Source organism: Actinoplanes subtropicus, assembly GCF_000721705.1.
GTDB classification, from domain to species: Bacteria; Actinomycetota; Actinomycetes; order Mycobacteriales; family Micromonosporaceae; genus Actinoplanes; species Actinoplanes subtropicus.
In genome coordinates this window covers 55,396-111,480 of record NZ_JOJL01000006.1, presented here as the reverse complement: position 1 = coordinate 111,480, position 56,085 = coordinate 55,396, and the positions used below count along the sequence as shown (strand labels likewise).

Genomic DNA, 56,085 nt, shown 5'->3' with positions numbered 1-56,085 from the left:
CCGTCCCCAAGGCGATCCCGAAAGGCACCAACCTATGAACCCAGTTGATTCACGCGCGGCCGTGCTGATCTCGCACGTCGCGTCCGGCCGGTGGCACGCGCTGGAGGACGACCTCGTGGTCGGCCGCGGCGAAACCGCACAACGTCCCGACGGGCGGCTGTTCGTCAGCATCGACGCCTGGCACGACGCCGCCTTCGACCGGCTGGCCGAGGCCATGCTGGCGGCGCTGCCGAGGCCGCTGCACACGATGGCCGCCGAGGCCGACCTCGACCTGACCACCCGCTGGCAGCGGGCCGGCTTCACCACCCGGCGCCGGGAGTGGGACTACGCCGTGCCCACCGACCCGCGCGCCACCGGGCTGGGCCCGGCCCTTCCCCCGCCCGGCGTCACGATCAAGGCCTTCGGCAGCGCGGAGGAGGCCCCGTTACGCGCCCTGGACCGGGCGATCCGTGCCGAGGTGGCGGCCGGCCCCGGCTGGCCGGACATGCCGGCCGAAGTCCTGGTCCGCCCACAACTGGACCCGTCGAAATACGCCGTGGCGGCCGCCGGCGACCAATACGTGGGCCTGCTGCGGCTCGCGATGGTGACCCGCCTTCCCCGGATCGGCTTGATCGCCGTCCGCGCCGACCATCAACGGCGCGGAATCGCCCGGGCGCTCCTTGGCCACGCCCTGAGCGCGCTGCACCACGTGGGCAAGGAAGCGGCCTCGGCCGAGGTGACCGAATCCAATGCGGCCGCTACCGCGCTGTTCGAGGGCATCGGCGCCCGGCGCGCCGGCAGCAACCTCGAACTGGTGCTCCGCTGACCCCGAGCCGAAGGAGGCGCAGATCATGGCAAGAAAGTCGGACGGCATCGAGCTCGAGGGCACCGTCCTCGAGTGCTTGCGCAACGCCACCTTCCGGGTGGAATTCCAGAACGGCCACCAGGCGCTGGCCCACATCAGCGGAAAAATCCGCAAGAACTACATCAAGATCCTTCCGTACGATCGGGTGCTCGTCGAACTGAGCCCCTACGACCTGACCCGCGGCCGGATCGTCTTCCGGTACCGCGGCTAACCCGCAGCCGGCGGTGCGGGCAGGCGACCTCCGGGTCCGCTGCCCGTGCCACGGGGTTGGCTGCCCGCGCGATCGGGTTGGCTGCCCGTGCGATCGGCTCGGCTGACAGCGCGATCGGGTTGGCTGCCCGCTCCATCGGGTCGGCCGCCCGCATCGCCGGGTCGGCCCGCAGCCGTTCCACGGCGGTCCCGACAAGGCGGACGGAAAGCAACGGCTCGGGCCGCCGAGGTCGGCCGAGCGGGTTTGTTTGTCTGGCGACGGTGGTAGAGGCTCCCGTCCACTGCGCCAGGCCCGCACGCGGTAAGCGCCGGGGCCGCCCGGCAGCGCGACCCGTTCAACAGCGCCTGGCTCCAGCGGAACCGGGCCGGACGAGATGTTCTCGAGGATCAACAGTCCCTGCGGGAATTCAACGGTCAGCGTCGGCAGCCCCACCCAACTACCGCGGAGAACGTCGTCCGGCGGCCCGTCCCAGAGCTCGATCGCCACGCTGATCGCCGCGCTGTCCTGTCCGGCCTTGATCGCCACCCGCCACCGGCTGCCGCCGACGATCGCCGTGACGGCGTCTTCCAGCGCAAGCGACAAATCCGGCTCGTCCGCCCCGGACATCACGGGATCCACGACGATGAGCTGTCCGTAAAGCGGCAGGACCTGTCCTCGGTAGGTGCCGACGAACGCCATGGCGACCTTCCGCTTCTCGGACATCTGCACGAACCGGCGAGCCGGCCACGCTCGCCAACCACGCTGTTCAGCCGCCTTGTTCCTTGCCGCGGCCCGCTCGGCAGGAACAACAAGGCTGTCCATTGCCGTGGAATCCAATTTCAGGTCTTCGACGACAGGCACGAACATCTGCATCCTTGCTGAAACGGCCGCCTTCTTGTCAATGCCGGACACGAGTCCTCGCTCACCCAGCGCCGACCGGGTCGATGGCCGAAAGGAACTGGTAGCCCTCGCCGAGGGCTACCGCGAGTCCACCCAGTCGTGGGCCGACCTGCTCCGCGACGGCAAACGCGGCGGGATGCGTGCGCCGGTCCTCGCGGCCGGTGACGGGGCGGTCGGTCAACGCACCCCATCTGTCGCCCTGGTCCGAGCCGGCGCCCGCTTCGAACACGGCAAACTCGTCGAGCGTCCGCCCAGCCTCGCCGCGCTTGACGGCAACGCGGCATGATCAATCCAGTCAATGCCATCAGCATCGGATACGGGGGGCAACGTCGATGATCAACAGACCGGCCAGCACGAGCGTCATGCGCTACTTCGACATGTGGAACACCGGCGACACCGCGATCGCCGACCAGATTCTGCACCCCGACTGGGTGGACCACGCCCACCCCGAGGTCACCGGACCGGCCGCGGTCAAGCAGGCCGTGCAGGCTGTCCGAGCCGCACGTCCGGACCTGCGTTTCACCGTCCACACCGTCCTCGGCGACGACGACCTCGTCGCCGTCGTGGGCTCCGTCGGCCAGCCTCGACAGAGCACCGACTCACCCGGCCGCCTCATCTGGCTGGTCCGCCTCGTCGACGGGCTCATGGCCGAGATGTGGACCTACCAACAAAACCAGTCATCCAGCTGAAGACGCCTGTACCGGCCACTACCCCAGCAGAGAAGGCCTACTGGCGTGGAACTCACCCGTCTTGGAGGCGCACAGCTGTGGCGGCTCGCGAGTGTGATCGACTCGGGATGGCTGGTGTCAGGGGTTCAGCCGCCGTGGTCGCTACGTAGACAGTGTTGGCGGACGTACCTCCGGTCAACGGATTGGTGAAGGTCACCACGTGGGTGGTTGCCGTGGCGAAACACTCCCGCAGGACGGCTAGGAATGCCTCGTCAGGTGCGTCGTCGGACCACAGTCCGAACGCCCCGCCCGGGTGGAGACGGCCGCCGAGCCGGCGTAGCCCGCCGGCGGTGTAGAAATCGGCGTGGGCAGGGTCCAAGGCATTGACGGGCGAGTGGTCGATGTCCACCAGGATGGCGTCGAAGCAGCGGTCCGCGGCGGCCGCGTCGAAGCCCGTGCCGTCGCGCAGCAACGCGAAGAAGTCACCTTCCAACAACGTGGTACGGGGATCGGTGGTGATCGTACGCGCCCATGGAATCAGCTCACGGCGATGCCAGTCGATCACCGGTGCCAGCGCCTCGACCACCGTCAGGGACCGGACCCGGTCGTCGGTGAGGGCGCTGCGGGCGGTGTAGCCGAGGCCGAGGCCGCCGACGACTACGTCCAGCGGTGCGTTCGGCAACACCGCCAGGGTGACCCGGGCGAGTTCCTCCTCGGCGACCGTGAACAGGCTGGACATCAGATACTCGTCGTCGAGTTTGACCTCGTACACCTCAGTCTTGGTGGTCGGCTCGAGGCGCCGGCGCAGACTGATCTCGCCGATGCGCGTGGAGGCCCAGTCCAGCTCGGCGAATCGCGGGTGCATCGGGGTGTCCTTTCGGCGCGCTGTGGGATCGCGCCGGCGGGAGTGGCCGGACGCTCGGGAACGCGACATAGCCGACAATAGTCCTGCAAGGCCGGACATCCAGGGACGACGCCGGCCCGGCCCGCAGCCGTGGACTAACAGGCCAAGCCGTCGCCCGAACGGACGACGGCGTCAGGCAAGGTTACGATCCAAGGTATGGCCGCGCCCAGCGGCTGTTCCTCCCCTCTCCGCCGGCTCCTTGTGAAGAGCCGGCTACCCGCGACGACATCTGTTTGTTGACGTCCGTCCCCGTTCCCGCACGCGTCATTGGCCGCTACCGCGTCGGCAGCAGACAGCAGTCGTCGCAAGGCTAGGACAAGGCATCGCGGCACTGGCGCGGCGCATGGGCGCCCCTCTGGCTGGCGTGACCGAGTAACACCGATACCTCAGGAGTACGACATGACCTACGTGTCAGCCCCACCCACGGTCGCTCTTTCGAGGTCGCGTGAGCCCGCCAAGACGCTTCGAGAGAAGGGAGAAGACAGTTTTCATGCCGCGCTGGCCGCGATCCTGACCGCCGGCCTCGAGGCCGCGCTTGAAGCGGGGGACCACCCGAGAGCAATCAGCTTCATCAACCGCGGCTTCGCAGAAGGCCGTCCGCAGCTAGGCTGCGACCTCCTCTACCGGGCCATCGCGGTCGTGGGGGCAGCCCGGACCTGGACCGTGCAATTGGCACCGCTGGCTTGTGCTCCACAGCAGTCCGGCCCGCTGGGCGACCAGCGTAGCTCCCTGAATCTGACCGGGGAGGTAGCCGAAGCGGGCGGCCCACAAGAGACCGTCCGGACGGGCAAGGACCGGACACCAACATCGGCAGGATAAGGGCAAGACCGATCACCACCGTCAGGTACGGCGTCTTGGGGTCCCGCCCCACAGGATGTGCAGGGTGGGAGGCTTGCGGAAGACCAGGCCGTACGGAGTGGTGGGGTGCTCGGGGTCGAGACGCACGGCGGGGAGGCGTCCGAGCAGGTGCTGGAGGGCGATGCGGGTCTCCAGACGGGCGAGGTGCGCGGCGAGGCAGTGGTGTGGTCCGTGGGCGAAGGCCAACTGGAGACGGGCGTTCTCGCGGCGTACGTCGTACCGGTCGGGGCCGGGGAAGACGGCCGGGTCGCGGTTGGCGCCGGTGAGGGAGACGGTGACCAGGTCGCCCCGGCGGATCGTGGCCGGGCCGAGGACGGTGTCCCGGGTGGCGTAGCGGTCGACGACCGCCGCGCCGGGTTCGAGGCGCAGCGATTCCTCGATCGCGCCGTCCAGCAGGTCGGGGCCGGCTCGGACGAGGGCGAGCTGGTCGGGGTGTTCCAGCAGGTGCAGCAGCGCGTTGGTGATCATCGCCTCGGTGGTCTCGATGCCGCCGAACATGAGGACCGCGGCATTGGACGCGACCTCGGCCGGTGCCAGCCGGCCGGCGGCGGAGACGAGAAGCGAAGCCGCGTCCCGGTCCGCGACGGTGGCTTCCACCGCGGCCCGCAGCTGCGAGTAGGCCGCGGCGCCGGCGGGCCCCGCCTCACCACCGGCGGTGATGTCCGAGACGGCCCGCACGATGGAGTCGTACCAGGAAAGCACCGTGTCCGCAGTGGTGCCGACCAACCCGAGCGCCTCGGTCACGACGGCGACCGCGAGCGGGCCGGCGAAGGCACGCCGCACTTCGGCGGCGCCCGCCGGTTCCAGCGCGGTGACGAGCCGGTCACTCTCCCGCTCAATGAACGAGGCGAAGCCGTCACGGACTTGGCGGGGGCGGAAGGGAGCGTTGAACGGCTCGCGGTGGCGGATGTGCCGGTCGCCGTCCGTGGACAACATGCTCGGTCCGACAACCTGTGCCGTGGAGAACCGCGGGTCGTCAACCGTAAAGGTCGCGGCGTCCCGCATCACGCTCAGCGCGAGGTCGCGACGGGTCACCAGCCAACCGCCCAGCTCGGGCAACCAGGACACGGGCTCGTGCATGCGGAGCAGCGCCAGGCGCGGATGCGGATCCTGGGCGAGTTCGGCGAGGGTGGTCGCCGCGCCGAGCGGGAAGGAATCGGCGGTCCCCATCACGAACCCCGGCCGGACCGGGGAAGTTTGATCACAACCAAGACTAAACAGTCCCGAGCCGTCGCCCCGCTCAGTGCCGATTCGCCCGGCTGCTGCGAGCGGGAAGACCGGGCCGACGAGCTCGACATCCACCATCTGAAAAGCGCCCCGGGTCCATGCCGGAAGCGGTGCGATGACGGGGGAACAGGCCTACCAGGAGCAGGGCGAGCTCACAGCCAGCGCGGCAACGCGGGTGCGCCGACCACGCCGCAGGTGGGTCGTCCGGCGAGGTAGGCGGCAATTTCGGCAAGTGTCCCGCTGACCGCGGCCGGCTTGCCCGTTTCGGTGACGCCGACGCCGTTGACAATGAACGGGCGCTCGTCGGTGCCGTCGGCATCGGGGCCATGCGCATTGGCGCTGTCGATGCTGACGCCTCGGGCTCTGACACCGTGGGGGCCGGCGCCGTTGTCGGGATGGCCGGCGATCGACCAGCGGCCGAAGTGGTCGGTGGCGGTCAACACCAGGGCTGGGCCGTCGCCGGATGCCGAGCGCTTGGCGACGATGTCGTCGACCAGGGCCGCCAGAAATCCTGCCGACAGGTCGTCGAAGCGGATGCCCGCGCCCAGGTCTACCGCGTGAATCAGCACCTCGCGAGCACGGAGCCAGACGATCTCGGCGGCGGCTACCGTGCGGCCGTGCGCGGTGCGCACCTCCCGCCGCCACTCCTCGTCGGACAGCGCGGCCAGCGCCGCGTGGAGCGCCGCGGCCGAGTCGGTGACCCATGCGCGCAGTTCGGTGAGTGGTCGCCGTGATCCGGCCTCGATGTCGGCGTCCCGTTGGGCCGGTGACGAGTACATCGGGGTCTCCACGCCGGTCCGCGCCCAGGTCACCAGGTTGCCGAGTGCCTCGGCGTTGGCCGCGACGTGGGCCAGGAGATGGCGGCCGGTCCAGCCGGGCAGCGCCGTCGGCTGCTCGAGCCGATGGTCGGGCAGCATCGCCATCGCCGCGAAAAGATGGGCGTTGCCCTGCGCCACCCAGCGCAGCCCGTCGGCTCGGTCGCGCGCCACGTGGCCCCCGACGAGGCCGCTGGGCCCGGCATTGGTAGACCCGACGCTTGGCCCTGCGGTGGGCCCCCCGCCCGGCTCGGCAGTGAAGCCCACGCTCGGCCGGGCGGCGGGCCCCGCGCCTGACCCGCCGATCGCCCCGGAACCGAGCCTTCCCCTCGGCCCCGCACCGCTCCGGTCGTTCAAGACGTCACGGCCTTCACCTCAGACCGCCCCAACCCTTCGATCTCGGTGACCAGCACACTTCCGCCGGCCAGATAGCGGGCCGGCTTCCGGGCGTGCCCCACCCCACCCGGCGTGCCCGATGCGATCACGTCCCCGGGTCGCAGGGTGAGGATCGTGGAGATGTACTGAACGAGCGCCACCGGGTCGAAGACCAGATCCGACGTGTTCGCTCGCTGGACGACCTCACCGTCCACCGTGCCGGTCAGCTCGAGCGCGGGCCGGACCCCGCCCGGCAGCTCGTCCGGGGTGACCAGGTAGGGGCCGAACGGCGTACTCGCCTCCCAGGTCTTGCCCTGCAACCACATCGGCGTCCGGTACTGCCAGTCCCGCATGGTCACGTCGTTGAGGACGGCGAACCCGGCGATCGCATCCGCCGCCTCCGCCTCGGAGGCCCGCCGCACCGGCTTGCCGATCACGATGGCCAGTTCGGCCTCCCAGTCCACCGCGTCCGACTCGGGCGGCAGGGCGATCTCGTCGTACGCCCCGACCAGCGCCTCCGGATACTTGGCGAACAGCGTCGGATACGACGGCAGCTCCCGGCCCATCTCGAGGATGTGGTTCCGGTAGTTGAGCCCGACGCAGATTATCTTGCCGGGGTGGGGGATGACCGGGGCGAACCCGGCTGCGGTCACCGAAGCGCCGGCCGCACCACCGGAGGCGAGCCACGCCCCGACATCCGGTGCCCCCAGATCGATCAGGGTGTCTCCCTCGACCCGGACCGCGCGGGTGTCGCCGGACGTGGTGCGGACGGTGGCCAGCCTCATGCTTCGATTCCTTCCGTTTGCGTACGATCGAGACCCAGCGCCTCGAACACGGGTGCGTCGGAGAACGTGAACAGGTCGAGCGCCCCGGAATCCGAGTCGGAGGCCGACGCCTGCGACACGGCCGAGAAGGCGACCCACGACGGCACCACGAACAGGTCACCGCGGCCGACCGACCAGCTCCGGTCGCCGACCGTGACCCGCCCGCTGCCGTCGAACACCTGGTAGACCGCCGACCCGGTCTGCCGCCGGGGCGCGGTCTCGGAGCCCGGGCGGATCCGGTGCATCTCGGCCCGGATGGTCGGCAGCACGTCGCCGGCCGTGGCCGGGTTGGAATAGCGGACCGCGGCGTGACCCGGCTCGACCACGCCGGGGAAGCCCTCCTCGGCGAGGGCCAGTTGGTCGGCGAGGGCGCGGTCCGTGTCGTCCCACGCGTACCGCAGAAGTGGTGAACCGGATCGCGCGGCCGGACCACTGAGGGGCCGGAGGCCCGGATGTCCCCACAGCCGCTCGGAGCGCGAGCGCGCCGGGGTGCCGCGCTCGTCCTCGCCGATCGTGTCCCGGCCGGGCTCGAAGAACTGCGCCTCGGTCTGGTACTGGAACGGGATGTCCAGGCCGTCGATCCAGGCCATCGGGTGGTCGGCGGCGTTGTGGTGCGCGTGCCAGTTCCAGCCGGCCTGCGGCAGGAAGTCGCCGCGGTTCATCGGCACCGGATCGCGGCCGACGACCGTCCAGACCCCGGAACCCTCGACCACGAAGCGGAACGCGTGCTGGGTGTGCCGGTGCTCGGGCGCGTCCTCGCCGGGCATCAGGTACTGGATCGCCGCCCACAGCGTCGGGGTGGCGAACGGCCGCCCGCCGAGCGACGGGTTCGCCAGGGCGATGGCGCGGCGTTCGCCGCCGCGACCGACGGGAACGAGGTGTCCGGCCTGGTCGGCGAGCTTCAGCAGGGCGTCCCACCGCCACAGATGGGGTACGGCCTTGGACCGCGGCCGGGCCGGCATCAGATCGCCGATCTCGGTCCAGAGCGGTACCAGCAGTTCCCGCTCGAAGCCGCGGTAGAGCTCGGCCAGCGCATCGGAGGGCGTGGGCTGCCCGGGCGCGTCGACCATGCCCAGGCGCACCGGTCCGTCAGCGAGTTCAGACATGCCCACCAGCCTGTAGCGGGCAGGCGGGAGAAGAATAGAGAATTCTGCTGTGAAGAATCCGCCGAACTACTCGATCCGCAGCGTCGACCACGCGCTCCAGCTCGCGGTCATGCTCCAGGTCGAGGGCCCGCTGTCGGTGGGCGATGCGGCGCAGCGGCTCGGGGTCGCCGCGTCGACCGCGCACCGGCTGCTGGCGATGCTGGTCTACCGGGACTTCGCGACACAGCGGGAGGACCGGCGGTACGCGGCCGGCCCGGTGCTGTCGTTGAGCGCGAGCTCGCAGTCGCGGACCGCGTTGCTGCGCTCGACGGCGATGCCGCACCTGGCGGCGCTGGTCGAGCGGGTGCGGGAGAGCGTGAACCTGTCGATCCTGAGCGGCGACCACATCCGGTTCATCGGCTCGGTGGAGTGCACGCAGGCGCTGCGGGTCGGCAACCGGGAGGGCATGGTGTTCCCGGCGCACCTGACGAGCGGCGGCAAGATCCTGCTCGCCGAGTTGCCGCCGGAGCGCCTCGAGGCGCTCTACGCCGAGGAGAGGTGGGCGGACCGCCCGGGGGAGCGGCCGGCCCTGCCCGCCCTGCGGCGGGAGTTGCGCGCGGTGCGGGAGCGCGGGTTCGCCATCAATGCCGGCAAGACGGAATCGGGCGTGACGGCGGTGGGCCGAGCCATCAGAAATCGGCAGAGCCGGGACGAAGGCGGCCGGGCGGAGGCCGCGGTCTCGGTATCGATGCCGTCGTCGCGGTTCTCCCGGGACCGGCTGCCCGAGATCGTCGCGGCCCTGGCTCTGGCCGCGCGGGACATCGAAGATCAAATGAGGGGGCGTACGTGAGAGGCTGTCCCGGCGTCGTTCCACACCGGTTTCCCGTTCCCGGGCCGGCGCCGGGTCGCCACCCTCGGCCCGTACAACGAGCACCTGACCCGCGAGCTGTTCCCGGCCGTGGCATAGGGTTCGGCTCATGGAACTGGGTTTGCGGGGCAAGTGCGTCGTGGTGACCGGGGCGAGCCGCGGCATCGGGCTGGCGATCGTCCGCGGGTTCGTGGCCGAGGGCGCGACGGTGGTGGCGGGAGCGCGGCGGGTGACGCCCGAGTTGGCGAAGCTCGACGTCACCGCGGTGGCGGTGGACCTGGCCGACCCGGCCGGCCCCGCGCGGCTGATGGCGGCGGCCGGCGACCGGATCGACGTGCTGGTCAACAACGTCGGCATCGCACCACCCCGGCCGCAGGGCTTCCTCGAGGTCACCGACGACATGTGGGCCGACACCTGGAACCTCAACGTGATGGCGGCGGTCCGCGCCACCCGCGCCGCGCTCCCGGTGATGCTGGCCGGCGGCGGCGGCGCGATCGTCAACACCGGCTCGGTCAACGCCCGTCTGGCCGACCCGCTGGTCATCGACTACTCGGCGGCAAAGGCGGCGCTGACCAACTTCGCCAAGTCGCTGTCCAAGGAATTCGGCCCGCGGGGCATCCGGGTCAACACGGTCGCACCCGGCCCGGTCGCCACCGACCTGTGGCTGGGCAGCGGCGGCGTGGCCGAGACGGTCGGCGCCGCCCAGGGCATCGACCCGTCCGACGTGGAGGCCGGCGCCAAGGCGGCCATGGTGACCGGCCGCTTCACCCGGCCCGAGGAGGTCGCCGACCTGGTGGTCATGCTGGCCGGCGGCAACCTGGGCAACCTGACCGGCGCCGAGATCACCATCGACGGCGGCATGATCACCACCCTCTAGAGCGGCTCACGGAAGGCGCCTTCGCGGCGGGCTTCCGCCAAGATCCGGGGCCGACGTAGACGTGCCCCTGCCGGTGGCGGCGGAGCTGATCGGTGCGGTTGCCGAGGCCGGGCATGCGCCGGCCCCGGGCGCCGTAGGAGTGCTCGCGGGTCAGCCGCAGCAGGGTGGCGTGGAGCTCGGCGGGATCGACCGGCCAGGCGGTTTTCACCCGGCCCTCGCTGACGGCGGTCACCAGCGCCCAATCGGTCACGCCCGCATTCTGCCCGCTCTCAGGTGGTTCGGAGGAAGACCGGCATGGTGTCCAAGGTCGTGGTGATCTGAGCGGTTGTGCCGCCGGCGTACGTCTGGTTGGTGAAGTAGTCCTTCCAGGTGTTGCCGGGCGGGAACCAGACCGTGGTGGTGGCGCTCGTGCCGGGGGTGGTCACCGGGGCGACCAGGTATTTGTCGCCGTAGAGGTATTCGGCGCCGGCGGTAGCGTAGGCCTCCTGTTCGGTGGGGTAGGCGAGGTAGAGCGGGCGGACGATCGGCGTGCCGGTGCGGGTGGCGTCGGCGGCCGTGCGGTAGGTGTAGGGCAACAACTGCTCACGGAGGTTCAGGAATTTGGTGGCGGAGGCCCGCGCGGCGGGACCGTATTGCCACGGCAGGCGATCGCTGTGGTTGGAGTGCAGGCGGTCGATCGGCTGGAACGTTCCCAGCTGGACCCACCGGGCATACAGGTCGTCGGGGAGTTTGGTGCTGCCCGGCTCGGTGCCCGGTTCCTGCAGGCCCTGCGTGTGGCCGCCGATGTCGTGGCTGATCGCGGCCAGGCCGGTCGCGACCGATTCGCCGCCGGTGTAGCCGACCTCGAACTGCAGCGTCTCCCAGTCGGAGGTGGTGTCGCCGGTGAAGTGCAGCGTGGTTCGCTTGTCCGCCCACGGGCCGGTCGGCACCGCGGTCGGGGAGCTGTAGCCGCCGGACTGCAGTGAGCCGTAGGCGCGGGAGAAGGCGAAACCGGTCTCCTTGGCGTGCTGCTGGTTGATCCAGGCGTCCGGGGTGACGCCGGCTTTGGAGGAGGACGAGCCGTCGCAGCACCAATCCAGCCACCAGAAGTCCACATCGGAGGGCGCCATCTGGCGGTGCAGCTGGAAGTACGCGGCGAGCTGATCCGGGTCGCCCCAGTCGAAGACGTAGCAGTCCGCGCCGCCGTTGCAGCCGACCCGCCGGAGCTTGCCCTTCGCGGTGGCCTGCGCGGCGGCGAACTTCGGGTCGGAGCCGAGGATGCTGGGGTGGATGTTGAAGCCGGTGTGCAGGCCCTGGGCGTGCACCCAGTCGACGAACGCCGGTGGGTCGGGGAACTTGGCCGGGTCGATGGTCCAGCCGTTCCAGCGGTCCGGTGACTTGAAGTCGGTGTCCACCACGACGACATCCAGCGGCACCCCCTCGGCCTTGGCGCGTTGCACGATCTGCTCAAAACCGGTCGCGTCCCGGTCGTAGTACTCGGAGTACCAGACGCCGTAGGCCCAGCGCGGCAGCAGCTTGGTCGGCCCGGTGAGCATGGCGAGCTCCCGGAGCCCGCGTACGTAGTCCTGGCCGTACCCGAAGACGTAACCGTCCTGATGGGACGGTGTCGCGGCGGAGTCGTCGAGCAGCGACCAGCCGTCCTGGTAGAGCAGCCCCGGGACGGTGAGCGCCTGCCGGTCGACGCCGTCCAGGCCGCGCCGGTAGCCGCCGAGCGCGGCGTGCGGGGCGAGCAGCGGCGCGTCCACAGTGGTCACCGCGACCGTGTCGAGGTTGACGTTGCAGCTGTCGTCGGTCGGGCAGCCGAGCGTGATCGGATCGGCGCCGGCCGCCAAAGTGATCGGAATCGACACCGTGCGCCAGTAGTCCCAGCCGCTGGTCGGGGCGAGCGTGGCCGGTATGCCGTTGACGGTGATGGTTCGCGACCGGACGGGCTGGGCGCCCGCCTTGCCGTTGGCGTAGCGCAGTTGCAGGCGGTAGGTGCCGGCCGCGGGAACGCCGGTGACGGTGATGGTGTCGGCGGCGCCGGCGTGCTCGAGGCCGGCCAGGAAGCCGGTGCCGGAGTAGCCGTTGTGGTCGTGGGCGGGGGCGGCGCCGCCGGCGAGCGCGCCGGTGTCCGCCTCGCAGATCGAGCCGAACGCGCACGGCAGCGGGGTGACGGCCGGCGGGCCGGGGTAGGCGTCGCCGGGATGGCCGACGGCGAGGCTGTCGATGTTCACGTTGCCGGAATCGGTGGCGGTGCGCTGGATCCGGACGGTGTGGCGGCCGGCGGTCAGGGTGAGCGGAGCGGTCGCGATCGCCCAGGTGTCCCAGTTCCCGGTCGGCGGCATCGTGAGCGTTTGGGGTGCGTTCCCGTCGACCGTGACGGTCAGCGTCCGGGTCACGTTCTGGCCGTCGCCGCCGGTGCTGTTGGCGTAGCGGACGGCCAGTTGGTAGGCGCCCGGGTCCGCGGCGGTGACGGCGAAGCCGAGCGTGTCGCCGGCGTTCTGGAAGCCGGCCGCGAACCCGGCGCCGGTGTAGCCGCTGTGGTCGGTGGCCACGCCCGGGCCCTGCAGGGCAAGGGATTCGGCCTCGCAGAGCGTCCCGATCGGGCAGTCGGGCGTGCCGTGGCCGGCCCAGGGTGTGGCGTCCACGGTCTGGCGACCGGACTTCAGCCGTACGGTCAGGTTGGCGGCGGTGAACTCGCCGGATCCGGTCCGGTAGCGCAGGGTCAGCGCGCCGGTGTCGATGGTGAGCCAGCCGTTGTCCGTGCGCGTGCGGAACGGCGTGGCCGGGAACGCGTCGCGGCCGATCACGTTGAAGGTGGCCGCGTCGGTGAAGTGGCCGTCGGGCGCGTACTCGGTGCGGACCAGCGTCGGCGAGAGGACCTCGAAGCGAGCGTCTCCCGATCGGACCGATGGGACCGATCGGCGGGCCGCGGCGGCCGGCGCCACCGGCACGACGAGGAGGGCGGCCGACAGGAGGGCAGTGACCCGGACCCGATCGCGCATGACGTGTCCTCCGCTCTCGACAGTCACGTCTGTCGATGACAACGCTGTCAGCCGGCCTTCACCGATGTCAATCTCTGAGCGTTCTTTCGTCACTTCGGTGTCCATCGGGGCCGAAAGGGTGACCGAATGTACCGACGATTTCCGGCCTGGGCGGTCCCGCCGCTGGTGGCGTAGGGCCGGCTACGAGAGCAGCTGAGGCAACGGCGAGTCCGGATCCAGGCCCTGCCACTCCGTCAGCGACCCGTTCACCGAGCCGCCGTGGATGGGCGGGGCGGACTCGTCGTCGCCCTCGCGGCTGGTGACAATGGAGTAGCCCTCCGAGGTGGAAATCGGTGTGACACCGGCCGACAGTGTCGTTCGCTGGATCAGATGGTCGACCTGCGGCTTCATCGTGTCGGGGAACTCGCGAAGGGAATCGCCGAGCAACTCGGCCCGGCGGTCGCCGGAAGCCGGATCGACGACCAACCACAGCCGAAGCTTGGCGGCGCTGTCATAGAGGCTGGGGTCTCGCAGTGACGGGAACTCATCCACCAGGGCCGGCTGTGCGATGAGCACGGTCGCGAGCGCGAGCGGCTCCACCTGAAGAAGCAGACCGGATCGGACGAGCCAGGCCACGAGAAGCCGGAGGAAAACGGGCGACCAGAACCGGGCCCGCCGCACCATGGCATCGGACATCATGGCGACGACCATTTTCACGTCCTGCTGCGGTGTATCCGGCGGCGGGTCGGCCAGAATGAAGCCGAGCTTGTCCTCGCCCGGGAGAGCGATCACGGGGAGGAGCCAGCTGGCCATCATCTCGGCCCAGTCGTTGCCGTCCACGTAGTACAGCGCCTTCCGATGGAACGCCGCGCCGAGCCGCTGCTGCACTGCGGCGACCCGGTCCCCGAGCAGCCGGGTGTAGAGGATCTCGCCGAACTCCGGCGGGTAGGCCGCGCGCGCACTCAGCCGGACGGCGTCCTCGGCGAGCGACAACGAGTCGAGCATCGCCTGCCAGCCGTCCGCGTCCAGCCCGGCCCGCCACAGGTTGACGGTGGCTCGCCACCGGGCGATCGGCTGCTCCTGCTCCAGGCACAACGCGGACAGCGGCACCTGGTCGTCGAGCAGTCCGCGCAGCAGGATCAGGTTCGCCGAGTAGGCCGCGATCGGCCGGAGGTTGGTCTCCGGCAGGGGCCGGTAGCGCGGGTAGCGGCGGGCATCGATTCGCCGGTCGTACCCCTGGATCAGCAGTTCCAGCGTGTGGGCGATGTCCTCGCGGCGTCGGCCGGGCACGTTCCGGAGCAGTTCACCGGCGAATTCGAGGATCTTCTGGCGGGATGCCAGGGTCTGGTGGGTGAGCAGGGCGTAGAGGAGATCGTCGGCCGGTCGCCGCCGGCCACGAGCGCCGCCGAAGGTCGCGCCGGCCACGTCGGCGAGCGTCTCCACGACGAGCGAGGCGATCAGATACTCGCCGAAGGTGGCGTGCAGGAACTCGTAGCAGCGCCGCACCTCCCGCTGGTCCGGCCGTACCTGAGCCTCGGCGGCGTGCACGAAGAAGAACTCGCCGAGCACCCGCTGCCCGGCCGATTCGTCCTCCACCGCCGTGCCGCCGTCCGGATCCAGGCCGTGCAGATCGGCGCCCAGCTCGGACTCGGTGATGTCCTGCCGGCCGCGGTTGAACATGCCGATCGCGGCGACCGACAGCCGGTAGAGCTGCTCGGCCACCGCCTCGTCCAGGCCCGGGCCGCGGAGGTGGGACCCGGCCTTCTTGCGCACCTCCCGCACCGCGAAGTTCCGCAGAAGCCGTTGGTAGAGCTCGGTCAGCGACAGCTCGCCGTCGTCGACCGGCTGCTCGGGGTCGGACAGGTAGATGGCCAGCATGAGCAGCAACAGTGGCTGACGGGCGAGTTCGGGATGGGCGAGCGCCGCCTCCCGGGCCAGCGGCCGCGCCCGGCCGGAGTTCGCCCGGTTCCAGGCCGCGAGCCACTGCCCGATCTGGTCGTCGTCGAACTCCTCCAGCTTGGCGATCGGCGTGCCCGGCGGGATGTCGACCCGTTCGGCGACGACCGTGCGCGAGGTGACCACGACCATCACCGGCCGCTCCTGGGCCGCCTCGTCCCGCTGGAACTCCATCACCTCGTGGAGGAAGCCGGACCGGTCGTGCGTGGTCGCCTGGAGCAGTTCGTCGAGGCCGTCGAGCAGAAGGATCCGGACCGTGCGCGCGTCGTCGTCGGCCAGCTCGAACCAGTCGGTCACCCGGCCGTGCGTGGACAGGTCGAGCGCCTGCCTGATCTGCTGGTGGATCGGCGCGTTCGCGACCACCTGACGCAGCGGGACCCGCAGGACGGTGTACGACTCGGCCGGCAGCCGCGCAGCCAGAACCTTGGTGAAGGTCGACTTGCCGCCGCCCGGGTGGCCGAGCAGGACCAGCGGACGCCGGGTGCCGTCGAAGGTGGTCAGCAGCGTGGTGACCATCAGGTCGAGGTCGTGCCGGACCGGCCGGCCGGCCCACCAGGTCTCGTCGGCGGGCCGGCTGGTGCGGTCGGCGACGGCCGATCGATACGCCGGATTGACGTAGCTCTCCTCGACCGTGGGGAACGTGATCGCCTCGGCGTGGTCGTCGCGCGCCGGCCAGCGCACCACCGGCCGGCTCAGGACGTCGCGGTTGGCCCGGGCCAGCGCCTCGCGCCGACGGCCGGGCGCGGCGGTCCCGGCGACCATCGTGGCGAGCAACGACTCGATCCTGGCGAGTGCCGCGGGCGGGCCGGAAAGCGCGGACCGCACGTCGGCCCGGACCTCGCGGACGGCGGCGCGGGTGGCCGAGTGCTCGCCGAGCTGGGCCCAGATCCAGAAGTCCGGGACGGTGGCGGCGAGCCGCAGGTAATGCGTGCGATACCGCCGCATCGCCGCCTCGGCCAGGTCGGCCGACCGAAGCAAGACGATCGCTTCGCTGTGACCGGCCAGGCCGTCGATGAAGTCGAGAACTCGGTCGGCCAGTCCCTCGGCCCAGCTTCGTACCGTGGTCTCGGTCTCGGCGAATCCGGATACGCCGCTCGGGGTGGGCACCCCGGACGACCACAGAATCGAGAGCAAGGTGTCCGAGGCGCCGCGATATCGGCCGGCGGACAGCCTCTCCCGCTCCGCCTCGGTGATCTCCACGGCCCGGAAGACGTGGTCGGGGAGTGCCGCCCGGACGGCCTCGAAGACCGCGGCGACCACGATCATCGTGTGCGCGGCGGCGACCAGTTCCACCCGCTCGTATCCGCGTACCTTCGACAGGCGGGATTGCACCCGATCCAGGCACGTTCGTAGCAGGCCCACGGCCTCGCTCTTCTGGTCGACCCAGCCCCAGATCGGCGCGAGCGGCGCGAGCGCCGGCACCGTGGCCAGCGCGCCCGCGGCCAGGATCACCCCGCCCAGCAGGCGATCCAGCCGATCGACCAGCGGCCGCTCGTAGACCCCGAGCAATTGCAGGGCGCCACGCAGAGTGATCGGCGGCTCACGTCGCATAGGCGGAGCCTAGGGGAGGTCGTTGGCCCGCACCACCGGGGATCGCTTCGTAGTGGTCGAGCGCGGCAGGGTCGAAGTGGCCCCCGCGCGGCTAGACCCGGGCCCACCCTCCAGGAAATTACGAGGCGGCACGCGTGATCAGGTCGTGCATGCTGCGCCGGGCCATCTCCATCCGGATGGTCCGGTCGCTGCGCGGGTCGGTGGTGGCCGGCACGATCGGCTCGCCGACCACGATCACCATGGTCGGCTTGCGGCGGACCAGCCGGCGCAGTCCGCGCGGGGGCGTGAAGCGGATCGACAGCGGCACGACCGGCACCCGGGCCTGCGCGGCCAGGTGGAACGCCCCGCGCTTGAAGTCGCGCAGGCCGGTGTCGTACGGCACGAGTTCGCCCTCGGGGAAGAAGTGCACGATCCGCCCCTCGGCCAGGAAGAGCGAAAGTTCCGAGAAGAACAACGGCAGACCAGCGGTCGTACGCGGCACCGCCACCCCGCCGAGCAGCCGCACCAGCCAGCCGTACCAGGGATGGGTGAGGTTGAACCCCGCCGCCGTGAACACCACCCGCCGGGGGAACATGGCCAGCGCGACCAGCACGCTGTCCAGGAGGTGCACGTGGTTGCAGACGGTCAGCGCCCCGCCCCGGGGCAGCCGGCTCTTGCCCTCGCTGCGCACGCCGAGGACCACCCGCGTCCACAGGAACAGCAGCGGCACCGCCACCCCGTAGTAGAAGAACGTGGCCAGCATCCGGTAGAGCCGGTTCGCGTACCCGGCCGGAACCTCCGGCGCCGCGCCGGCCCGCTGATAGACCCGTTCGATCGCCTTGGCGCTGCGGTCGACCGCATAGAGCCGGCCGTACCGGGCGTACGTCTCGGAAGCGCTCGCCAGCCCGGCCGGATCGTCGATCCATTCGTCGATCCGCGCGGCCAGCGACGACGGATCCCCGGCGTGGAACAGGTTGCGCGGCTCGAGCGCGAATTGGCTCGTCGCGCTGCGCCGGCTGTCGGAGATGACCGGGACCAGGCCGCAGGAGAACGCCTCCAGGCAGGCCATCCCCTCGATCTCGATGTCCGAGGCGTGCACGTAGAGGTCGCAGTCGTGAATCAGGCCGATCAGCTGGTCCCGGTCGTAGGAGCCGAAGGTCGGCGGGTTCGGCAGCCGCGCGCCCAGCCGGCGCAGCCGTTTCTCGGCCGGCCCGCGCCCGGCGATGTGCAGCTCGATGTCTGCCGCGTGCCGGGACCGGCGCACCGCCCGGATCAGCACGTCCTGCCGTTTCTCCGGCGAGAGGCGGCCGGCCATCAGGATGCGGAACGGCCGGCCCGGCGGCCGTTCCCCGGAAAGCGGCCGGAAATTCTCGTCCACGCCGTTCGAGACGACGTGCAGCCGGGCGCGGTATCCGTGCTGCCGCAACTGCGCCGCGATGAACGTCGACGGGCAGTGGATGTCCGCGAACCGCCGGTAGAACAGCACCCGCATCAGGAGGTACACGAAATGCGCGGCCGGCCGGAACCAGCCCAGCCCGACGTTGTACGTGATGTTCTCCGGCTGGATGTGGAAGGCCGCGATCGCCGGCACCCCGAGTTGCCGCGCCGTCCGCTCGGCCGCCCGCCCCAGCGCCCACGGCTGGTAGATGTGCACCACGTCGGCGTCCTGGATCGCCTTGGTCAGCACCTCCCGGACCGGTTTGGCGAACAGCGTGCTCTGCCGGTGCGCGAACCGGCTGGCGATCGGCACCACCAATTCCGGGACCCAGTGCATCTCGAGGTTGCTTTCCGGGCCGCCGGCCTCGGGATTTCCGCAAGCCACCACGCGTACGGTGTGTCCACGCGCGACAAGCGCGGTGGCGAAGCGTTCAGCCGAGACCGTGGTGCCGTTGTTGTGCACGCCGAACGTGTCGATGACCAAAGTGACGATCACGGCCGCGGGCCCCTGTGCATGCGCATGCAACCATCTCCCTGATGATCCGCACGCTAGCCCTCCCGTATCGGTGGGTCAATGCCGATAAAGCGGGTCCTGCCAGAATGTGCGCGTGCTCTCCGCCACACGCCACCTGCTGACTTCCCTGGATCCGCTGGCGCACCGCGAGCGGCTGCGCCGGCTGGCCGGCTGGGCGCGCACCGCCCCCGACCGCGCCGAGGTCTGCGCCGACCTGCGCGGCCTCGGCGGGTACGAGCGGCACCTGGCCCTGATCGCATCGATGGTGGTGCGCGACGACGCCGGGTTCGAGGCCGCGCTGGCCGACCCGCGGCCCTCGGTCCGGGCCGCGGCGCTGAGCGCGGCCGCCCGGGCCGGCCTGCTCGGCCGGGTGCGGCCCGACCTGTCGGCGATGGAGCGGCGGCGGGTCTACCGGCAGCTGCGCCGGCTGCGCGCGCCGGAGAGCGCGGACGCCCTGATCGGCTGGGTCCACGCGGAGTTCGGCGACGAGGCGGGGGCCCTGCTGCCCGCGTGTGGCGAGGCGGTGGTGCGGGCGCTGCTGCCCGAGCTGGAGCACGCGATCGACGCCGAGTCGGTCATGCGGCGGCACCCGGGCGTGTTCCTCGAGCGGACCGGGGCGCGGCTGGCCACGGCCGGCCCGGAGGACCGCGAGCGGATCTGGGACCAGGTGGGTTACCCGCTGCTCGACGGCGACCCGCCGGCCGTCCTCGACCTGCTCGGCCGGTACGCGCCGCGGACCCGGCTGCCCGGCAGCCTGACCGCCTATGGCCGGCTGGCCGCGCACGACCCGCAACGCGTCCTGGAGTTGCTCACGGCGCCGGACCGCGCCGCGTGGATCGCCCGGGCCGCCCTGCCGCCGGCCCTGCTGCGCCGGCTGGCGGTTCTCCCGGTCGACCGGCTCGTACGGCTCGCCAGGATCATCCGGATCAATGACGGCACGTTGGCGGCGCTGCTCGACGCGGTCCCGCCGGCCCGGCGCGGAGCGCTCTACGACGGCGCGCTGGGCGACGTGAACACGGCCGAGAAGATGCCGTCCACCGAGGTCATGGACGTCCTGCCGGAGGCGCTCCGGATCCGGGAGGCGACCCGCGTGCTGCGCCTGCCGAAGGTACGCGAGAGCGAGGACGACACCCGGTGGTGGAGTTCCTTCCTGGCCTGGCCGGAGGCGTCGGCCGCGCTGGCCGAGGCGCTGCGGTCGGGCGCTGCCGGCGAGCGTGGCCAGGCGTACCGCATGCTGGTTTCCGCGGCCCGGCTCTCCCGCGACCCGCAGGTGATCGCCGAGCTGGTGGACCGGCTCGGCCGGCTGCGCAACGAGCAGGACCCGGTGCGCTCGACGGCTCTGACCGCGCTCCGGTCGGCCGCCCGGCTGCTCAGCGCGGCGTGCGCGCCCGCGCTGACCCGGATCACCACCGACGCGGTCGAGGCGCGGGACGGATCGTTCGCGACGACCGCCGCGCTCAGCTCGCTCGCCGCGGACACGCTGCAGCACCACGTCGACGTCCCGGAGCTGCGCGAATGGGCGCTGCTCACGATCGACCTGGTCGGCTCGACCGCGCAGGCGCCGGTCCTGCGCCGCTTCGACACGGTGCTGCGTCGTGGGCAGGAGGCGCTGGTCTTCGACCGGTTGAGCGGCTGGGTGACCGGCGCGCTGGAGCGCGGCCACTACGGGCCGCTGTTCGCGCTGACCGGGGCGCTGGGCAAGCGCGCCTGGCGGGTGCCCGGGCTGCAGGAGCTGCTGCTGCGCGCGACCACCCCGCGGAACCCGGAGTGGGCGGCCCACCGGGCGATCGAGCTGTGGCTCGCGAACCCGCGCGGCCGCGGCGACCGGGTGGCCCGGCTCCTCGCGGCGGACCGGACGACCGTGACGATCCCGATCGTCTGGCAGACGCTCTGTGCGGCCCGCACCGACCTGCTCGACCTGGTGCTCGACCACCCGCCGCGCGGCCGGTTCGTCGCCGATCATCTGCGCTGGGTGCCCCACTGGACGCTGTACGCCGAGCGGTGGCTGCCCCGGCAGCACGCCGCCTACCTGCGGCTGCAGGAACGGGCGGCGGCCGACACCGGGGCCGGCCCGCGGCCGCGCGCCGTCGCGATCCGGGCCGCCGCGCCGATCCCCGAGCTGGGCCGCGAGCTGGTGCTGCGCTATGTGGACTCGCCGGACGTGGTGCTGGCCGAGGCGGCGCTGAGCGCGCTGGTGTGGATCGACCGGCCGGCCGAGATGCTGCCGCTGCTGCTGTCGCACGCCGGCGACGACCGGGCCCGGGTGGCGCTGTACGCGGCCGGCCGGGCCGTCCGGTTCCTGCCGCCGTCGCGGGTGCCGGCCCTGCTGCTGCCGGTGCTGCTCGATCCCGGCGCCAAGGTGACCAGCCGGAAGGCGGTGGCGCGGCTGATCGCCCGGTACGGTCCGCCCGGGGTCATGGGGGAGTTGCTCGACGCGTACGCGGATCCGCAGGCCCACCGGGACGTCCGCGCCGCGATCGTGGCCGCCGCCCGGCTCCGGCTGGACACGGCGGCGAGCTGGTCGATCCTGGACACGGCGCGGCACGGCAGCCGGGAGGAGTGCCGCGCGGTGCTGGCCGCCGACGTCTCGACGGTGGCCGTGCGGCACCGGCCGCGCTACGCGGCGCTGATCGTCGAGGCCTGCCGCGCCGACGACCGCGAGGTGCGCCGGACGGCGTTCCAGCGGGTCGGCGGCTGGGCGCCCTGGGCCGGCGACCTCACCGAGCTGGTCGTGGGGCGGCTCGTCGACCTGGACGTGCGGACCGTCGATGTCGAGGTCGCGCAGCTGCTGCAGACGACCCGTGGACGCGGACTCGACCTGACCTTCGACCGGCTGGCCGCAGGCGGGCTCGGCGAGCCGGAGCGCCGGCGGATCGAGCTGCTGGCGAGCGGCGCGGCGAAGTGGTCCCGCGCCGCGCCGCTCGACACCGACCGCTCGGGCCCGGTGGCCGCGGCCCGGCAGTTGGCCACGCTCCCGTCGTTCGCCGGCACCGCCCTGCGGATGCTGGTCGCGCTGGGCCGGCTGGACAACCTCGACGAGCTCGCCGACCGGTGCGCCGGCCGGCCGCTGCTGGCCGTCCGGACCGCCGCCCTGGTCTCGGCCCGGACAACGGAGCTGCGGCACCGGATCGACGCCGGCTTCGCGCAGCCGGCGGTGCGGCGGCTGGCCGGGCGCGGCGACCTGGCCGGCGGCCTGTTCGCGGTCGCGCTGACCCGGCCGGGCGTCAGCTTCGGCTGGTCCGCTCCCTGGCGCGGCCTGCTGCTGCAGCTGCGCGAGCACCCCGACCCGGATGTCCGGGAGGAGGCGTACTCGGTCGATCTGACCTAGGTGCCCTTGGTCTTCTTGGGCTTGTGCGACTTCTTGACCTTGCCGGTGGGGGAGGTGGTCGGTTTCGCCGCCGCGCAGTACGCCGCGATCTTGTCGGCCCCGCCCGCGGCGGCCGTGAGGTCCTTGCGGTCGCGGCCGTTCATCGGGTGCCCGCCCTCCTCGGCCGTCCACCAGGCCACGCACCAGTCGTTGTTCGCCGGGCCGGCGGTGGTGGGCACGGGCGTCGGCGACGGCGTGACGCGCGTGGGCCTCGGCGGGGACGAAACGGGCGGGGACGAAACGGGCGAGGCGGGCGAAACGGGGGAGGTCGGAGAAGTATGCGAAGGTGGCGAGGCGAAGAGGCCGTGCCGCGTCGCCAGCGCCGTCCCACCCGCGATGAGCAGGGCCAGCCCCGCCACGATGGCCACGATCGTGGTCCGCACCGGCCCGCGTCGCTTCCGGCTCGCCGCCCGGCGCCGCTCCGCTGCCATCGCGGCCGCCATCCCCGCCTCGCCGCGCAACTCGGCGGCCGACCCCGGCGCCCGTACCGCCGCCAGCAGGTGGTCGAGCCCCGGACTCTCCGACCCGGCCGGATCGCCCGCGACCAGCCGGTCCGCCTCGTGCAGCGCGGCCCGGCGGTCCCTGATCGCCCGCAGTATCGTCCTCACCCCGTCACCCCGCCGCGGTATCCGGCCCGCTCGCGGACCTGCGGGTCACCGGCCAGCCGGCGCAGCCCGCGCATCGTGGCGATCCGCACCGCGCCCCGGCGTTTGCCCAGCACCTTGGCGGTGTCGGCGACGTCCAGCCCGGCCACGATCCGCAGCATCACCGCCTCGGCCTGGTCGGTCGGCAGCGCCGCCACCCGGCCCAGCGCCCACGCCGTCTCGGCGCCCTCGATCACCTCGGCGGCGGCGTCCCGGCCGCTCCCGGCGGGCTCGACCACCTCGACCGGCTCCTCCCGGCGGCGGCCGGCCCGGCGCAGCTCGTCGATGCCGCGATGCCGGGCGATCCGGAACAGCCAGCCGCGGAACTCGCCCGGCCCGCCGGTGAACCGGTCGAGATCCCGGGCGACCTGCAGCCACGTCTCGGACGCGGCGTCCTCGGCCGCCTCCCCGGCGACCACCCGCAGGTAGCGCAGCACGGCCGGGTGCAGTGCGCGCCAGAGGACGGCGAAGCCGCGCTCGTCGCCGCGGCGGGCGGTGAGGAGCGCGGCGGCGAGTTCGTCATCCGTCGGCAACAGCAGAGCACGTTACCGCGCGGGCGCGGCGGCGTGCAGGGTGGCCTCGACGGCGGGCCAGGGCAGGCCGGGCGGCAACCCGACCAGCGTGATGTCGGCCGTCTCGTCCCAGCGCTCCAGCGCCTGCCGGACCGTCGACTCCGTCCCGTACGCGGTGAACTCGCCGAGCAACGCCTCCGCCCCGGCCGGCACCGTCCGGGTGGCCCGGACCAGCTCCACCTCGGCCGCGAGCCCCTGCTCGGCCACCAGGCGGGGATAGATGTCGCCCATCGCGCCCAGGTACCCGGCGGTGCAGGCGGCCACCGCCGCCCGGGCCGCCCCGGCGTCCGGGTCGACCACGGTGAACGGCCCGGCCGCGACGGTGACCGGCCGGGCGAAGCCGGCCGCGACCTTGCGGATCCGCTCCCGGCGCAGGTAGATCGGGTACCAGCCGTCGGCCAGGTCGGCGGCCACCCCGACGGTCCGCTCACCGGCCGCGGCCAGCCAGATCGGCACGTCCGGCGCGGGCGGCTGGCCGAGGCGCAGCGCCCGGGCCGCCGGCGTCACCGACGGCCGGGCCCGTTCCCCGGCCAGCAGCCCGCGCACCTGGGTGGTGACCTCGCGCAGGCGAGCGGCCGGCCGCTCGTACGCGACGTCGTGCCACCCCTCCACCAGCTGGCGCGTGCTCGCCCCCAGACCGAGCACGAACCGGCCGCCGGAGAGCCGGTGCAGCGTCGCGGCGGTCATCGCGATCGTCGCCGGGGACCGCCCCCACACCGAGAGGACACCGGCCATCAACCTGATCCGCCGGGTGGACACGGCCAGCTCGGCCAGCACGACCGCGGCGTCCAGCCCCCACCCCTCGGCCACCGAGAACACCTCGTAGCCGAGCTCGTCGGCGAGCCGGGCGGCGCGCACGATGACGTCGCCGCGGGTCTCCATCGGCGTGATCGCGATGCCGCGCCTCATCGGAGCGTGATCCAGGTCTGCCGGGAGAAGCCGTGCAGCGTCCCCTCCCGCGAGTACAGGGCGGTTCCGGCGGTCAGCTTCCGGCCGTCGACCTCGCCAAGCCAGCCGACCAGGATGTACGCGTTCTCCGCCGCGCTCGGCAGCGACACCCGCGCCGCCATCCGGCCGAGCACGGCCGGCCGGTCGGTCTTGCCCAGGTGCATCGCCGCCCAGCCGCCCGGGCAGTCCAGCGCCGCCCAGGCGTCCTCGGTGGTGACCGGCTTGCCGGGATACCAGACCGCGGCGAGCAGGTCGCGCCCGAAGACCGGGCCGGGGAAGATCCGCAGGGCGGCCGGGTCGCTGCGGTCGGTCCCACAACCCACACATTTGGCGTACGGGTGGGAGCGCAGCCCGGGGAAGTCCGCGGTGGCGGCCAGCGCCTCGGCGAAGGTCGGCGGCTCCGGCGACTCGTCGGTCAACCGGGTGCTGACGCCCTCGGCGACCGGCTCGTCCCCGGCGTACAGGGCCATCCCGGCGCCGCTCGGGGCGATCCGCAGCTCGGTGCCGAGCGGCACCGGCTTGCGCAGGGTGACCTCGGCGTCGGCGTGCAGGTGCCCGGCGAGCAGGCCGCAGGCGTAACCGCCCTGGCAGGCGCCGGGCGGGCCCTCCAGGGCGGGATCGATGATCGGCATGCCCCGACGCTAACTTTCCCGCGGGGGCCGCCGAATCGGTGGCCTTACCTATCTCGGCGCCGGGAGACTACCTATCCGGGCCCAGACCGCGATCTGCGTCCGCGCCCGTACGCCCAATTTGCCCCGGATGTGCTCGACGTGCGCGTCGATCGTGCGCACCGACAGGACCAGTCGCTTGGCGATCTCGGCGTTGGTCAGCCCGTCCGCGATCAGGTCGGCCACCTCGAACTCCCGCTCGGTCAGCGGCCCGTCGGCGGCGGCCGGCCGGGGCGCCTCGCCCAGGAACGACCGGACCGTCACTGCCGCGGCCTCCCCGCCGACCGCGTAGATCGGCTGCGCCCGGCCCTCGAAGGCGGCCAGCTGCGCGCCCGGGATCAGCGCGGCCATCTCCCGGCCCAGCTCGAACGGGATGGCCCGGCTGCCCCGCCGGTGCGCGACCAGGGTCGGCACCCGGATCGCCGGCAGCAGGTCGGTGACGTCGAACCGGTAGAACATCTCGAGCAGCTCGGCAGCCATCTCGGCGGTCGCCGCGGACCGCTGCATGCGGGCGAACATGCCGGTCACCTCGGCCGGCGCGTCCGGGAACCAGATGTCGGCCAGCACCCGCGAGCCCAGCCCCCAGTGCGCCCGGACCAGGGCCGGGACCGAGTGCCGTACGCCGGGCGGGGCGAGATCGGCGCCGCGGGCACAGCTGCCGTAGACGATCAGCCGGGTCACCGCGTCCGGGTTGCTCGCCGCATACGCCGCCGCGACCTGCCCGCCGTCGCACGTGCCGAACAGCGCGAACCGCTCCAGCCCGAGGTGCCCGACCAGCGCCTTGACCACGGTCAGCTCGGACTCCAGGGTGAAGTCGTCGCGGGCCCGGTCGGACAGCCCGCAGCCGAGCTTGTCGAACCGGATCACGGTGTGCCCCTCGGACAGCGCCTCGAAGAACCGCCGGTGCGAGGGGTCGTCCCACATCATGCCCAGGTGCGAGACCCAGCCGGGCAGGCACAGCAGTGGCGGCCCGCTGCCGGTCACCGCGTACGCGACCCGGCCCGCCGGCGTGCCGGCGAAGCGCACAACCTGCCTCATCCGCCCAGCATGACACGCCGGTCAACGGGGTCGCTGTCGCCGGCGCGACCGCGGAGCGGCGGCCGCGCCGGCGATCGGGGCGCTACGTGATCGGTACGCCGACGGTGTAGATGTCCTGGTCGTTGGCGACCGAGGCGTTGGTCGCGCCGCCCTGGCACACCTTCGGCGGTGTCGTGGTGGTTCCGGTGCCGGGGCACCGGAACAGGTCGACCGGCCGGGTGTCCGACCAGACCGGATACGCGGTGCGGTTGGTCGCCGCGACGCCCGCGTAGTCGCCGTAGAACGTGCCGTTGAACTGGGTCGGCGGCGGCATGCTCGACGAGGTGGCCCGGTCGTGCCGGAAGGTCGACGCGTTCCGGGACTGCGACACGGTGATGTCCGAGAACCCGGTGTTGTTGTCCGAGCCGTACTGCCGGTCGTAGTAGCTGACCACCAGCGCGCCGTTGGGCGTGTAGGCGGCGCCCTGGAAGAACTGGTCGCTGCGCGCCTGGCCGCTCGCCGTGGTCACCACCGGCGCCGTACGGGCATCGGAGCTGCCGAAACTGGCCCCGCTGTTGGTCGACACCGACAGCAGGATGTCGTTGTTGCAGGTCGTCTTGACGCCGGTGTACAGGTTGGTCGCGGCCGCCGAGAAGCCCGCCGGGGTGCAGCCGGTCGTCTCGTTGGAGTTGCGGTTGAGGTACGAGCCGTAGGTCACCACGACCCGGTTCGGGTGGGTGGGATCGACCGCGCCGATCGGGTAGTTGGTGGCCCGGAAGATCGAGTTGAACGACGGGCCCTTCTCCGGGATGCAGGCGCGGCCTGGGTCGGCGCCGTTCTGGTAGGTCGCGCAGTCCGGCAGGTCGTTGTAGTAGCCGACCCGCACCGGCGGGCTGAAGCTGGCGCCGCCGTCGGTGGACTTGGACAGCAGCATCTGGTTGCGGTTCTCCGGCGCGACCACCGCGTTGTTGAAGTTCGCGTACGTCACGTAGAGGGTGCCGTCGGGCGCGGTGAACGGCTGGGAGAACTGGTTGGTGTTGCAGGTGCCCTGCGGCGTCGGCAGGCCCATCGTGTTGTCACACAGCGCGCTGGTCGAGCTCACCAGCACGGGCGCGCTGAAGGTCTCGCCGTAGTCGGCCGAGTGCGCCTCGTAGATGTAGGACGTGCCGTCGGCGGCGAACGTCGTCCAGGTCACGTAGACCCGGTCCCGGAACGGGCTGGTCCTGCTGGCGTCGACGGTGAGCAGCTGCTTGTCCAGCAGGAAGTCGCCGGCGCCGGCGACGTCGTTGTGCTCGACCACCGGGCGGCCCGGGAAGTTCCAGGACGCGCCGTTCGTCCCGGTGGACCGGAACACGTAGAACGCGCTGGACTGGTCGGGGTTGGCCGAGGCGACCAGGCCACGCATGAAGGTCTGGCAGGAGAGGTACGCGTTGCCGCGGGTGTCCCAGGCGACCGAGGTGTCCCCGCCGGCCTGCCAGTACTGCCGGGCGCCGCCGAACGCGGTGCCCCGGGTGAAGCCGTTGGGGGTGGTGGCGTCCGCCCAGGTCTTGCCGGCGTTCTGCGAGTACGACACCCCGCAGGTCCCGTCGCCGCGCCGGTAGTCGTTGTAGCTGGAGATCACGTGGTTGGCGTCGTTCGGGTCGACCGCCGCCCAGGTCTCGTTCTGCGCCTGCGCCCGGCCCTGCAGGTCGGGATCGGAGAGGTTCAGGCAGTTCTGGTTGACCTTGACGTTGTTGCCGAAGTGGTCGGCGCAGGTCGCGGTGGTGGACCTGAACGTCCCGGCCGGCGCCGCCTGCCGCGCGGCCGCCTGCACGCCGCTCAGTTCGGAGGTGAGAAGTCCGGAGGCGAGCCGCTTCTGGATGGTGTTGAGCTGCGCGTAGCCGAACGGCGCCGCGGCCGCGGTCGAACCGCTCACCACATTCAGGGTGAGGGCGACCAGGGAACCGGCCGCCAGGAAAGCGATGGTACGTCGCAATCGCGTCATGAAATGAGCCCCCTTGCTCGAAGATCGCGATTTCTGCGGACAATGATCGACGCTGGTCCACCATTGGTGCTGGTCAATGCGTCGACCCATTTAGGCGTACGTCGAAACAGCCTCTTTCATGTGTCTCTCATCTGGCCTGCCCTAACCTGCCCGGCGTGCGGATCGCGCCGGCACCCCCCGTTGCCGGCGTGCTCCGCGTCAGCGCGAGGACGGGCTATCGGGCTGTGGTCCGGACGGCCCCGGCCCGGGCGGCCGGTGCGGCCGCGGCGGCGGCCGCGCCGGCAGCGGTGTTCGTCCCACCGGTGACGGCGAGGCCGCCGGTCGGCACCGACATGGCGAGGTGCAGCGTGCTGCCGGTGGGCGCGGTGGCGACCGCGAGGACCGGGTAGGCGTTCCCGCCGTTGAACACCGAGGTGGAGATGTAGTCGCCGTACATCCGCCCCTGCGACGTGTTCGGGATCCAGGTCAGCGGCATCGGCCCGGCCAACTGGGTCGCGGTGCTCCACGAGGCGCCGCCGTTGGTGGAGGAGATGAAGCCGACGTCGAGGACGCAGGTCGCCGCGGTGCACGACGCGGTCGGGTAGAAGTAGTACGTCATCCCGATCCGCGCGGACGTGCCGGAGGTGGAGCGGTCCACCCCGATGCCCGGCGTGAAATGGTCGACCGTGCTGGTGGTGGCGTCGATCGGCACCCGGGTCGGCGCGGCCCAGGTCGTCTCGCTGGTCGACTTGGCGAGCACGACGTCGTTGCTCGGGCAGCCGCTGCGGAACCGGCAGTCCGACCAGCTGACGTAGACCGTGCCGGCGGCGTCAACCTCCGCGCTGGGCAGCGCCTCCTCACGCAGGCCGCCGTTCGCGTCGTGGTGGCTGATGGTCGCGACCTGGACGGTGGAGTTCCATGACGCGCCACCGTTGGTGCTGCGGAACGAGCGGATCGTGTCGGCCAGCGACAGGTACGGCACGACGACGTGGCCGTTGGGCAGGACGACCGGCTGCCCGCCGAGGCCGGTGTGGCTGCCGCCCGGCGCCAGCGCCGCGCCCCAGGTGGCGCCGCCGTTGGTGGAGGTCCGCATCCGGATCGAGTCGCCGGCGCTGGTGATGTCGTACTCGGTGTAGCAGTTGCCGAAGAACGCGCTGGTCGACGTGTTGTCGCAGACGATCCAGTTCTTGTCGTTCGCGCCGGTCGCGGTGGTCACCGGGTTGGACCAGGTCAGGCCGCCGTCGGTGGAGCGGCTGGTCAGCACGTTCACGGTCGAGCCGCTGATGCCGAGGCTGGAGATGAGCCAGACGTTGTGCTTGGCGTCGAAGGCCACCGAGGCGTCGCTGGCCTGCCCGAAGGTGCCGCCGCCGTTGGTGGTGATGCCGGGCAGGAAGCCGTTGGTCCAGGTGGCGCCGCCGTCGCCGGAGCGCGCCCAGCCGATGTTCGAGGAGCCGCCGCCGGAGACCCGGCCGACCTGGAACGCCGAGACGATGGTGCTGCCGAATGCGAAGGTGTCCGGTTCCACCTCGCTCTGGTGCTGCGCCTGCGCGTCCGTGTACGGGTCGGTGCTGACCTGGGTCAGCGCCACGTTGGCCGCCGCCGGTGCGGCGGCCATCAGCACGACCGCCGCCACGGCCGGAACGGCCACCGCGACACGTAGCAAAGAGGATCTTGGATGCATGGGTGACACCGCCTCTTCGGGCTGGCCGATGGCGGTCAGGGGTTTGCGGCCGCCCTTGCCGGTGTTACCAGAAGCCCATGCACCCGTAAATGCAACTCCATGGATATGTCCGGGAGTGCCATTGTGCTCACCGGCCGCAAGAGGATCTCGGCCGGTGAGCCAGAAGTGACCTATTGGGCGACCTTCGCCATTTCCCGGATAGCGATCGCAGCCCGGACGAAGGTGTTGTCGGCGAGATCGGTGATCGTCTCGATGCCGAAGGCCAGCCGCAGCCCCTCGGCCTGCTCCGGGCTGATCCCGGACAGGGCGGTGGTGGGCGCGTTGGCCAGATCGGTGATCGAGCTGTTCTGGAAGTCCGGAGTGAGGACGGCGTCGAGGTTCACGGTGACGGGCATGAGCTGGTTCCTCCCGTGGTCGTCGCGGCCCGGCCCTCCGTGGCCGGGCCCGCCCCTCGATGCTGTCATCTACGTCCACTGTTGACACGGGATACGTCGTCGCGATGATGCCCGGCGGGCCGCCGCTGCGTAGGGTCGGCTCGTGGACGTTACCGCGTGGTGGGCCACGGTCACCGGCGGCGGCGAGCGGGCGGCGCCGACCGTCGACGCGTCGCTGGCGGCGCTGCTGGGCGTCCTGGCCGCGCTGGGCGCGCGGGAGTCCGCCGGAGATCATGGCATGCGGCTGGGCGCGGCCGGTTTCGCTCTGGTGGTGGTCGCGGCCGCGGCGCTCGCCGTACGCCGGCGGTGGCCGCTCGCCGCGCTGGGCGTCTCGGTCGCCGCCACGCTCGGTCATCTCGCCCTCGGCTACCCGTACAGCTCGATCCTGCAACTGGCCGCGGTCGCCGCGTATTCGGCCGGCGCCTGGCGCGCCCCGCGAGTCTCCGGCGCGGCGGTGCTCGCCGCGGTGGTGGTGACGCTGCCGGCCGCCTCGGCCACCGGCCGGCTCGTCCTGCTGCCGGCCGCCTGGCTGGTCGCGCCGTGGCTGGCCGGGGTCGCCGTGCGGGCCTACCGCGGCGCCGCCCGCCGGGCCGCCGAGGCCGAGGAGCGCCAGCGCCAGTACCGGGAACGCCTGCTGTTCGCCCAGGAGGTGCACGACGTGGTGGGCCACAGCCTCGCGGTGATCAACCTGCAGGCCGGGGTCGCGCTGCACGTGCTGGACCGCCGGCCGGAACGGGCCGCCGAGGCGCTGCGGGCCATGCGTCAGGCCAGCGACCAGGCGCTGCGCGAGCTGCGCGCGACCCTCGAACCGCTGGACGAGCCGCCCGCCGGACTGGCGCGCGTGGCCGACCTGGTCGAGGCGGTCAACCACGGCGGGCTGCACGCGACCCTGCTGATCGCCGGCGCCCGGCCGCAGGTCCCGCCCGCGGTGGAGGTGGCCGGTTATCGCATCGTCCGGGAGGCACTGACCAATGTGGTGCGGCACGCGGCGGCCGAGCGGGCGACCGTACGCCTCGACTACGCGCCGGAGTCGGTGACCGTGACGGTCAGCGACGAGGGGAAGGGCCCGGCCGGCCCGATCGCCGAGGGGCGCGGGCTGGCCGGGATGCGGGAGCGGGCCGGCGCGGTGGGCGGTACCCTGGCCGCCGGCCCCCGGGCTGCGGGCGGTTTCGAGGTACGCGCCGAGCTACCGCTGCGGAGTGCCCGGTGATCAGCCTGGTCGTGGTCGACGACCAGCCGCTGGTCCGGATGGGACTGCGGATGCTGGTCGAGGACGAGGACGGCATCGACCTGGTCGGCGAGGCCGCGGACGGGCCCGCCGGGCTGGCCCTCATCCGCCGGCACCGGCCCCGGGTGGCGCTGCTCGACGTGCGGATGCCCGGGCTCGACGGGATCGAGGTGCTGCGCCGGGTCACCGCCGACCCGGAGCTGACCGGCACCCGGGTGATCGTCCTGACCAGCTTCGACGTGGACGAGTACATCTTCGATGCGCTGCGCGCCGGCGCGTCCGGCTTCCTGCTCAAGAGCGCCGAGCCGGCCGAGATGCTGCACGCCGTCCGGGTGGTGGCGGCCGGCGAGGCGCTGCTCTCCCCGGCGGTGACCCGGCGGGTGATCGGCCGCTTCGCCGGGCCGGCCGGTGGCCGGGACGCCCCGGCGCCGCAACTGGCCGCGCTGACCGAGCGGGAGCGGGAGGTCGTCGGCTGGGTGGCCGCCGGGCTGTCCAACGACGAGATCGCCCGGCGGCTGGTGCTCAGCCCGGCCACGGTGCGGACCCACCTGAACCGCGCGATGACGAAGCTGCACGCCCGGGACCGGGCTCAGCTGGTGGTGTTCGCGTACCAGGGCGGTCTGCCGATTCCCGGCTGAGCCGGCCCGGCCACCACAGCCGCGGGCCGGCGTCGATCGCCGCGGCCGGCACCAGCACCGTTCGCACGACGAAGGCGTCGAGCAGCACGCCGATCGCCACCAGCAGGCCGAGCTGGATGTTCAGCACCACCGGCGTGATCGTGAGCACCAGGAACGTCGCGGCCAGCACCAGCGCGGCGCTGGTGATCACGCCGCCGGTGGCGTCCAGCGCACGCGCGAGGCCGCCGTCCTGCCGGGCGCGGAGGACCAGGAAGATCGTGTAGTCGACGCCGAGCGCGACCAGGAAGACGAAGCCCAGCGTCAGCACGGTCGGGTCGGTACGCGGGAAGCCGAGCGCGTGGAAGACCAGCGTGCCGAGGCCGAGCGCGGCGGCCGCCGAGAGCAGGGCGCAGCCGAGCAGCAGCAGCGGCGCGAGCACGGCCCGCAGCATGGCGCCCAGCGCGAGCGCGACCAGCACGCTGATCAGCGGCACGAGCACCAGAAGGTCCCGGTTCATCGCGCGGTTCTGGTCGAGCAGGGCGGCGGCGGTCCCGCCGACGATCGGGTCGCCGGTGGCCGACCGCAGCCGCTCGACGGTGCGCTGCGCGGCCGTGCTGGTCGGCGGGTCGGCGAGGACGACGGGGATCCGCGCCCAGGAGCCGTCCGGCGCGAGCTCGGCCGGCCCCGCCCCGGCCACCCCGGGCGTGGAGCGGGCGGCGGCGGTCAGCCGGACGGCGTCGGCCGGCGCGCCGTAGAGGAGGGCCGGGGCCGCGGCGCCGGCCGGGAAGTGGCCGGCGAGCAGCCGCTGCCCGGTCACCGACTCCGGCTCGCGGGTGAAGTTGTCCCCGCCGGCCAGGCCGCCCAGGCGCAGGAACACGCTGCCCAGGGACGCGACGAGCAGCAGCGCCGCGGTCAGCACCCAGGTGCGGCGCGGCCGGCGCTCGACGGCCCGGCGCTTGCGCGGCGCGCTCGGGGCGCTCGGCACGGGATCCGGCCGCGGGATGCGCGGCCAGAAGATCCAGCGGCCGAGGAGCACCAGCAGCGCGGGCAGCAGGGTGGTCATCACGGCCAGCGCGGCGACCACCGCCACCGCGGCGACCGGCCCGAGCCCGCGGGTCGAGTTCATGCTGGCCGCGCCGAGCGCCAGCGACGCGAGCCCCATCGTGCCGGCCGCGGCGAGCACGGTGGGCGCGGTTCTCCGCAGCGCCCGGGCCATCGCGGCGTACCGGTCCGGCTCCGCCCGCAGCTCCTCCCGGTAGCGGGAGATGAGCAGCAGCGCGTAGTCGGTGCCGAGGCCGAACACCAGCACGATCATGAGGATGAAGCTGGACCCGGACACCACCGCGCCGGCCCGGCCAGCCAGGTAGACCCCGCCCTGGGCGACCGCGACCGCGACGCCCACGCAGGCGAGCGGCACCAGCGGCAGCAGCGGGCTGCGATAGGTGAACAGCAGCACCAGCACGACCACCCCGGCGGCGGCCAGCGTCAGCGCCCCGTCGGCCTGCCCGTTCGCGGCCGCCGCGTCGGCCCGGGACGCCGCGGCACCGGTCACCTGCACAGTCAGCCCGGCTGGTAACCCGTCGGCGACCAGCGCGCGGGCCCGGGCCACCACCGCGTCCACCTCGCCACTGTCCAACCGGGACCGGTTCACCGGCACGGTCAGCGTGACCGCCCGACGGTCGGCGGACTCGGCCGGCCCGGCCACCGGCCCGTCGCCGATCGCGGCCAGCCCGGCCCGATCCCGGTCGACCGCCGCGAGATCGGCCGGAGTGAGCCCGTCGTCCCGGACGTAGACGGCGACCAGCGGCGCGCCGTCGCCGCCGGGGAAGGCGGCCCGCTCCACCGTGACCGCCCGGGTCGAGCCCGCGTTCGCGGGCATCCAGTTCGTCTCGTCGTTGTCCTGCACGTCCCCGATCCGCCCGGCCAGCCAGCCGAACAGGCCGAAGAGCACCACCCAGATCGCCAGCACCGCGCCCACGCGTCGTCCGCGCATCGGCCGCCTCCCGCCCTCGTCGACATCCGAGGTGAGGCTCCCGGCCCGGGGTGGTCGCGCACATCCGGCACGGCGATGACTCGCCGGGAAGCGCTCCGGCGTACCCCGGCTACCGCGCCATGCGCTCCAGCGTCTCGGCGTACGCCCGGCGGCAGTCCGCTTCGAGTTGCGCCTCGGCGAGCGGTTCGAGCAGTTCCAGGGCCCGCCGATGCCGAGCCAGGGCCTCGTCGAAGCGGCCGGCCTCGCGCAGCGCGATGCCCAGGCAGCTGTGGCACCACGCCTGCTGGTGCGGCAGGTCGTTCTCCTCGGCCAGCCGGAGCGCCTCGTCCAGGAAGGACCGATCCTCGGCGAGACCGAGGGTGACCAGTCCGGGGATCCGGGCCGGCCCCTCGGCGAGAGCGAGCGACGCGCGGGCGAGTTCGGCGGCGGCGGAACGGTCGCCCAGATGCAGCGTCGCCCACCCGTCGAAGGCCAGCGCCTGCGCCTGCCCGGCCCGGTTCCCGTCCCGCTCGAAGAGCTCGCGGGCGCGCCGGAATTCGTCCCGCGCCGGCGCGAACTCGCCCAGATCGCGCCGCACGAACCCGATGCGCAAGGCCAGGGCGGCGCTGGGTTCCGCCCGCTGATACGCCGCGAGCGCCTCGGCGAGCCGCCCGGCCGCGGCCAGGGCGAAACCGAGATCCGACAGCAGCGCGGACCGTTCCCGATCCCGGCCCAGCCGCCCGGCCGCCTCCGCCGCGGCGGCCAGCATGCGGGTCTGGTCGTCGGTGCCGCGATGCCGGAAGAACCAGACCCGCATCGCCCCCGGCAACCCGGCCACCACCTCGTCGGCCCCCAGCCGCACGGCCGCGTCGAAGGCGGCGACCAGGTTGACGTACTCGAGGTCGAACCACGCCATGGCCGCCGCCGGGTCGCCCGCCGCCGGCCGGGGGCGCTGCGGCGCGGGCAGGATCCGGTCGTACGCGATCGCCTGCGCCAGGTAATGGTCGAGCGCCCGGCGCAGGGCGTCACCCGGCCGGGTCTCCTCCTCGGCGGCCAGGTCGGCCGCGTACCGCCGGATCAGGTCGTGCATCCGGTAGCGGCCCGGTGACGTCTCCTGCACCAGGTGCGCGTCGACCAGCTCCTCCAGCATCTCGCCGGCCGGCTGCCCGGCGAGCGCGGTCGCCGGGCCGGTGTCGAAGTCGGCGCCCGGCAGCAGGCCGAGCAGCCGGAACAGCCGCCGCCGGGCGGGGTCGAGCTGCTGCAGCGACATGCCGAACACCGCGTCGAACCGGCCGGCGTTGTCCCGCAACCGCTCGGCCAGCACCGCGACCGTCCATCCCGGACGGTGCCGCAGCCGCGCTCCCGCCATCCGCAGGGCCAGGGGCAATCCGCCGCACTCGCGCAGCACGTCGCCGACCGCGTCGTCGGTGCGGCTGAGCCCGGCGGCCCGGCCGAAGAGCGTCGCCGCGTCCGCGTCGGCCAGCGGCGCGAGCGACACCGGCGGCGCCGCCTCCAGGCTGACCAGGCGGTTGCGGCTGGTCACCAGGACGGCCGACTTGCCGGCGCCGGGCAGCAGCGGGCGCACCTGCTCGGCGTCGGCCGCGTTGTCGAGCACGACGAGCACGCGCCGCCGGGACAGCTCCGATCGCCACAGCGCGGCCCGCTCGCCCGCATCGGCCGGCGGATGGTTCACCTCCAGCCCGGCCAGCAGCCGCGCCAGCGCCGCCGACGGGTCGAGGGGCTCCTGACCCGGCGTAAAACCCTGCAAATCCAAGTACCGACCACCATCCGGGTACGCCGAGGCCAGGCGATGGGCCACGTGCAGCGCCAGGCTGGTCTTCCCGACGCCCGCCATCCCGTCGACGGTGGCCGCCCCGGCCGTCCGCAGCAACTCCTCGACCCGGGCGCACTCGTCCTCCCGCCCGGTGAAGTCGAACAGGTCGGCGGGCAGGTCGTTGCGGCGCGGCGGGGCGGCCGGCCCGGCCTGCGCGGCCTCCGTCCACACCGCCCGCAGCGGCCGGGGATCGCGCCGCACCACCCGGCAGAGCGCGACGACCGCCTCCCACGGCGGCACCAGCCGGCCGGTCAGGTAGCGGGACAGCGACGAGCTGCTGAGCCCGGCGTCCCGGGCGAGCGCGCGCAGGCTGAGCCCGCTCAGCTCCTTGATCTGGGCGAGCTGGGCCACCAGTCGCTCCCGCGGGCCGGACACGTGCACCACCGTATCGTCCCGCCCCACGATGCCGTATCTCTCGCAGGAAGGCGCAGGTCAGAGCCGTTGCCGCTGTCCCACGCTGTCCCACGGGGGAGGCGTCGCGGCCCGCGGCGATGGTCGGATCTCTCTCGTGAGCAAGGGAGAGACAAGCATGGCTACCACCACCCGCAAGAGCACCGCCCGTTTCACCGAGGCCGAGCGCGGCGCGATGCAGGAGCGCAACCGGGAGCTCAAGGCCGGCAAGGGCGACACCGAGGCCGAGGTGCTCGAGAAGCTGGCCGCGATGCCGCCGGTCGACCGCCGCCTCGGCGAGCGGCTGCACGAGCTGATCAAGGAGACCGCGCCCGAGCTCATCCCGAAGACCTGGTACGGCATGCCCGCGTACTACCGGAACGGCAAGATGATCTGCTTCTTCCAGTCGGCCGCCAAGTTCAAGGCCCGGTACGCGACGCTCGGCTTCAGCGACAACGCCAACCTGGACGACGGCGCGATGTGGCCGGCGTACTACGCGCTGACCGAGCTCACCCCGCAGACCGAGGCGCGGGTCGCCGCCCTCCTGAAGCAGGCGCTCGGTTAGTCGGAGCGGCCGGCGGCGATCGCGGCCGCGTGGGCGCGGTCGCGGGCGCCGAGCTTTGCGAAGATCGAGTTGATGTAGCTCTTCACGGTGGCAACGCTCAGGAACAGGTCGGCGGCGATCCGGGCGTTGTTGTGGCCGAGCGTGATCGCCTCCAGCACGTCGGCCTCGCGGGCGGTCAGCGCCGGGAAGCGCTCGCGCAGGCCGGGCCGGGGCGCGGCGGTGGTGAAGCCCTGGACCAGCCGGTCGGCGATCTCCTTGGCGAAGGTGGCCTGCCCGGCGGCGACCGAGCGGACCGCGGCGGCCAGCTCGGCCCGGCCGGCGTCCTTGGTCAGATAGCCGCGGGCGCCGGCGCGAAGGGCACCGGCGAGCGACTCGTCGTCGGCGTACGTGGTCAGCACCAGCACCGCCGTGCCGGGCGCCTCGGCCACGATCCGGGCGGTCGCGCCGGTGCCGTCCAGCCGGGGCATCCGCAGGTCCATCAGCACCACGTCCGGCCGCAGCTCGGCAGTGAGCCGCACCGCCTCCTCGCCGTCGGCGGCCGCGCCGACCACCTCGACGCCCTCGGCGAGGCCCAGAAGCGTGACCAGACCATCGCGTACGGTCGCTTGGTCGTCCGCCACCAGCACCCGGATCATGCCGGCCCACCCGGCAGCCGCAGCACGACCTCGAACGGCGGGCCGGTGCGCACGGTCATGGTGCCGCCCGCCGCGCTCACCCGCTCCCGCATCCCGGCCAGCCCGTGGCCGCCGCCGGGGGAAACGTGGCTCCGCGCGGTGCCGCCGGGGGTCGAGGCGGTGACGGTCAGCATGTTGTCGTCCCAATCCAGATCCAGGGTCGTGGGCGCGCCGGGGGAGTGCCGCCGGGCGTTGGTGAGGATCTCCTGCACCGCCCGGCGCACCGCGACCCGGCCGGCGCCACTGAGCACGCCCCGGTCGGCGTCGCCGCGCACGGCCACCTGGCCGCCGATCGACCGGTGGGTGGCGGCCAGCCCGGCGACCACCTGGGAGATCGGCTCGTCCGGCTCGCGCAGCGCGGTGACCGCCTGCTTCGCCTCGGCCAGCCCGGAGACGGCGAGCTTGCGGGCGGCCTGCACCCGGTCGCGGGCCTCGACGGCCCGGCCCGACTCGAGCAGCGCGTCCACCGCCTCCAGCTGGATCACCAGGCCACCGAGCGAGTGGGCGAGCACGTCGTGCAGGTCGCGGGCGATCCGGGAGCGCTCGGTCAGGCCGGCGACCTGGGCGCGCTCCTGCTCGACCGCGATCCGCTCCTCGAGCAGTTCCCGGGACTGCTCGTCGGCCAGCCGGACCTGCCGCCGGCTCAGCCCGCCGAGCGTGCAGAACAGCAGCAACGCCATGACGCTGAGCAGGACGCCGCGCGGGGCCGGGTCGATCAGCACGGCCATCCCGATCAGGACGACCGAGCCGATGACCGCCCCGCCGAGCACCCGCAGCGGGATGGCCGGGGTGCGGGCGAGCAGGAGGATGCCGACCACGGCGGGCACGAAACCGATCACGTCGGTGGTGGCGCCGGCCAGCGAGCCGCCGGCGATCATCCCCAGACCGAGGACGGCCCGGACGCGTACGCGGGCCTCGGGAACCAGCGCCACGACCGCCCAGAGCGCCCAGGCCGCCCAGGCCGCCACCGTCAGCCCGGCCGGCGCGTCGCGCAGCGACCGCCGGGCCAGGTCGAACCCCACCACGACGATGCCGACCAGGTTGAGGGCGACCGGCCAGGTGCGCCGGGCCGGGATACCGAACACGAGGCTATTTTCCCGCGGCGGCGTACGCGCCGCGCGGCTGGCGCGCCGAGAGGACGAACGCGTTGGCGGCCCGGTTGATGGCCAGGACGAGCAGGATGCTGCCGGTGGAGATGGCCAGGTCGGAGCCCAGCTGGTGGCCGGCGGCGTCGAGCGCGACCCGCACCGCGATCAGGCCGAACCAGATGACGATGCCGGCCCAGCCGGTGCGGCTCTCCATCAGCCGCGGGTCGGCGGCCGACGGGCGGAACCGGGCGATCCGCCCCATCAGGGTGCCGGAGGCCAGCGCCGCCAAGCCGGACAGGATCAGGATCACCAGGTCGATCGGGTGGATCGTGACGTGCTGCCGGGCCAGCATGATGACGCCGGCGATGCCGAGGACGAGCGGCATCTTCCACATCCGGGCCGGGTCGACCGGCCGCCAGGAGAGCTGACGGGTGCAGAGGTACGCGATGACGGCGAGGCCGATGGCGATGTCGACGAGATAGCTCGAATTCATGCCTCGAGGATCGGCGGATTCGCCGCCGGCCGGCACCAACCACGGGTGGTAATGCGGGTGGGGTCAGGTGGTGTGCACCCGGTCGGCCCGGGTACCGCTTCAGCCGAGGTGGGGGTGGTGGGGGCCGCCCAGTTCGACGGAGATCGCGTCCACCAGCCTGCGGGCGGCGGTGCCGTCCGGCACTGACGGGTCGTCCTCGCCGGCTTCGGCGGCGGCGTCGTCCGCGATCGAGGCAGACTCGGTCAACTGGACGAGCAGGTCGGTCCAGCGGGGTCCGGTCAGCGTCATCCGGTCGCTGGTCCGGCCGATGTTGGTACCCGCGCGCAGCAGCCGCTGCTGACGGCTCGACAGGCGAACCGTGTAGTCGCGGTCGGGACGCAGGCCGAGCTCGGTCAAGGCCGCCAGACTCACGTCGCCCAGGCCGCGGTAGTCGACGGCGTCCGCGGACACCGTGAACTCGCACCAGGACGACCAGCGCAACTCCTCGTCCGGATCGGCGAACAAGGTCCGGCCGCCGGCCAGTTCCGCGAGGTCGTCCACCCGGGCCCGCCAGCGGTAGCTCCCGCCCGGCGCCAGGTCACCCGGACCGAACTCCAGGACCGGAGAACCGGACGAGCCGGTGGTACCGCTTCCGTCGAGCCGCTGGTACTGGTAGATCACCGCCTCGCCCGCCGTCGCCTTGGCCGACACGCTGGTCAATGCCGTGCGGACCACCGGCCGGCCAGGACCGGTGACACAACCCGCGTGGCCCACCGTCATCACCGGGACCGGCACCGGCCGAGTCGGTGCGGCCGGCGACCACAGCTTCGGATCGACCACCGTGCCGTCCGGCCGCTCGCAGCGCACCGCGACCGTGACCTGCCCCGCACCGCGATACTTGTCGGCGGCGGCCTGCGCGGTGCGCCGACACTGCGCATACAAGGCCGCGTCGTCGCCCGGAAAGGCTCGGGTGGGCGCCGATCCCGCCGCCGCGCACACGACCACGAGCGCCACGAACCCGGCCGGCCAGCGCAGAACGCTACGCGTACGCCCCGTACCAGCCAAAGCCACCTCCGACACCCGACGGCTACCTCTCATCGGCCTCCCCGTGCGGGACTCAAGAATTTACGGCATCGCCAACAAACGCCCGCACCGGTGGCACGCGGATCTCGAAGTAGGCAGAATCCCGTCCATGCCCGAGATCGTCACCGCGGCGCTGGTTCGCGAAGGTCAGGTCCTGCTCGTCCACCGAAGTCCGGATCGCCATGTCTACCCGGACGTGTGGGATCTGCCCGGCGGACATATCGACGCGGGCGAGACGGAACTGGCTGCGCTCGCCCGGGAGATGCGCGAGGAACTCGGCGTGCGGATAGCGACCGGCTCGGCAAGCTGCTTGTCTCGACTGGAGGTGGGCCGCGGAGAGCAGTCCGTGCGCATCAGCGCCTGGCTTGTCGACGAGTGGGAGGGGACACCGGCCAATGTCGCTCCCGATGAACACGACGAGGTTCGCTGGTTCCGGCTCGAACAGTTGCCGCCGCTCATCCACGAATCCGTACGCACGGCGTTGGTGGAAGCGATGCGGGGCGCCCGCGCCTGAGCTTCGACCAGGACGACTGACGAACCGTTCGGCCGGGATGGCGCGGACGTCCCGAGCGGGTCAGGGCAAGGTGACGACCTGGGCCGCGTACGAGAGGCCGGCGCCGAAGCCCACGAGCAGTGCGGGACCCGTCGTGTCGGGCAGGGCCGCCATTGCCTGGGGGATGGAGGCCGCGCCGGTGTTGCCGTTGGTCGTGATGTCGGTGGCGACCCGGACGTGCGGGCCGAGTCCCAGGGCCTTGGCGGCGACCGAGGTGATACGCAGGTTGGCCTGGTGGGGGATGAAGGCCGCGAGGTCGTCGGCGGAGATGCCCGCCGCGTCCAGCGCGCGCCTGGACAGGTCGGGGATGACGGAGGTCGCCCAGCGGAAGACCTCGGGGCCGGCCATGCGGAGGATGCCCGCCTCGTCGTACCGCAGCAGTTCGCTCTGGGAGCCGTCGGCGCCCCACACCACCGGGCCGATGCCGCAGGTCGGCGCCGGGCCGACGACGACCGCGCCCGCGCCGTCGCCGAAGAGGAATGCCGTGCCGCGGTCGCGCTCGTCGATGATGTCGGTCATACGCTCGGCGCCGACCAGGACCACGTAGTCGGCCGCGCCGCCGCGGACGAGGGCGTCGGCGGTCGCGAGTGCGTAGGGGAATCCGGCGCACGCCGCGCCCAGATCCATCGCGGCGGCCGCGGTGGCGCCCAGCGCGTCGGCCACCAGGGGTGCCGCGGTGGTCGCGCGGCCGCGGTGGGACATCGTCGCCACCAGGACGGCCGAGACGTCGTGCGGATCCACGCCGGCGCCGGCCAGGGCCTTGGAGGCGGCCGCCGCGGCCATCGTGACCAGGTCCTCGTCGGGTGCGGCGCGCCGGCGCGACTCGATGCCGCAGCGGCGGCGGATCCATTCGTCGCTCGAATCGATCAGGGCGGCGATCGCCTCGTTGCCCACCTCGGTCCGTGGGCGGTACGTGGCGACGCTCAGAATGCGCGACCCGGGGTGACCGGCGCGGCGCTGCAAAGGGTTGGCCATGGCCAGCAATCCAAGCATGCCCGGCTGGGTGCCGTCCGTTTGCTTTGTTCCTCGCCGGTAACCGGGATCACCGGACCCCCCGATCAGATGTTCAGGTCGACGACCTCGGCCGCGGCCGGCTTCTTCAGGTCGGTGAACGCCGTCCCGAAATCGCTGAAGGTGGTCTTGCCGTCCTTCTCGACCTCCTCGATCGGGTACGGCTTGCCCGTGGTCGCCACGTACAACGTGTCGCCGCCCGAGGACTTCACCCCGATCGTCTGGTACGAGTCGATCTGCTTCGCCGTGCCCTTGGACAGCTTGCCGTCGAGCTTGACCATCTCGTCGATGTTGACCAGGTTGAAGAGTTGTTTCATGTCGGCGTTCTTGGCGCTGACGATGACCCATCGGTCGCCGACCAGGTTGGCGAACTTCTTCGCGTCGGCGGCCGGGGCGCCGGCGACCTTGACCCAGAACGCCTCGTTCGGCTTCATGTAGTGCTTGCCGCCGACCGAGAGCAGTTGGACGGTGGCCCCCTGGCCGATGGTGAGCTTGCCCAGCGCGTCGGTGCCGCTGACCTCCATGTCGATGGTCATCTTCTGCCCGCCGTCGGTGCCCGCGCCGACGGCCCGGAACGACTTGGCCGACTTGAGGGCGGCCTTCGCCTTCGCCACGATCTCGGTGGCGGTCAGCTTGGCGACCCCGTTCTCGGGCGGTGCGGCCGGGGACGCGGACGCCTCCGGTGCCGCGGCGGCGTCGGAGGTGGTGACCTGCGTCGGGGTGGGCGCGGCGGCGGTGTCGCTGCCGGAGCCCTTGCAGCCGGCGAGTGCTCCCCCGAGGGTGAGCAGGGCGATCCCGTTCACCGCGACCGACTTGATCCTCATATGTGCATCCCTGGGTCAGTTTGTACTCGGGGTCGCCCCCCGATTCAGCGACGGCACTGTACCCGGCCGGGGAGGTGGTCGTCAGTCCCGTGCCCCGCGGCCCCCGTCGTCGGGCAGCAGTTTGCGCAGCAGGTGGTCGAGGGTGTGGCGCTCGTCGGCGGTGAGCGGGGCGAGCAGGTCGGTCTCGTCGCGGTTCTCGGCCTTCAGGTGCCGCTCGAGGGCCTCGTGGCCGGCGTCGGTGAGGCGCACCTCGACCCGCCGCCGGTCGCCGGTGTGGTGCCGGCGCTCGATCAGGCCGGCCCGCTCGAGCGGGCCCAGCCGCACCGAGAGCGCACCCCGGGTCAGGCCCAGCGTGTCGGCCAGCCGCGACGGGCTGGTCGCGTAGGGCGGGCCGAGCCGGCGCAGGGCCAGCAGGATCTTGAACCGGCCGAGCGGGAGGCCGCTGTCCGCCAGCGCCCGCTTGCGGGCCTGGGTGAGGTGGCGGGACGCGGTGGCGAGCCGCACCATGATCGCCTCGGTGAGCGGGTCCAGCCAGGCCAGCTCGCGGGTCCAGATCTCCAGGTGCCGGTCGACGGAGCCGTCCACGCGTACCTCCGCAAGTAGTTTTCTTGTGGATAGTTTTCGGAAAAACTACCGTCCGCGCCATGACGACATTCACGGATGAGGTGGCCGCCGCGGCCGTCGAACTCTCCCACGGCGGCCGCTGGGAACGGGCGCTTGCGCTGCTGGACGCGGTGCCGGGCCCGGCACCCCGGATCGCGCTGGCGGCGGCCGAGGTGGCGCTCGAGCAGGACTGGTGGGCCGGCACGGAGACCGCGGGGGAGCGGATCGCGGCCGCCGAGAAGGCCGGCGCGGACGGTTGGGAACTGGACTTCCTGCGCCTGCGCAACGACTATCTCCGGCTGATCCACCCGGCCGGCGAGCACTTCCAGCCGGGGCCGGCCGGCAAGGACCCGGAGGCGATCGCGGAGGTCGAACGCCGCGGCGCGCGGCTGCGGGCGACGGCGCCGGGCCCGGTCGAGGCGGGCTGGGCCGACTTCTACCGCGGGGTGATCGCGGACAACCTGCGCGCCGACCGGCAGGCGGCGCCGGCCCGCTACGAGGCGGCGCTGGCGGCCGGCGAGGGCCGGGACGACCTGCTCGCCCGGGAGGCGCTGCGCCACCTCGGCGACCACGACCACGACAACGGCGACCACGCGGCCGCGCTCGACCGCTGGCGCCGGGCGACGGCGCTGGGCGCGCGGGCCGGCCGGGTGACCGGCACGCTCTCCCAGCAGTTGCTGCTGGCCGTGCTGGCCCGGGACGCCGGCGACGAGCCGGCGGCGGTGGCGCTGGCCACCGAGGTCGAGCGCTGGGCGGCGGCGCTCGGCGCGACCCGGATCCGGGACAACGCGGCCGGCTTCCTCGCCGGGGTGGACCCGACGGCCGAGCCGGAGCCGGTGACCGGCTGACATCTGCCAACAGCAGATCGGCTTGGTGCGCCGCGGTCCGGGGCTCGATGGTGGGTGACAGGGACTGGAGAGGAGTCATCATGCAACCCGCCATCGCCGGATCCGTGGACGACCAGGTCACGGCCCGCCTGCTGCACCAGCGCATCATCGTCCTCGGTCAGGAGGTCGACGACCCGATCGCCAACCGGCTCTGCGGCCAGCTCCTGCTGCTGTCCGCCGAGGACCCGCGCGCCCCGATCAGCCTGTACATCAACTCGCCGGGCGGGTCGGTCAGCGCCGGCCTGGCCATCTACGACACCATGCGGCTGATCCCGAACGAGGTGAGCACGCTCGCGCTCGGGCTGGCCGGCAGCATGGGCCAGTTCCTGCTCACCGCGGGCACCCCCGGTAAGCGGTTCTGCCTGCCGAACGCGCAGGTGCTCATGCACCAGGGGTCGGCCGGGTTCGGCGGCACGGCGGCCGACGTCGAGATCTACGCCGACCAGCTGGAGCGGATCGGCGCCCGGCTGCTGCGGCTCACGGCGGAACACACCGGGCAGCCGTACGCGACGGTCGAGCTGGACAGCCGGCGCGACCGGTGGTTCACCGCCGAGGAGGCCCGCGACTACGGCCTCATCGACCACATCCTGGACCGGGTCGACGACGTGCGGCCGGGCCTGACCCTCGAGCCGATGGGGCTGAGCGCATGAGCCAGTACACGATTCCGACCGTGGTGGAGAAGACGCCGAACGGGGAGCGCGCCTACGACATCTATTCCCGGCTGCTCTCCGACCGGATCATCTTCCTCGGCACCGAGATCGACGACGGGGTCGCCAACGTGGTGATCGCCCAGCTGCTCCACCTGGAGTCCTCCGGCGAGCAGGAGATCGCGCTCTACATCAATTCGCCGGGCGGGTCGTTCAGCGCGCTCACCGCGATCTACGACACCATGCATTTCGTACGCTGCGCCATTGCCACCATCTGCGTGGGTCAGGCGGCGTCCGCGGCGGCGGCCCTGCTCGCGGCGGGGACGCCCGGGAAGCGCTCGGTGCTGCGGCACGCGAAGGTGACCCTGCACCAGCCGTCCAGCCAGGCCCGCGGCACGCTGCCGGATCTCGCGGTCGAGGCGAAGGAGGTGGCCAAGGTGCGCGCCGAGATGGACCAGATCCTGGCCGACCACACCGGTCACCCGGTGCCGAAGATCCGGGCGGACACCGACCGCAGCATGACCCTGACGGCGGCGGAGGCGGTCGCCTACGGCCTGGGCGCCGCGCGTTCTGGGGCGCCGCGCGTTCTGGGGCGCCGCGCGTTCTGGGGCGCCGCGCGTTCTGGGGCGCCGCGCGTTCTGGGGCGCACGTCTTGCGGCGCCGCACAACTTGCGGCGCCGCCGTTTCTGACGCGCCGCCCGCTTTGCGGCGGCGGCTGATGCTTTGCGCGGGGCGGCTCAGGCCGCGAGCAGCATCACGCCGCCGCTGGAGGGCGGGGCCGGGCGGCTGATCTGGGCCTGGCCGGTCCTGGCCCGGCCCAGGGCGGCGCGCTGGAGGCGGGCGTCGGCCAGGCGCAGGACGGGGGCGGCGGCGTAGGTGAGGTCGCGCCGCACCTCGGCCAGCAGGTCGGGCAGCTCGATCCGCAGCGAGTCGCAGACGGCGGCCAGTACCTCGGAGCTCGGCTCCTTGAGCCCCCGCTCGACCTCGGACAGATAGGGCACCGAGACACACGCCTCCTTGGCCACCTCGGCGAGCGTGCGCCGCTGCTCCTGCCGGTGGCGCCGCAGCACCTCGCCGACGACGGTGCGCAGCAGGGGCCGGGTACGTGCCTTCTCCGTCATGGGTTCACCGTACCGATCCGGGAGTCCGCGCGGTTCAGCCCGCAGCGGACAACGGCGCAGTCCCGGTCCAGCGCCGGTTCGCCGGGCAGCGCCTACCGCGCGAGGCGGCCGAGCAGCGCCATGTTCTTGCTGATCACTCCGGTGACCCCGAGCTCGAACGAGCGGTCCAGCTCGGGCTCGGTGTCCACCGACCAGGCCATGATCAGGTCGGTGGAGCGGCGCAGCTCGGCCACGATCTCCGGGGTCAGCAGCCGCAGCCGGATGGAGACGCCGTGCACCCGCTCGCCGCGCAGCCGCGCCCGCAGCCGGGCCAGCTGCCGCGGATTGGCCGCCGACAGGATCCGCCGTACGTTCGCGTCCCCGGCGAACGCGTCGAGCATCCGCCACTGCTTGGTGCACACCGCCACGGGCACCGTGGGCTGACGGGACCGCAGCGTCGACGCCACCCGCCCGGCGACCGCGAGCGACGGCCCCTTGAGGTCGAGCATCAGCCGTGGGTCCCCGCCGGCGACCGCCAGCACCTCCTCCAGCTCCGGCACCACCACGTCGCGCCGCCGGGTCACGCCGGTGCTCCGGTCCCAGTAGAGGCGCGGCCCGATCGCCCGGCTGTGCCGCACCTCGAGCGCGCCCCGGTAGAGGTGGATGTCGGCCTCGACTAGATCGACCCCGGCGTCCAGCGCGGCCCGCAGGCCGGCGAGCGAGTTGCCGCCCCGATGGGCCACCGCGAGCATGATCCGACCTTACGCGGCGGCCCCCCGCTACACGGTGACCACCGCTCCGTGGCGACCTCCGCTCCGTGGCGACCTCCGCTACGCGTCGGCGGCGGTCAGCGGAGTCGCGACCTCCGCTACGCGTCGGCGGCGGTCAGCGGTGTCGCGACCTCCGCTACGCGTCGGCGGCGGTCAGCGGTGTCGCGACCTCTGCTACGCGTCGGCGGCGGTCAGCGGTGTCGCGATCTCCTCCAGGCTCCGCCGCTCCGCCCGGACCCCGAGCACCGCCTCGACCAGGCCGCCCGCGATCATCACGAGGGCGCCGATGACGAACGCGGTGACCGTGTCGCCGACCTCGCCGGTGCCGACCAGGTGGGCGAAGAGCAGCGGCCCGGTGATGCCGCCGGCCGCCGTGCCGACCGCGTAGAAGAACGCGATGGCCAGGGCCCGGGTCTCCATCGGGAAGATCTCGCTGACCGTCAGGTAGGCCGAGCTCGCCCCGGCCGAGGCGAAGAACAGCACCACGCACCAGCAGGCCGTCATCGTGGTCGCGTTCAGCGCGCCCTGCCCGAACAGCCAGGCCGTGCCCAGGAGCAAGACCCCGGAGACGACGTACGTGCCGGTGATCATGATCTTCCGGCCGACCGAGTCGAACAACGGCGCGAGCAGCAGCGGCCCGAGCAGGTTGCCGACCGCGATCACTGCGAAGTAGTACCCGGTGTTGCCCGAGGGCACCTTGAAGAAGGTCTGGAGGATCTGCGCGTACCCGAAGGTGATCGCGTTGTAGAGGAACGCCTGCCCGACGAAGAGCGCGAGCCCCAGCCCGGCCCGCTTCGGATACCGGCTGACCAGCGTCTTCGCGATCGTGCCGAAGCCGATCGTCCGGCGCTGGTGGATCTCGATGGTGGTGTCGACCGGCTCGAGGCCGACGTGGTCCTCCCGCTCGACCTCCTCCTCGACGCCGCGTACCAGCGCCTCCGCCTCGTCGCCGCGGCCGTGGATGAACAGCCAGCGCGGGCTCTCCGGCACGTGCCGGCGGACCAGCAGGATCACCAGGCCGAGCAGCACGCCGAGGCCGAACGCCACCCGCCAGCCCCAGCTCACCGGCAGCTGGGTGAGGATCGGCACGGTGAGCAGTGCGCCGAACGCCGCGCCCGCCCAGTAGCTGCCGTTGATCATCAGGTCGATCCGGCCGCGGTGCTTCTTCGGGATCAGCTCGTCGATCGCCGAGTTGATCGCCGCGTACTCGCCGCCGATCCCGGCCCCGGTGATGAACCGGAACAGGAAGAACCACCAGACGGCGAAAGAGAGCCCGGTCATCGCGGTGCCGAACAGGTAGACGCCGAGCGTGATGATGAACAGCTTCTTGCGGCCGAACCGGTCGGTGAGCCAGCCGAAGAACAGCGCGCCGCAGCAGGCGCCGGCCACGTACATCGCCGCGCCCAGCCCGGTGACCTGGCTCTGCGTGATGCCCAGGCCGCTGCCCGGCTCGGCCAGCCGGCCGGAGAGGTTGCCGACGATCGTGACCTCGAGCCCGTCCAGGATCCAGACCGTGCCAAGCCCGATGACGATCATCCAGTGCCAGCGCGCCCAGGGCAACCGGTCGAGCCGGGCCGGCACATCGGTGCGGATCGTTCCGAGGGACATGATCCCCGGTTACCCCGCGGCCACCGGCCGCATGCGCCCGATGGCCGGCCCGGGAGAAACGATGTCCACAGTTTTCGTTGGACAGGTTTCGGGTAGTCCGGTTGCATGGCGGTCCTCTGCGGCGAGCGGGACGGCGGCGCCCCACCCGGCGAACCACCGTTCCCCCTGCGACGGCCCGCCCCGAAGAGCGCAGGATGAGGACGGGCGCCGCCGCCGGGCACATCGGCTGCTTCCACGAAGCGATCTGCTACGACACCGACGAGCACCTGCTCGGCGTGGTCGTCCCGTTCCTGGTCGACGGCGTCGCGGCCGGCGAACCGACCGTGGTCGCGCTCGGTGAGCACAACGCCGCGCTGGTCCGGGCGGCGCTGCCGGCCGGCAGCCCGGTGATCTACCTGACCGGCGACGACCTGTACGCCCGGCCCGCCTCGGCGATCCGCACCTACCGGGGGCTGCTCGCCGAGCACGTGTCGGCCGGCGCCGGGCAGATCCGGATCATCGGCGAGCTGGCCCCGCAGGCGTTCGGCGCGACCTGGGACTGGTGGGCGCGGTACGAGTCGGCGATCAACCACGCGTACGACGAATTCCCGCTCTGGAGCATGTGCGCGTACGACCTGCGGACCACGCCCGCCCCGGTGGTCGACGACGTGCTGCGCACCCACCCGCGCACCGCGCTGCCGGGCGACGTCCACCGCCCCAACCAGGGCTACCTCGAGCCGGCCACCTACCTGGTCCAGCCGCGCCGGCCGGTCACCGACCCGGTCGAGCTGACCCCGCCGCGGTGCGAGCTGACCGACCCGACCCCGGCCGAGGCCCGGCACGCGGTGCGGGCCGGCGTCGACGGCAGCCTGACCGAGCAGGAGCGGGACGACCTGGTGGTCGCGGTCAGCGAGACGGTCAGCAACGCCCACCGGCACGGCCACGGCCCGATCCGGATGCGGGTGTGGAAGACCGCCGGCCGGGTGGTCGTCGCGGTCACCGACGCCGGCCCGGGCCCGACCGACCCCTTCGCCGGGCTGCTCCCGGCCCCGCGCGGCGACGGCGGCGGGCTCGGCCTGTGGATCACCCATCAGGCCTGCAACCACGTCAGCCTGTACCGCCGCGACGACGGCTTCACCGTACGGCTGACCGCCGGCACGCCGCCGTGACGAGCTTTGCCCCACCCGGTGATCTCCTCCACTATGGCCTGATGCACGACGTCATCGTGGTGGGCGCGCGCTGCGCCGGCTCACCACTCGCCATGCTGCTCGCCCGCCGTGGCTACCGGACCCTGCTGGTCGACCGGGCCACCTTCCCCAGCGACACCGTCTCCACGCACGTCATCCACCCGCCGGGCGTCGCCGCGCTGGGCCGCTGGGGCCTGCTCGGCCAGGTGGTGGCGACCACCCCGCCGGTCGGGCGGTACGCGTTCGACTTCGGCCCGCTCACGCTGGCGGGTGCGCCGGGCACGGCCGATTCGCCGTACGCCTATGCCCCGCGCCGCCCATTGCTCGACAAGATCCTCCTCGACGCGGCCGCCGCGGCCGGCGCGGAGGTCCGCGAGGGCTTCGGCCTCGAGGACGTGCTCGTCGAGGACGGCCTGGTGACCGGCGTCCGGGGCGGCAACGGCCAGGTCGAGCGGGCCCGCGTGGTGGTCGGCGCGGACGGGCGCAACTCGGCGGTGGCCAAGGCGGTGCGGGCTCCCTCGTACGAGGAGGTCCCGGCGCTGACCGTCGGGTACTACTCGTACTGGAGCAACCTGCCGACCGACACGTTCGAGGCGTACAGCCGGCCCGGCCGGGGCTGGGCGGTCTGCCCGACCAACGACGACCTGACCCTGGTCATCGGCGGCTGGCCGCACGTCGAGCTGGCCGCGCACCGCGACGACGTCGAGGGCGAGCTGATGCGGACGTTCGAGCTGGCCCCGGCGTTCGCCGAGCGGATCCGGGCGGCCAAGCGCGAGGAGAAGATCGTCGGCTCGTCGGTGCCCAACTACTTCCGGATCCCGTACGGGCCGGGCTGGGCGCTGGTCGGCGACGCGGGCTACAGCCGGGACTTCATCACCGCCCAGGGCATCACCGACGCGTTCCTGGACGCCGAGGAGCTGGCCGTGGCGCTCGACGCGACGCTCGGCGGCTCGGCGCCGTACGCCGACGCGCTGGCCGGCTACCAGGCGCGCCGGGACGCCCGGGCGATGCCGGTCTACCGGATGACGCTGGGCATCGCCGCGCTGCAGCCGCCGGACGAGCAGATGATCCGGCTGGTCTCGGCGTTCGCCGGGAACCAGCCCGCGATGGACGCCTTCGCCCGGCTCAACTCGGGCGTCACCTCCCCGGCCGAGTTCTTCGCCCCGGAGAACGTGGCCAGGCTGGCTGGCGGCGTACCCTGACCGGCGTGGATCAAGAGGAGCGCATCGCCCTGTTCCTGGACTACGAGAACCTGGCGATCGGCGCGCGGGATCACCTCGGAGGCCTGTCCTTCGACCTGCGCCCGGTCGCCGACGCACTCGCCGAGCGGGGCCGCGTGGTGGTGCGCCGGGCGTACGCGGACTGGTCCTTCTTCGACGAGGACCGGCGCATGCTGACCCGGTCGCACGTCGAGCTGATCGACATCCCGCAGCGGATGGGCGCCTCCCGCAAGAACGCCGCCGACATCAAGATGACCGTGGACGCGCTCGAGCTGGCCTTCGAGCGCGACTACATCTCGACGTTCGTGCTGTGCACCGGCGACAGCGACTTCACCCCGCTGGTCGACAAGCTGCGCGAGCTCAACAAGCGGGTGATCGGCGTCGGGGTGGAGAACTCCACGTCCCGCCTGCTACCGGCGGCGTGCGACGAGTTCCTCTTCTACGACCGGCTCGAGGGTGTCGAGGTGCCGGTCCCGCCGGCGCGCACGAAGCAGGACCGCCCCGACCGGCCGGTCTCGCCGCCGCCGGCCGCCCCGCCCTCGCCCCGGGACGTCGACGCGCTCGCCTCGCTGGTCGCGCAGACCGTCGCCGGCCTGCAGAGCAGCTCGAACGGCACGGTGACCGCGTCCACCCTGAAGCGCACGCTGCTGCGCAAGGACCCGACCTTCAACGAGGCCGACTACGGCTTCCGCGCCTTCGGCGAGCTGCTGCGCCACCTGGCCGGCCACAACGTGGTCGAGCTGGGGTCCGGCTCGGCCAAGGGTGACCCCGAGGTGACCCTGCCCGAGCACGGCGACCGCGAGGCGGCGTTCGTGCTGCTGCGCGGGGTGGTCCGGGAGGAGGCTGGCGCGGACGGCACGGTCGCGCTCTCCGGCCTGAAGAACAAGGTACGCAAGGTGGCGCCCGACTTCAGCGAGAAGAAGCTGGGTTACCGCAGCTTCCTGCAGTTCTCCAAGGCCGCCGCCACCAGCGGGGCGGTCGGCCTGCGCTGGAGCCCGGAGGCCGACGACTACCTGCTCACCGCGACCCCGGAGGGCTGACCGGAACCGTTCCGACATGTCTAATTGTTCGGTCCGGACCTTCCTATTAGTCAGGTCTTGCGGCGGCTGGCGGTGACCGTCAGACTGGCCGCCATGATGACTGTGCCGCCGGACCGGGACGCGCTGGTCGAGGCCCTGGGCCGGGAGAGCCGCCGGGTCGCCGAGATGGTGCGGCGCGCCGAGCGGCTCGATGCCCCCGTGCCCGGGCTCGCCTGGAGCGCCGGCCAGCTCGCCGGGCACCTGTGCGTGGTCTACCGGGCCTTCGCCGGCACGGTGCGCGGCGAGGCGTTCGGGCCCGAGCTGGCGGGCGTGATCGGCACCGGCGACACCCTGCCCGAGGTGGTGGCCGCGACGAACGCGCGCGCGGTCGAGGTGGTCCACTTCGAGCGGCCCGCCGAGGCGGCCGACGCGCTCGCGGAGGGCGCGTCCGGGCTGGCCGGCGCGCTGGCGGCCAGCCCGGATCTGGAGGTGGCCCGGCCCGCGCCCTGGTACGGCGCCGGCGTCACGCGCTACGTCGCGACGCTCGGCGCGATCGGCGTGAGCGAGACCCTCGTGCACGGCCGCGACCTGGCGCTGGCCCTGGGCGGCGACCCCCGGATGCCGGCGGCCGCGGCCGTCTGCGCCGCGCCGACGGTGATGTCCGAGATGCTGCCGCTGCTGGTCGACCAGCGGGCCGCCCGCGGGCTCACCGCCACCTTCGAGCTCCGGGTCCGCGGCGGCCGAGGCTTCGTGCTGCACCTTTCCGAGGGGGTCGCGCGCAGCACGCCCCTCCCGTCCGCCGACCGCCCGGTCGACTGTGTGATATCCCTGTCCGCGTGCGCCGCGCTGCTTGTCGCCTTCAACCGGATGCCGGTGTGGCGCGCGATCGCCACCGGTCAGATCCTCTCGTACGGTCGCCGGCCCTGGCTCGGGCCTCGGTTCCGCGGCCTGTTCCTGAACCCGTGACCGGCCGGCCGGCGCGATGAGCGAGGCGGGCATCAACTCCACCGCGGCCTCCCTGCTGGGCTTCCTGCACGACGGCCCGCTGACCGGCTGGGAGCTGGTCGCCCGGGCCGAGCGGACGATCGGCCCGTTCTGGTCGCTGACCCGCAGCCAGGTGTACCGGGAGTTGTCCCACATGGCGGGACTCGGGCTGGTCGCGCCGGGACCGGTGGGGCGGCGCGAGTCCCGGCCGTACGAGATCACAGATGCCGGCCGGCGGGCGTTCGCCGACTGGGCCGCCGGCGGGCCGGACGCCGCCACCATGCGGCTGCCGCTGCTGCTGTTCGTCGTGCTGGGCCGGCACATCGGCGCCGACCGGCTCGCGCCCATGCTGGCCGAGCAGCGGCGCCGGCAGGCCGAGCTGCTGGCCGGCTACCAGCGAGCCCGGAACCAGCTGCGCGCGGCGGGCGCGGACCCGTTCCGGCTCGCGACCCTCGAGTACGGCATCACCGTCGCGCGGGCCACGATCCGCTGGCTGGACGGGCTCGGGCCACAACTCACCGCCCCGCCGGACAATTAGCCGCTCATCGAGTGCGCGGTTCGTCCGATAGGAGAGGAGAGCGTGCTGCGGCACCCGTCGGGGGAGTGACCATTGGGGCTGAAGGTGTCCGCCGTCCTGGCCGATCGGCCCGTCGGCGTGAAGATCATGACGGCGGTGGGGCTGGCGAGCGCGGCGATCGGCATCGTGGCGGTGACCGCCCTGGTGGACATGAGCAGTCTCGCCGCGAACGCCCGGTCGCTGTACGAGAAGTCGATGATCCCGGTCGGCCACCTCGCCGACGTACACGACTCCGAGCTGAAGTCGCGCCTGGACCTGCACCGGGTGGCCCTGCAGTCGACTCCGGCCGGGCGGCAGCAGCGGCTGGACGGTCTGCACGAGACCGACGGCGAGCTGGCCACCGCGATGACCGCATACAAGGCGACCAGCACCCTGGCCGGTTCGGCGGACCTGGCGAAGTTCGAGGACAAGTGGCAGGCCTACCTGCAGTTCCGGGACGCGCAGATGCTGCCGGCGGCGATGCGGGGCGACACCGCCGCGTTCAGCAAGATGCAGAGCGACACGGCCCAGCCGCTGATCTCGGACGCGGCCGACGCGCTGGACGCTCTGCAGGCGGAGGAGACCGCCCGGGCCGCGTCGTACGCGAAGGCCTCGCAGCACCGGTACAGCGCCGGCCGGGCCAGGATCATCGCCGTCGCCATCCCGGCGGTCCTCCTCGCGGTGCTGCTGGGCCTGGTGGTCACCCGGATGATCGTGGGATCGCTGCGCCGGGTGTCGCGGGTGCTGCTGGACGTCGCCGACGGCGATCTGACCGGCAGCGTCGGGCTCACCCACGCCGACGAGGTCGGGCAGATGTCCCGCGCCCTCGACGAGGCCAACCGGCGCACCCGTACGGTGATCGAGGGGGTCGCCGCCAACACCGCCGTGCTGGTCGAGGCCGCGGCCCGGACCGCCACGGTCAACGCCGAGATCTCCGCCCGGGCCGACGACAGCAGTGCGCAGACCGCGCTGGTCTCCTCGACCTCGGCCGAGGTCTCGGCCAACGTGCAGACGGTGGCCGCCGGCACCGAGCAGATGCGCTCCTCGATCGCCGAGATCGCCTCCAGCTCGTCGCGGGCCGCCACGGTCGCCGCCGACGCGGTCGCGGCGGCGCAGGCCACCAACGACACCGTCTCCCGGCTGGGCACCTCCTCGGCCGAGATCAGCGACGTGGTCAAGGCGATCACCTCGATCGCCGAGCAGACCAACCTGCTCGCCCTGAACGCCACCATCGAGGCGGCGCGCGCCGGGGAGGCCGGCAAGGGCTTCGCCGTGGTGGCCGGCGAGGTGAAGGACCTGGCCCAGGAGACGGCCCGCGCGACCGAGGACATCACCCGCCGGGTGCAGGCGATCCAGGCCGACACCGGCAACGCCGTGCACGCGATCAGCCAGATCGCCGAGATCGTCGACGAGATCTCGCACTACCAGCAGACCATCGCCGCCGCGGTGGAGCAGCAGACGGCGTCGGCCAGCGAGATCAGCCGCAGCATCGCCGAGGCCGCCGAGGGCGCCGCCGCCATCGCGGCCAACATGACCGGGCTGGCCGAGGCGGCGTCGGCCACCGGCGCCGGCATCGGCACCTCGCAGAGCGCCACCGAGGAGGTCACCCGTACCGCCGACGAGCTGCAGACCCTGGTCCGCCAGTTCCGGGTCTGATTCCGGGTCTGATTCCGGGTCTGATCTCGCCGGAGCCCGTCACAGGGTGACCACCGTCCCGGTCAGCCGGGCCCGCTCGGCCGCCCAGACCACGCGGTGCGAGGCCAGGCTGGCCGCCATGGTCGAGCTGAGCCGGGCTGGGTCGCCGTCGGCGACGGCGGCCAGCAGCGCGTCGACCAGACCGGCGTCGCCGCCGTCGTGACCCGACTCGTCGGGGCTGCCGGTGTCGATGGTCTCGGTGGCGCCGGTGCGGAAATCGGTCACCCGCAGGAGACGGCCGTCGCCCTCGACGCTGCCGTGGCTGCCGAACAGTCTCGTCTGGCGGCGCTGCATCGGGGTGAAGGCGGTCATCGTGAACGTCGCGGTCAGGCCGGAGGCGTACTGCATGGCGACGACCTGGTTGTCCACCACGTCGTTGTCGCAGTCGTAGACGCACCGGCCGTACGGCCCCTCGCGCAGCGCCGCCAGCACCGCGTCGCGATCCCGGAAGGGGGTCACCGCGGGCAGCGGCCAGGCGGCGAGATCGTCGTCCTCGAGGCAGTTCAGGTAGAGCCGCTTGGCCGAGTACGGGCAGGTGGACTCGACCGCGCAGTCGAGGCAGCGGGCCGCCGCACCGGCCGGTTTGCTGCCCGGGTGGAAGTGGGCCAGCCCGCCGAACGAGGCCACCGCGGTGGGGGTGCCGCCGAGCAGGTACGCCAGCCAGTCCAGGTCGTGGCAGGACTTGGTCAGCAGCATCGGGCCGGACTCGGCGCTGTTGCGCCAGTTGCCGCGCACGAACGAGTGCGCCTGGTGCCACCAGCCCACCGGCTCCAGGTGCTGCACGTTGATCAGCTCGCCGAGCCGGCCCTCGTCGATCAGGGCCTTCACCGCCCGGGTGTAGCTCGTGTACCGCAGCACGTGGCAGACGGCGCCGATCACGCCGGCCGCCTCGACCGCGTCCACGATCCGGCGGGCGTCGGCCTCGGTCGGCGCCATCGGCTTCTCCAGCAGCAGGTGGTAGCCGAGGCCGGCCAGCCGCACGGCGGGGTCGGCGTGCTGCCGGTCCTGGGTGGCGACGATCACGACGTCGGCGATCCGCGGTGCCGCCGCCAGATCGGCCCAGTCTGCGAAGACCGAGGACCTTTCCATCCCGTACGCCCGCTGGAAAGCCGACCGCCGAGCCGGATCCGGCTCGGCGACCGCGACCACCCGGCCCCGCCCGCTCTTCTCGGCGAGCCGGGCGTACTCGCGCCCGCGCAGGCCGGCCCCGACGATCGCGATGGTCACGGGTTCTTTCGTAAGCTCCATACCAGTATTGGCGGACGATCGAGGGCGGCCGTCAACGGCCGGGTCGCTCAGACCGGGATCAGGCGGGCGGCGAAGGCCACCGTGTCGAGGTCGCCGCGGCGGAGTTTGCGGGCGGCCGGGTGCTCGCCGAGCGCCTCCA

50 protein-coding genes and 2 pseudogenes (1 of these 52 only partly in view) are annotated in these 56,085 nt (G+C 72.9%); 21 read left to right on the top strand and 31 right to left on the bottom strand.

Annotation, left to right across the window (positions count from 1 at the left end):
- Positions 1–34 precede the first annotated feature (34 nt).
- From IH26_RS0110040 to IH26_RS0110020, 4 genes and pseudogenes are all read left to right on the top strand, one after another.
- Complete coding sequence (locus IH26_RS0110040) at positions 35–805, top strand: GNAT family N-acetyltransferase (RefSeq protein WP_030435870.1); 771 nt, start codon at positions 35–37, stop codon at positions 803–805.
- 25 nt (positions 806–830) lie between these two features.
- Positions 831–1,055 carry a translation initiation factor IF-1 gene (gene infA / locus IH26_RS0110035; RefSeq protein ID WP_030435869.1) on the top strand — a complete coding sequence of 75 codons (225 nt, stop codon included), beginning with the start codon at positions 831–833 and terminating at the stop codon, positions 1,053–1,055.
- A gap of 916 nt (positions 1,056–1,971) precedes the next feature.
- A pseudogene (locus tag IH26_RS59660) lies at positions 1,972–2,112 on the top strand (IS256 family transposase); the annotation flags it as partial.
- A 154-nt stretch (positions 2,113–2,266) separates the two neighbouring features.
- Entirely contained in the window at positions 2,267–2,623 is a 357-nt protein-coding gene (locus tag IH26_RS0110020) for an ester cyclase (protein ID WP_084598764.1), read from the top strand.
- Positions 2,624–2,675: 52 nt separating this feature from the next.
- Here the strand turns inward: IH26_RS0110020 and IH26_RS0110015 are convergent, their stop codons facing one another.
- Entirely contained in the window at positions 2,676–3,467 is a 792-nt protein-coding gene (locus IH26_RS0110015; protein ID WP_245665081.1) for a polyamine aminopropyltransferase, read from the bottom strand.
- Positions 3,468–3,905: 438 nt separating this feature from the next.
- Here IH26_RS0110015 and IH26_RS59655 point away from each other — a divergent pair, with 438 nt between their 5' ends.
- Entirely contained in the window at positions 3,906–4,325 is a 420-nt protein-coding gene (locus IH26_RS59655; protein ID WP_157437142.1) for a hypothetical protein, read from the top strand.
- Positions 4,326–4,346: 21 nt separating this feature from the next.
- Here the strand turns inward: IH26_RS59655 and IH26_RS0110010 are convergent, their stop codons facing one another.
- The 4 genes from IH26_RS0110010 to IH26_RS0109995 all read right to left on the bottom strand — a co-directional run bounded on the left by IH26_RS0110010 (position 4,347) and on the right by IH26_RS0109995 (position 8,711).
- A complete protein-coding gene (locus tag IH26_RS0110010; RefSeq protein ID WP_030435864.1) occupies positions 4,347–5,534 on the bottom strand; it encodes a cytochrome P450 in 1,188 nt (395 codons plus the stop codon).
- Between the two features lie 209 nt (positions 5,535–5,743).
- The gene (locus IH26_RS53385; protein ID WP_034214486.1) at positions 5,744–6,580 is read right to left on the bottom strand and encodes a maleylpyruvate isomerase family mycothiol-dependent enzyme; all 837 of its coding nucleotides are present in this window, start codon (positions 6,578–6,580) and stop codon (positions 5,744–5,746) included.
- Positions 6,581–6,759: 179 nt separating this feature from the next.
- The gene (locus IH26_RS0110000) at positions 6,760–7,566 is read right to left on the bottom strand and encodes a fumarylacetoacetate hydrolase family protein (protein WP_030435862.1); all 807 of its coding nucleotides are present in this window, start codon (positions 7,564–7,566) and stop codon (positions 6,760–6,762) included.
- The gene (locus tag IH26_RS0109995) at positions 7,563–8,711 is read right to left on the bottom strand and encodes a cupin domain-containing protein (protein WP_030435861.1); all 1,149 of its coding nucleotides are present in this window, start codon (positions 8,709–8,711) and stop codon (positions 7,563–7,565) included. Before IH26_RS0109995 ends, IH26_RS0110000 begins: the two co-directional genes overlap by 4 nt.
- Positions 8,712–8,760: 49 nt before the next feature.
- Between IH26_RS0109995 and IH26_RS0109990 the strand changes: the two genes are divergently transcribed.
- Together IH26_RS0109990 and IH26_RS0109985 are read left to right on the top strand one after the other, a co-directional pair.
- Positions 8,761–9,540 (top strand): IclR family transcriptional regulator, encoded by a 780-nt coding sequence (locus tag IH26_RS0109990; RefSeq protein WP_030435860.1) that lies wholly within the window; start codon positions 8,761–8,763, stop codon positions 9,538–9,540.
- Between the two features lie 127 nt (positions 9,541–9,667).
- Positions 9,668–10,435 (top strand): SDR family NAD(P)-dependent oxidoreductase, encoded by a 768-nt coding sequence (locus IH26_RS0109985; protein ID WP_030435859.1) that lies wholly within the window; start codon positions 9,668–9,670, stop codon positions 10,433–10,435.
- Here IH26_RS0109985 and IH26_RS0109980 read toward each other — a convergent pair.
- From IH26_RS0109980 to IH26_RS0109965, 4 genes are all read right to left on the bottom strand, one after another.
- Positions 10,422–10,685 carry a hypothetical protein gene (locus tag IH26_RS0109980; protein WP_030435858.1) on the bottom strand — a complete coding sequence of 88 codons (264 nt, stop codon included), beginning with the start codon at positions 10,683–10,685 and terminating at the stop codon, positions 10,422–10,424. The genes IH26_RS0109985 and IH26_RS0109980 overlap by 14 nt on opposite strands.
- A gap of 19 nt (positions 10,686–10,704) precedes the next feature.
- Positions 10,705–13,422 (bottom strand): TIM-barrel domain-containing protein, encoded by a 2,718-nt coding sequence (locus IH26_RS0109975; RefSeq protein WP_030435857.1) that lies wholly within the window; start codon positions 13,420–13,422, stop codon positions 10,705–10,707.
- Between the two features lie 180 nt (positions 13,423–13,602).
- Positions 13,603–16,908, bottom strand: coding sequence for an NACHT domain-containing protein (locus IH26_RS0109970; RefSeq protein ID WP_030435856.1), 3,306 nt, complete (start codon positions 16,906–16,908; stop codon positions 13,603–13,605).
- Between the two features lie 118 nt (positions 16,909–17,026).
- Positions 17,027–18,820, bottom strand: a complete 1,794-nt coding sequence (locus IH26_RS0109965; protein WP_030435855.1) for a glycosyltransferase — start codon at positions 18,818–18,820, stop codon at positions 17,027–17,029.
- A 112-nt stretch (positions 18,821–18,932) separates the two neighbouring features.
- Between IH26_RS0109965 and IH26_RS0109960 the strand changes: the two genes are divergently transcribed.
- Positions 18,933–22,166: a hypothetical protein gene (locus tag IH26_RS0109960; RefSeq protein WP_030435854.1), complete on the top strand. Its 3,234-nt coding sequence runs from the start codon at positions 18,933–18,935 to the stop codon at positions 22,164–22,166.
- Here IH26_RS0109960 and IH26_RS55730 read toward each other — a convergent pair.
- From IH26_RS55730 to IH26_RS0109920, 8 genes are all read right to left on the bottom strand, one after another.
- A complete protein-coding gene (locus IH26_RS55730; RefSeq protein WP_051807883.1) occupies positions 22,163–22,813 on the bottom strand; it encodes a hypothetical protein in 651 nt (216 codons plus the stop codon). The two genes, IH26_RS0109960 and IH26_RS55730, sit on opposite strands and share 4 nt — an antisense overlap.
- Positions 22,810–23,382 carry an RNA polymerase sigma factor gene (locus IH26_RS0109950; protein ID WP_030435852.1) on the bottom strand — a complete coding sequence of 191 codons (573 nt, stop codon included), beginning with the start codon at positions 23,380–23,382 and terminating at the stop codon, positions 22,810–22,812. Before IH26_RS0109950 ends, IH26_RS55730 begins: the two co-directional genes overlap by 4 nt.
- Positions 23,383–23,394: 12 nt before the next feature.
- Positions 23,395–24,330, bottom strand: coding sequence for an LLM class flavin-dependent oxidoreductase (locus tag IH26_RS0109945; RefSeq protein WP_063763671.1), 936 nt, complete (start codon positions 24,328–24,330; stop codon positions 23,395–23,397).
- A complete protein-coding gene (locus IH26_RS0109940) occupies positions 24,327–25,001 on the bottom strand; it encodes a hypothetical protein (protein ID WP_030435850.1) in 675 nt (224 codons plus the stop codon). The genes IH26_RS0109945 and IH26_RS0109940 overlap by 4 nt, the downstream gene beginning before the upstream one ends.
- Positions 25,002–25,049: 48 nt before the next feature.
- The gene (locus IH26_RS0109935; RefSeq protein ID WP_030435849.1) at positions 25,050–26,075 is read right to left on the bottom strand and encodes an alpha/beta fold hydrolase; all 1,026 of its coding nucleotides are present in this window, start codon (positions 26,073–26,075) and stop codon (positions 25,050–25,052) included.
- An 82-nt stretch (positions 26,076–26,157) separates the two neighbouring features.
- Positions 26,158–28,038: a sialidase family protein gene (locus IH26_RS0109930; RefSeq protein ID WP_030435848.1), complete on the bottom strand. Its 1,881-nt coding sequence runs from the start codon at positions 28,036–28,038 to the stop codon at positions 26,158–26,160.
- A 214-nt stretch (positions 28,039–28,252) separates the two neighbouring features.
- The gene (locus IH26_RS0109925) at positions 28,253–29,665 is read right to left on the bottom strand and encodes a sialidase family protein (protein WP_030435847.1); all 1,413 of its coding nucleotides are present in this window, start codon (positions 29,663–29,665) and stop codon (positions 28,253–28,255) included.
- Positions 29,666–29,868: 203 nt separating this feature from the next.
- Entirely contained in the window at positions 29,869–30,093 is a 225-nt protein-coding gene (locus tag IH26_RS0109920) for a hypothetical protein (protein WP_030435846.1), read from the bottom strand.
- 142 nt (positions 30,094–30,235) lie between these two features.
- Between IH26_RS0109920 and IH26_RS0109915 the strand changes: the two genes are divergently transcribed.
- Both IH26_RS0109915 and IH26_RS57815 read left to right on the top strand, forming a co-directional pair.
- Positions 30,236–31,342, top strand: coding sequence for a sensor histidine kinase (locus IH26_RS0109915; RefSeq protein ID WP_051807876.1), 1,107 nt, complete (start codon positions 30,236–30,238; stop codon positions 31,340–31,342).
- Positions 31,339–31,998: a response regulator gene (locus tag IH26_RS57815; RefSeq protein WP_030435844.1), complete on the top strand. Its 660-nt coding sequence runs from the start codon at positions 31,339–31,341 to the stop codon at positions 31,996–31,998. Before IH26_RS0109915 ends, IH26_RS57815 begins: the two co-directional genes overlap by 4 nt.
- On the opposite strand, the gene IH26_RS0109905 is transcribed toward IH26_RS57815, so the two are convergent.
- Complete coding sequence (locus IH26_RS0109905; RefSeq protein WP_034214479.1) at positions 31,883–33,970, bottom strand: MMPL family transporter; 2,088 nt, start codon at positions 33,968–33,970, stop codon at positions 31,883–31,885. The genes IH26_RS57815 and IH26_RS0109905 overlap by 116 nt on opposite strands.
- 109 nt (positions 33,971–34,079) lie before the next feature.
- The gene (locus IH26_RS0109900; RefSeq protein WP_245665079.1) at positions 34,080–36,158 is read right to left on the bottom strand and encodes an ATP-binding protein; all 2,079 of its coding nucleotides are present in this window, start codon (positions 36,156–36,158) and stop codon (positions 34,080–34,082) included.
- A 154-nt stretch (positions 36,159–36,312) separates the two neighbouring features.
- Here IH26_RS0109900 and IH26_RS0109895 point away from each other — a divergent pair, with 154 nt between their 5' ends.
- A complete protein-coding gene (locus tag IH26_RS0109895; protein ID WP_030435842.1) occupies positions 36,313–36,738 on the top strand; it encodes an iron chaperone in 426 nt (141 codons plus the stop codon).
- On the opposite strand, the gene IH26_RS0109890 is transcribed toward IH26_RS0109895, so the two are convergent.
- The 4 genes from IH26_RS0109890 to IH26_RS0109875 all read right to left on the bottom strand — a co-directional run bounded on the left by IH26_RS0109890 (position 36,735) and on the right by IH26_RS0109875 (position 40,043).
- A complete protein-coding gene (locus IH26_RS0109890) occupies positions 36,735–37,373 on the bottom strand; it encodes a response regulator transcription factor (RefSeq protein WP_030435841.1) in 639 nt (212 codons plus the stop codon). The genes IH26_RS0109895 and IH26_RS0109890 overlap by 4 nt on opposite strands.
- Positions 37,370–38,497, bottom strand: coding sequence for a sensor histidine kinase (locus IH26_RS0109885; protein ID WP_030435840.1), 1,128 nt, complete (start codon positions 38,495–38,497; stop codon positions 37,370–37,372). Before IH26_RS0109885 ends, IH26_RS0109890 begins: the two co-directional genes overlap by 4 nt.
- Positions 38,498–38,501: 4 nt before the next feature.
- Complete coding sequence (locus IH26_RS0109880; RefSeq protein WP_030435839.1) at positions 38,502–38,993, bottom strand: hypothetical protein; 492 nt, start codon at positions 38,991–38,993, stop codon at positions 38,502–38,504.
- A 99-nt stretch (positions 38,994–39,092) separates the two neighbouring features.
- A complete protein-coding gene (locus IH26_RS0109875; RefSeq protein WP_157437141.1) occupies positions 39,093–40,043 on the bottom strand; it encodes a hypothetical protein in 951 nt (316 codons plus the stop codon).
- 121 nt (positions 40,044–40,164) lie between these two features.
- On the opposite strand from IH26_RS0109875, the gene IH26_RS0109870 reads away from it, so the two are divergent.
- Positions 40,165–40,569 (top strand): NUDIX domain-containing protein, encoded by a 405-nt coding sequence (locus tag IH26_RS0109870; RefSeq protein WP_030435837.1) that lies wholly within the window; start codon positions 40,165–40,167, stop codon positions 40,567–40,569.
- Between the two features lie 60 nt (positions 40,570–40,629).
- Here the strand turns inward: IH26_RS0109870 and IH26_RS0109865 are convergent, their stop codons facing one another.
- The 3 genes from IH26_RS0109865 to IH26_RS0109855 all read right to left on the bottom strand — a co-directional run bounded on the left by IH26_RS0109865 (position 40,630) and on the right by IH26_RS0109855 (position 43,028).
- On the bottom strand, positions 40,630–41,583 hold the full coding sequence (locus tag IH26_RS0109865; RefSeq protein WP_030435836.1) for a beta-ketoacyl-ACP synthase 3: 954 nt from the start codon (positions 41,581–41,583) through the stop codon (positions 40,630–40,632).
- 83 nt (positions 41,584–41,666) lie between these two features.
- Positions 41,667–42,443 (bottom strand): hypothetical protein, encoded by a 777-nt coding sequence (locus IH26_RS0109860; RefSeq protein ID WP_030435835.1) that lies wholly within the window; start codon positions 42,441–42,443, stop codon positions 41,667–41,669.
- An 81-nt stretch (positions 42,444–42,524) separates the two neighbouring features.
- On the bottom strand, positions 42,525–43,028 hold the full coding sequence (locus IH26_RS0109855) for a MarR family winged helix-turn-helix transcriptional regulator (RefSeq protein WP_030435834.1): 504 nt from the start codon (positions 43,026–43,028) through the stop codon (positions 42,525–42,527).
- Positions 43,029–43,087: 59 nt separating this feature from the next.
- On the opposite strand from IH26_RS0109855, the gene IH26_RS0109850 reads away from it, so the two are divergent.
- The 3 genes from IH26_RS0109850 to IH26_RS0109840 all read left to right on the top strand — a co-directional run bounded on the left by IH26_RS0109850 (position 43,088) and on the right by IH26_RS0109840 (position 45,299).
- Positions 43,088–43,894: a hypothetical protein gene (locus IH26_RS0109850; protein WP_030435833.1), complete on the top strand. Its 807-nt coding sequence runs from the start codon at positions 43,088–43,090 to the stop codon at positions 43,892–43,894.
- 80 nt (positions 43,895–43,974) lie between these two features.
- A complete protein-coding gene (locus tag IH26_RS0109845) occupies positions 43,975–44,583 on the top strand; it encodes a ClpP family protease (RefSeq protein ID WP_030435832.1) in 609 nt (202 codons plus the stop codon).
- Positions 44,580–45,299, top strand: coding sequence for a ClpP family protease (locus IH26_RS0109840; RefSeq protein ID WP_281179717.1), 720 nt, complete (start codon positions 44,580–44,582; stop codon positions 45,297–45,299). The genes IH26_RS0109845 and IH26_RS0109840 overlap by 4 nt, the downstream gene beginning before the upstream one ends.
- Positions 45,300–45,440: 141 nt before the next feature.
- Here the strand turns inward: IH26_RS0109840 and IH26_RS62770 are convergent.
- From IH26_RS62770 to IH26_RS0109825, 3 genes and pseudogenes are all read right to left on the bottom strand, one after another.
- A pseudogene (locus IH26_RS62770) lies at positions 45,441–45,701 on the bottom strand (helix-turn-helix domain-containing protein); the annotation flags it as partial.
- Positions 45,702–45,793: 92 nt separating this feature from the next.
- Positions 45,794–46,432: a glycerophosphodiester phosphodiesterase gene (locus tag IH26_RS0109830; protein WP_030435829.1), complete on the bottom strand. Its 639-nt coding sequence runs from the start codon at positions 46,430–46,432 to the stop codon at positions 45,794–45,796.
- A 192-nt stretch (positions 46,433–46,624) separates the two neighbouring features.
- The gene (locus IH26_RS0109825) at positions 46,625–48,058 is read right to left on the bottom strand and encodes an MFS transporter (protein WP_030435828.1); all 1,434 of its coding nucleotides are present in this window, start codon (positions 48,056–48,058) and stop codon (positions 46,625–46,627) included.
- 194 nt (positions 48,059–48,252) lie between these two features.
- Between IH26_RS0109825 and IH26_RS0109820 the strand changes: the two genes are divergently transcribed.
- From IH26_RS0109820 to IH26_RS0109795, 6 genes are all read left to right on the top strand, one after another.
- Positions 48,253–49,206, top strand: coding sequence for a sensor histidine kinase (locus IH26_RS0109820; protein ID WP_030435827.1), 954 nt, complete (start codon positions 48,253–48,255; stop codon positions 49,204–49,206).
- A gap of 41 nt (positions 49,207–49,247) precedes the next feature.
- Entirely contained in the window at positions 49,248–50,426 is a 1,179-nt protein-coding gene (locus IH26_RS0109815) for an NAD(P)/FAD-dependent oxidoreductase (protein WP_030435826.1), read from the top strand.
- Between the two features lie 5 nt (positions 50,427–50,431).
- Positions 50,432–51,484 (top strand): NYN domain-containing protein, encoded by a 1,053-nt coding sequence (locus tag IH26_RS0109810; protein WP_030435825.1) that lies wholly within the window; start codon positions 50,432–50,434, stop codon positions 51,482–51,484.
- A 93-nt stretch (positions 51,485–51,577) separates the two neighbouring features.
- On the top strand, positions 51,578–52,429 hold the full coding sequence (locus IH26_RS55725) for a maleylpyruvate isomerase N-terminal domain-containing protein (protein WP_084598763.1): 852 nt from the start codon (positions 51,578–51,580) through the stop codon (positions 52,427–52,429).
- 16 nt (positions 52,430–52,445) lie between these two features.
- Positions 52,446–52,985: a PadR family transcriptional regulator gene (locus IH26_RS0109800; protein ID WP_030435823.1), complete on the top strand. Its 540-nt coding sequence runs from the start codon at positions 52,446–52,448 to the stop codon at positions 52,983–52,985.
- Positions 52,986–53,057: 72 nt separating this feature from the next.
- Positions 53,058–54,659, top strand: a complete 1,602-nt coding sequence (locus IH26_RS0109795) for a methyl-accepting chemotaxis protein (RefSeq protein WP_030435822.1) — start codon at positions 53,058–53,060, stop codon at positions 54,657–54,659.
- Between the two features lie 39 nt (positions 54,660–54,698).
- Here the strand turns inward: IH26_RS0109795 and IH26_RS0109790 are convergent, their stop codons facing one another.
- Together IH26_RS0109790 and IH26_RS0109785 are read right to left on the bottom strand one after the other, a co-directional pair.
- Complete coding sequence (locus IH26_RS0109790) at positions 54,699–55,925, bottom strand: Gfo/Idh/MocA family protein (protein WP_245665077.1); 1,227 nt, start codon at positions 55,923–55,925, stop codon at positions 54,699–54,701.
- A gap of 68 nt (positions 55,926–55,993) precedes the next feature.
- On the bottom strand, positions 55,994–56,085 hold the end of the coding sequence (locus IH26_RS0109785) for a hypothetical protein (RefSeq protein WP_030435820.1). 688 nt of this gene lie beyond the right edge of the window; the window shows 92 of its 780 coding nt (coding positions 689–780); its start codon lies off the right edge, out of view — the gene reads right to left on this strand; the stop codon is at positions 55,994–55,996.

Excerpts from the sequence above, each read along its gene's own strand:
- IH26_RS0110040 (WP_030435870.1), top strand. The coding sequence starts at position 35 with ATGAACCCAGTTGATTCACGCGCGGCCGTGCTGATCTCGCACGTCGCG.
- infA (WP_030435869.1), top strand. The coding sequence starts at position 831 with ATGGCAAGAAAGTCGGACGGCATCGAGCTCGAGGGCACCGTCCTCGAG.
- IH26_RS0110020 (WP_084598764.1), top strand. The coding sequence starts at position 2,267 with ATGATCAACAGACCGGCCAGCACGAGCGTCATGCGCTACTTCGACATG.
- IH26_RS0110015 (WP_245665081.1), bottom strand. The coding sequence starts at position 3,467 with ATGCACCCGCGATTCGCCGAGCTGGACTGGGCCTCCACGCGCATCGGC.
- IH26_RS59655 (WP_157437142.1), top strand. The coding sequence starts at position 3,906 with ATGACCTACGTGTCAGCCCCACCCACGGTCGCTCTTTCGAGGTCGCGT.
- IH26_RS0110010 (WP_030435864.1), bottom strand. The coding sequence starts at position 5,534 with ATGGGGACCGCCGATTCCTTCCCGCTCGGCGCGGCGACCACCCTCGCC.
- IH26_RS0110000 (WP_030435862.1), bottom strand. The coding sequence starts at position 7,566 with ATGAGGCTGGCCACCGTCCGCACCACGTCCGGCGACACCCGCGCGGTC.
- IH26_RS0109995 (WP_030435861.1), bottom strand. The coding sequence starts at position 8,711 with ATGTCTGAACTCGCTGACGGACCGGTGCGCCTGGGCATGGTCGACGCG.
- IH26_RS0109985 (WP_030435859.1), top strand. The coding sequence starts at position 9,668 with ATGGAACTGGGTTTGCGGGGCAAGTGCGTCGTGGTGACCGGGGCGAGC.
- IH26_RS0109975 (WP_030435857.1), bottom strand. The coding sequence starts at position 13,422 with ATGCGCGATCGGGTCCGGGTCACTGCCCTCCTGTCGGCCGCCCTCCTC.
- IH26_RS0109970 (WP_030435856.1), bottom strand. The coding sequence starts at position 16,908 with ATGCGACGTGAGCCGCCGATCACTCTGCGTGGCGCCCTGCAATTGCTC.
- IH26_RS0109945 (WP_063763671.1), bottom strand. The coding sequence starts at position 24,330 with ATGAGGCGCGGCATCGCGATCACGCCGATGGAGACCCGCGGCGACGTC.
- IH26_RS0109940 (WP_030435850.1), bottom strand. The coding sequence starts at position 25,001 with ATGCCGATCATCGATCCCGCCCTGGAGGGCCCGCCCGGCGCCTGCCAG.
- IH26_RS0109935 (WP_030435849.1), bottom strand. The coding sequence starts at position 26,075 with ATGAGGCAGGTTGTGCGCTTCGCCGGCACGCCGGCGGGCCGGGTCGCG.
- IH26_RS0109930 (WP_030435848.1), bottom strand. The coding sequence starts at position 28,038 with ATGACGCGATTGCGACGTACCATCGCTTTCCTGGCGGCCGGTTCCCTG.
- IH26_RS0109920 (WP_030435846.1), bottom strand. The coding sequence starts at position 30,093 with ATGCCCGTCACCGTGAACCTCGACGCCGTCCTCACTCCGGACTTCCAG.
- IH26_RS0109905 (WP_034214479.1), bottom strand. The coding sequence starts at position 33,970 with ATGCGCGGACGACGCGTGGGCGCGGTGCTGGCGATCTGGGTGGTGCTC.
- IH26_RS0109895 (WP_030435842.1), top strand. The coding sequence starts at position 36,313 with ATGGCTACCACCACCCGCAAGAGCACCGCCCGTTTCACCGAGGCCGAG.
- IH26_RS0109890 (WP_030435841.1), bottom strand. The coding sequence starts at position 37,373 with ATGATCCGGGTGCTGGTGGCGGACGACCAAGCGACCGTACGCGATGGT.
- IH26_RS0109880 (WP_030435839.1), bottom strand. The coding sequence starts at position 38,993 with ATGAATTCGAGCTATCTCGTCGACATCGCCATCGGCCTCGCCGTCATC.
- IH26_RS0109870 (WP_030435837.1), top strand. The coding sequence starts at position 40,165 with ATGCCCGAGATCGTCACCGCGGCGCTGGTTCGCGAAGGTCAGGTCCTG.
- IH26_RS0109865 (WP_030435836.1), bottom strand. The coding sequence starts at position 41,583 with ATGGCCAACCCTTTGCAGCGCCGCGCCGGTCACCCCGGGTCGCGCATT.
- IH26_RS0109860 (WP_030435835.1), bottom strand. The coding sequence starts at position 42,443 with ATGAGGATCAAGTCGGTCGCGGTGAACGGGATCGCCCTGCTCACCCTC.
- IH26_RS0109850 (WP_030435833.1), top strand. The coding sequence starts at position 43,088 with ATGACGACATTCACGGATGAGGTGGCCGCCGCGGCCGTCGAACTCTCC.
- IH26_RS0109845 (WP_030435832.1), top strand. The coding sequence starts at position 43,975 with ATGCAACCCGCCATCGCCGGATCCGTGGACGACCAGGTCACGGCCCGC.
- IH26_RS0109840 (WP_281179717.1), top strand. The coding sequence starts at position 44,580 with ATGAGCCAGTACACGATTCCGACCGTGGTGGAGAAGACGCCGAACGGG.
- IH26_RS0109830 (WP_030435829.1), bottom strand. The coding sequence starts at position 46,432 with ATGCTCGCGGTGGCCCATCGGGGCGGCAACTCGCTCGCCGGCCTGCGG.
- IH26_RS0109825 (WP_030435828.1), bottom strand. The coding sequence starts at position 48,058 with ATGTCCCTCGGAACGATCCGCACCGATGTGCCGGCCCGGCTCGACCGG.
- IH26_RS0109820 (WP_030435827.1), top strand. The coding sequence starts at position 48,253 with ATGAGGACGGGCGCCGCCGCCGGGCACATCGGCTGCTTCCACGAAGCG.
- IH26_RS0109815 (WP_030435826.1), top strand. The coding sequence starts at position 49,248 with ATGCACGACGTCATCGTGGTGGGCGCGCGCTGCGCCGGCTCACCACTC.
- IH26_RS55725 (WP_084598763.1), top strand. The coding sequence starts at position 51,578 with ATGATGACTGTGCCGCCGGACCGGGACGCGCTGGTCGAGGCCCTGGGC.
- IH26_RS0109800 (WP_030435823.1), top strand. The coding sequence starts at position 52,446 with ATGAGCGAGGCGGGCATCAACTCCACCGCGGCCTCCCTGCTGGGCTTC.